At 64.3% G+C, this 56,514-nt stretch carries 57 protein-coding genes and 1 pseudogene (1 of these 58 only partly in view); 51 read left to right on the forward strand and 7 right to left on the reverse strand.

Going from position 1 to position 56,514, the window contains the following annotated elements:
- Positions 1-258 precede the first annotated feature (258 nt).
- The 10 genes from map to BMZ69_RS22325 all read left to right on the forward strand — a co-directional run bounded on the left by map (position 259) and on the right by BMZ69_RS22325 (position 10,520).
- Entirely contained in the window at positions 259-1,083 is an 825-nt protein-coding gene (gene map, locus BMZ69_RS22280) for a type I methionyl aminopeptidase (RefSeq protein ID WP_092160918.1), read from the forward strand.
- Entirely contained in the window at positions 1,080-1,742 is a 663-nt protein-coding gene (radC, locus tag BMZ69_RS22285; protein WP_092160920.1) for a JAB domain-containing protein, read from the forward strand. The genes map and radC overlap by 4 nt, the downstream gene beginning before the upstream one ends.
- Positions 1,743-1,859: 117 nt before the next feature.
- Positions 1,860-3,113, forward strand: coding sequence for a tyrosine-type recombinase/integrase (locus BMZ69_RS22290; protein WP_092160922.1), 1,254 nt, complete (start codon positions 1,860-1,862; stop codon positions 3,111-3,113).
- Positions 3,110-3,526 carry a thermonuclease family protein gene (locus tag BMZ69_RS22295; RefSeq protein ID WP_092160923.1) on the forward strand — a complete coding sequence of 139 codons (417 nt, stop codon included), beginning with the start codon at positions 3,110-3,112 and terminating at the stop codon, positions 3,524-3,526. Before BMZ69_RS22290 ends, BMZ69_RS22295 begins: the two co-directional genes overlap by 4 nt.
- Positions 3,527-3,569: 43 nt before the next feature.
- Entirely contained in the window at positions 3,570-3,935 is a 366-nt protein-coding gene (locus BMZ69_RS22300; protein WP_092160924.1) for a type II toxin-antitoxin system RelE/ParE family toxin, read from the forward strand.
- Positions 3,936-3,939: 4 nt separating this feature from the next.
- Entirely contained in the window at positions 3,940-4,311 is a 372-nt protein-coding gene (locus tag BMZ69_RS22305) for an XRE family transcriptional regulator (protein WP_092160925.1), read from the forward strand.
- Positions 4,308-5,627, forward strand: a complete 1,320-nt coding sequence (locus BMZ69_RS22310) for an SIR2 family protein (protein WP_092160926.1) — start codon at positions 4,308-4,310, stop codon at positions 5,625-5,627. Before BMZ69_RS22305 ends, BMZ69_RS22310 begins: the two co-directional genes overlap by 4 nt.
- Positions 5,627-6,157 (forward strand): hypothetical protein, encoded by a 531-nt coding sequence (locus tag BMZ69_RS22315; RefSeq protein WP_092160927.1) that lies wholly within the window; start codon positions 5,627-5,629, stop codon positions 6,155-6,157. Before BMZ69_RS22310 ends, BMZ69_RS22315 begins: the two co-directional genes overlap by 1 nt.
- Positions 6,154-8,202, forward strand: a complete 2,049-nt coding sequence (locus tag BMZ69_RS22320) for an ATP-binding protein (protein ID WP_092160933.1) — start codon at positions 6,154-6,156, stop codon at positions 8,200-8,202. Before BMZ69_RS22315 ends, BMZ69_RS22320 begins: the two co-directional genes overlap by 4 nt.
- Positions 8,199-10,520: an nSTAND3 domain-containing NTPase gene (locus tag BMZ69_RS22325; RefSeq protein ID WP_092160939.1), complete on the forward strand. Its 2,322-nt coding sequence runs from the start codon at positions 8,199-8,201 to the stop codon at positions 10,518-10,520. Before BMZ69_RS22320 ends, BMZ69_RS22325 begins: the two co-directional genes overlap by 4 nt.
- A gap of 180 nt (positions 10,521-10,700) precedes the next feature.
- On the opposite strand, the gene BMZ69_RS22330 is transcribed toward BMZ69_RS22325, so the two are convergent.
- From BMZ69_RS22330 to BMZ69_RS22340, 3 genes are read right to left on the reverse strand one after another with little or no spacing between them, the layout of a single operon-like run.
- A complete protein-coding gene (locus BMZ69_RS22330) occupies positions 10,701-12,173 on the reverse strand; it encodes an RES family NAD+ phosphorylase (RefSeq protein WP_139219148.1) in 1,473 nt (490 codons plus the stop codon).
- Between the two features lie 13 nt (positions 12,174-12,186).
- Positions 12,187-13,893 (reverse strand): UvrD-helicase domain-containing protein, encoded by a 1,707-nt coding sequence (locus BMZ69_RS22335; RefSeq protein WP_092160941.1) that lies wholly within the window; start codon positions 13,891-13,893, stop codon positions 12,187-12,189.
- Positions 13,894-13,898: 5 nt separating this feature from the next.
- Positions 13,899-15,695, reverse strand: a complete 1,797-nt coding sequence (locus tag BMZ69_RS22340) for an ATP-dependent nuclease (RefSeq protein ID WP_092160943.1) — start codon at positions 15,693-15,695, stop codon at positions 13,899-13,901.
- A gap of 159 nt (positions 15,696-15,854) precedes the next feature.
- Here BMZ69_RS22340 and BMZ69_RS32170 point away from each other — a divergent pair, with 159 nt between their 5' ends.
- The 6 genes and pseudogenes from BMZ69_RS32170 to BMZ69_RS22375 all read left to right on the forward strand — a co-directional run bounded on the left by BMZ69_RS32170 (position 15,855) and on the right by BMZ69_RS22375 (position 21,540).
- Positions 15,855-16,244, forward strand: coding sequence for a transposase (locus BMZ69_RS32170; protein WP_244543481.1), 390 nt, complete (start codon positions 15,855-15,857; stop codon positions 16,242-16,244).
- Between the two features lie 792 nt (positions 16,245-17,036).
- Positions 17,037-18,230, forward strand: a complete 1,194-nt coding sequence (locus BMZ69_RS22355) for a DUF932 domain-containing protein (RefSeq protein WP_092161140.1) — start codon at positions 17,037-17,039, stop codon at positions 18,228-18,230.
- 175 nt (positions 18,231-18,405) lie between these two features.
- Entirely contained in the window at positions 18,406-20,550 is a 2,145-nt protein-coding gene (locus BMZ69_RS22360; RefSeq protein WP_092160947.1) for a ParB/RepB/Spo0J family partition protein, read from the forward strand.
- A 61-nt stretch (positions 20,551-20,611) separates the two neighbouring features.
- A pseudogene (locus BMZ69_RS32465) lies at positions 20,612-20,832 on the forward strand (hypothetical protein).
- A gap of 76 nt (positions 20,833-20,908) precedes the next feature.
- Positions 20,909-21,310: a hypothetical protein gene (locus tag BMZ69_RS22370; protein WP_092160949.1), complete on the forward strand. Its 402-nt coding sequence runs from the start codon at positions 20,909-20,911 to the stop codon at positions 21,308-21,310.
- The gene (locus BMZ69_RS22375; RefSeq protein WP_092160951.1) at positions 21,307-21,540 is read left to right on the forward strand and encodes a DUF6117 family protein; all 234 of its coding nucleotides are present in this window, start codon (positions 21,307-21,309) and stop codon (positions 21,538-21,540) included. Before BMZ69_RS22370 ends, BMZ69_RS22375 begins: the two co-directional genes overlap by 4 nt.
- A 2-nt stretch (positions 21,541-21,542) precedes the next feature.
- Here the strand turns inward: BMZ69_RS22375 and BMZ69_RS22380 are convergent, their stop codons facing one another.
- On the reverse strand, positions 21,543-21,902 hold the full coding sequence (locus BMZ69_RS22380) for a hypothetical protein (protein WP_244543482.1): 360 nt from the start codon (positions 21,900-21,902) through the stop codon (positions 21,543-21,545).
- A 211-nt stretch (positions 21,903-22,113) separates the two neighbouring features.
- Here BMZ69_RS22380 and BMZ69_RS22385 point away from each other — a divergent pair, with 211 nt between their 5' ends.
- The 4 genes from BMZ69_RS22385 (at position 22,114) to BMZ69_RS22400 (ending at position 29,352) form a co-directional block, all read left to right on the forward strand.
- Positions 22,114-22,551 carry an antirestriction protein gene (locus BMZ69_RS22385; protein WP_092160953.1) on the forward strand — a complete coding sequence of 146 codons (438 nt, stop codon included), beginning with the start codon at positions 22,114-22,116 and terminating at the stop codon, positions 22,549-22,551.
- 157 nt (positions 22,552-22,708) lie between these two features.
- A complete protein-coding gene (locus BMZ69_RS22390; protein WP_092160955.1) occupies positions 22,709-27,055 on the forward strand; it encodes a strawberry notch family protein in 4,347 nt (1,448 codons plus the stop codon).
- Positions 27,055-28,101 carry a DUF7146 domain-containing protein gene (locus tag BMZ69_RS22395; protein WP_092160957.1) on the forward strand — a complete coding sequence of 349 codons (1,047 nt, stop codon included), beginning with the start codon at positions 27,055-27,057 and terminating at the stop codon, positions 28,099-28,101. Before BMZ69_RS22390 ends, BMZ69_RS22395 begins: the two co-directional genes overlap by 1 nt.
- 315 nt (positions 28,102-28,416) lie before the next feature.
- Positions 28,417-29,352, forward strand: a complete 936-nt coding sequence (locus BMZ69_RS22400) for a DUF2493 domain-containing protein (RefSeq protein ID WP_092160958.1) — start codon at positions 28,417-28,419, stop codon at positions 29,350-29,352.
- A gap of 10 nt (positions 29,353-29,362) precedes the next feature.
- On the opposite strand, the gene BMZ69_RS22405 is transcribed toward BMZ69_RS22400, so the two are convergent.
- Positions 29,363-29,923, reverse strand: a complete 561-nt coding sequence (locus tag BMZ69_RS22405; protein ID WP_092160960.1) for a flavin reductase family protein — start codon at positions 29,921-29,923, stop codon at positions 29,363-29,365.
- A gap of 333 nt (positions 29,924-30,256) precedes the next feature.
- Here BMZ69_RS22405 and BMZ69_RS31725 point away from each other — a divergent pair, with 333 nt between their 5' ends.
- From BMZ69_RS31725 to BMZ69_RS22540, 29 genes are all read left to right on the forward strand, one after another.
- Positions 30,257-30,424: a hypothetical protein gene (locus BMZ69_RS31725; protein ID WP_175506928.1), complete on the forward strand. Its 168-nt coding sequence runs from the start codon at positions 30,257-30,259 to the stop codon at positions 30,422-30,424.
- A 144-nt stretch (positions 30,425-30,568) separates the two neighbouring features.
- The gene (locus tag BMZ69_RS22410; RefSeq protein ID WP_092160962.1) at positions 30,569-31,009 is read left to right on the forward strand and encodes a hypothetical protein; all 441 of its coding nucleotides are present in this window, start codon (positions 30,569-30,571) and stop codon (positions 31,007-31,009) included.
- A 576-nt stretch (positions 31,010-31,585) separates the two neighbouring features.
- Positions 31,586-31,915, forward strand: a complete 330-nt coding sequence (locus tag BMZ69_RS22415) for a DUF736 domain-containing protein (RefSeq protein WP_018429585.1) — start codon at positions 31,586-31,588, stop codon at positions 31,913-31,915.
- 189 nt (positions 31,916-32,104) lie between these two features.
- Positions 32,105-32,347: a helix-turn-helix domain-containing protein gene (locus BMZ69_RS22420; protein WP_026227536.1), complete on the forward strand. Its 243-nt coding sequence runs from the start codon at positions 32,105-32,107 to the stop codon at positions 32,345-32,347.
- A 126-nt stretch (positions 32,348-32,473) separates the two neighbouring features.
- Entirely contained in the window at positions 32,474-32,737 is a 264-nt protein-coding gene (locus BMZ69_RS22425; RefSeq protein WP_210188071.1) for a DNA -binding domain-containing protein, read from the forward strand.
- Positions 32,738-32,856: 119 nt separating this feature from the next.
- Entirely contained in the window at positions 32,857-33,147 is a 291-nt protein-coding gene (locus BMZ69_RS32175; RefSeq protein WP_244543483.1) for a transcriptional regulator domain-containing protein, read from the forward strand.
- Positions 33,122-33,616 carry a DUF2285 domain-containing protein gene (locus tag BMZ69_RS22430; protein ID WP_092160964.1) on the forward strand — a complete coding sequence of 165 codons (495 nt, stop codon included), beginning with the start codon at positions 33,122-33,124 and terminating at the stop codon, positions 33,614-33,616. Before BMZ69_RS32175 ends, BMZ69_RS22430 begins: the two co-directional genes overlap by 26 nt.
- Positions 33,617-33,754: 138 nt before the next feature.
- Positions 33,755-34,036 carry a helix-turn-helix transcriptional regulator gene (locus tag BMZ69_RS22435; protein ID WP_018429589.1) on the forward strand — a complete coding sequence of 94 codons (282 nt, stop codon included), beginning with the start codon at positions 33,755-33,757 and terminating at the stop codon, positions 34,034-34,036.
- Between the two features lie 11 nt (positions 34,037-34,047).
- Positions 34,048-34,935, forward strand: coding sequence for a replication initiator protein A (locus tag BMZ69_RS22440; RefSeq protein WP_092160965.1), 888 nt, complete (start codon positions 34,048-34,050; stop codon positions 34,933-34,935).
- 208 nt (positions 34,936-35,143) lie between these two features.
- Positions 35,144-35,782, forward strand: a complete 639-nt coding sequence (parA, locus tag BMZ69_RS22445) for a ParA family partition ATPase (RefSeq protein ID WP_092160966.1) — start codon at positions 35,144-35,146, stop codon at positions 35,780-35,782.
- Positions 35,779-36,033 carry a ribbon-helix-helix protein gene (locus BMZ69_RS22450; protein WP_092160967.1) on the forward strand — a complete coding sequence of 85 codons (255 nt, stop codon included), beginning with the start codon at positions 35,779-35,781 and terminating at the stop codon, positions 36,031-36,033. The genes parA and BMZ69_RS22450 overlap by 4 nt, the downstream gene beginning before the upstream one ends.
- Positions 36,030-36,548 (forward strand): DUF2840 domain-containing protein, encoded by a 519-nt coding sequence (locus BMZ69_RS22455; RefSeq protein WP_092160969.1) that lies wholly within the window; start codon positions 36,030-36,032, stop codon positions 36,546-36,548. Before BMZ69_RS22450 ends, BMZ69_RS22455 begins: the two co-directional genes overlap by 4 nt.
- Positions 36,545-37,090, forward strand: coding sequence for a S26 family signal peptidase (locus tag BMZ69_RS22460; RefSeq protein ID WP_092160971.1), 546 nt, complete (start codon positions 36,545-36,547; stop codon positions 37,088-37,090). The genes BMZ69_RS22455 and BMZ69_RS22460 overlap by 4 nt, the downstream gene beginning before the upstream one ends.
- 45 nt (positions 37,091-37,135) lie before the next feature.
- Positions 37,136-37,483, forward strand: coding sequence for a DUF736 domain-containing protein (locus BMZ69_RS22465; protein ID WP_066115925.1), 348 nt, complete (start codon positions 37,136-37,138; stop codon positions 37,481-37,483).
- Between the two features lie 3 nt (positions 37,484-37,486).
- Positions 37,487-38,248, forward strand: coding sequence for a lytic transglycosylase domain-containing protein (locus BMZ69_RS22470; RefSeq protein WP_092160973.1), 762 nt, complete (start codon positions 37,487-37,489; stop codon positions 38,246-38,248).
- A 244-nt stretch (positions 38,249-38,492) separates the two neighbouring features.
- Complete coding sequence (locus tag BMZ69_RS22475) at positions 38,493-40,232, forward strand: relaxase/mobilization nuclease domain-containing protein (RefSeq protein WP_092160975.1); 1,740 nt, start codon at positions 38,493-38,495, stop codon at positions 40,230-40,232.
- A 25-nt stretch (positions 40,233-40,257) separates the two neighbouring features.
- Positions 40,258-42,249 (forward strand): conjugal transfer protein TraG, encoded by a 1,992-nt coding sequence (locus BMZ69_RS22480; protein WP_092160977.1) that lies wholly within the window; start codon positions 40,258-40,260, stop codon positions 42,247-42,249.
- Positions 42,250-42,257: 8 nt separating this feature from the next.
- Positions 42,258-42,692, forward strand: a complete 435-nt coding sequence (locus BMZ69_RS22485) for a CopG family transcriptional regulator (protein WP_092160979.1) — start codon at positions 42,258-42,260, stop codon at positions 42,690-42,692.
- 169 nt (positions 42,693-42,861) lie between these two features.
- A complete protein-coding gene (gene trbB / locus BMZ69_RS22490; protein ID WP_092160981.1) occupies positions 42,862-43,845 on the forward strand; it encodes a P-type conjugative transfer ATPase TrbB in 984 nt (327 codons plus the stop codon).
- On the forward strand, positions 43,842-44,174 hold the full coding sequence (locus tag BMZ69_RS22495; protein ID WP_092160983.1) for a TrbC/VirB2 family type IV secretion system protein: 333 nt from the start codon (positions 43,842-43,844) through the stop codon (positions 44,172-44,174). The genes trbB and BMZ69_RS22495 overlap by 4 nt, the downstream gene beginning before the upstream one ends.
- A complete protein-coding gene (locus BMZ69_RS22500) occupies positions 44,174-44,455 on the forward strand; it encodes a VirB3 family type IV secretion system protein (protein WP_092160985.1) in 282 nt (93 codons plus the stop codon). The genes BMZ69_RS22495 and BMZ69_RS22500 overlap by 1 nt, the downstream gene beginning before the upstream one ends.
- Positions 44,456-44,467: 12 nt before the next feature.
- Positions 44,468-46,924, forward strand: coding sequence for a conjugal transfer protein TrbE (gene trbE / locus BMZ69_RS22505; protein ID WP_092160987.1), 2,457 nt, complete (start codon positions 44,468-44,470; stop codon positions 46,922-46,924).
- The gene (gene trbJ, locus BMZ69_RS22510) at positions 46,921-47,691 is read left to right on the forward strand and encodes a P-type conjugative transfer protein TrbJ (RefSeq protein ID WP_092160989.1); all 771 of its coding nucleotides are present in this window, start codon (positions 46,921-46,923) and stop codon (positions 47,689-47,691) included. The genes trbE and trbJ overlap by 4 nt, the downstream gene beginning before the upstream one ends.
- Before the next feature lie 10 nt (positions 47,692-47,701).
- Positions 47,702-48,091, forward strand: coding sequence for a putative entry exclusion protein TrbK-alt (trbK-alt, locus tag BMZ69_RS22515; RefSeq protein ID WP_092160991.1), 390 nt, complete (start codon positions 47,702-47,704; stop codon positions 48,089-48,091).
- A gap of 4 nt (positions 48,092-48,095) precedes the next feature.
- Positions 48,096-49,445, forward strand: coding sequence for a P-type conjugative transfer protein TrbL (trbL, locus tag BMZ69_RS22520; RefSeq protein WP_092160993.1), 1,350 nt, complete (start codon positions 48,096-48,098; stop codon positions 49,443-49,445).
- Positions 49,445-50,128, forward strand: coding sequence for a conjugal transfer protein TrbF (gene trbF, locus BMZ69_RS22525; protein WP_092160995.1), 684 nt, complete (start codon positions 49,445-49,447; stop codon positions 50,126-50,128). Before trbL ends, trbF begins: the two co-directional genes overlap by 1 nt.
- On the forward strand, positions 50,125-51,174 hold the full coding sequence (gene trbG, locus BMZ69_RS22530) for a P-type conjugative transfer protein TrbG (protein ID WP_092160997.1): 1,050 nt from the start codon (positions 50,125-50,127) through the stop codon (positions 51,172-51,174). The genes trbF and trbG overlap by 4 nt, the downstream gene beginning before the upstream one ends.
- The gene (locus tag BMZ69_RS22535; RefSeq protein ID WP_092161000.1) at positions 51,171-52,391 is read left to right on the forward strand and encodes a TraB/TrbI/VirB10 family type IV secretion system protein; all 1,221 of its coding nucleotides are present in this window, start codon (positions 51,171-51,173) and stop codon (positions 52,389-52,391) included. Before trbG ends, BMZ69_RS22535 begins: the two co-directional genes overlap by 4 nt.
- A 2-nt stretch (positions 52,392-52,393) precedes the next feature.
- A complete protein-coding gene (locus tag BMZ69_RS22540; RefSeq protein ID WP_175506929.1) occupies positions 52,394-52,630 on the forward strand; it encodes a DUF2274 domain-containing protein in 237 nt (78 codons plus the stop codon).
- Here BMZ69_RS22540 and BMZ69_RS22545 read toward each other — a convergent pair.
- The gene (locus BMZ69_RS22545) at positions 52,556-53,509 is read right to left on the reverse strand and encodes a LysR family transcriptional regulator (RefSeq protein WP_244543484.1); all 954 of its coding nucleotides are present in this window, start codon (positions 53,507-53,509) and stop codon (positions 52,556-52,558) included. The genes BMZ69_RS22540 and BMZ69_RS22545 overlap by 75 nt on opposite strands.
- Positions 53,510-53,814: 305 nt before the next feature.
- On the opposite strand from BMZ69_RS22545, the gene BMZ69_RS22550 reads away from it, so the two are divergent.
- Positions 53,815-54,297 (forward strand): MarR family winged helix-turn-helix transcriptional regulator, encoded by a 483-nt coding sequence (locus BMZ69_RS22550; protein ID WP_244543490.1) that lies wholly within the window; start codon positions 53,815-53,817, stop codon positions 54,295-54,297.
- Between the two features lie 86 nt (positions 54,298-54,383).
- The gene (locus tag BMZ69_RS22555; protein ID WP_244543485.1) at positions 54,384-55,283 is read left to right on the forward strand and encodes a YeeE/YedE thiosulfate transporter family protein; all 900 of its coding nucleotides are present in this window, start codon (positions 54,384-54,386) and stop codon (positions 55,281-55,283) included.
- A gap of 945 nt (positions 55,284-56,228) precedes the next feature.
- On the opposite strand, the gene BMZ69_RS22565 is transcribed toward BMZ69_RS22555, so the two are convergent.
- On the reverse strand, positions 56,229-56,514 hold the 3' portion of the coding sequence (locus BMZ69_RS22565; RefSeq protein WP_092161011.1) for a chemotaxis protein CheW. 179 nt of this gene lie beyond the right edge of the window; 286 of the gene's 465 nt are visible here — the last part of the coding sequence; its start codon lies beyond the right edge, outside the window; its stop codon occupies positions 56,229-56,231.

Here is a 56,514-nt window from a genome sequence, read left to right on the forward strand (position 1 = left end):
ATTGCTCGTCATTCAACCAAAACAAGCGGCTCATGGAACTTACCTCTCCCATGACCTGCTTGAATCACAAACTGGCCGTTGAGTTTAGACCCTAGCGTTACTCTATCCGTCCGATAATCACGACAGCTGTCTCGCGACGACTGCCCTGCAGCCCACGGGGCCCCGTGCGGCCAAGCGCGAGTTGCGCCGTTCAGCGCGTCCGCCTTGCGCCACCCGCCAAACCCAATAGATAAGGAGATCTAGGAGCGGCCCTGCGGAATGACCCTGAACGAATCGATCTCACGCGCGCGGCGCGACCCCGCCATCAAGCTGCATGGCCCCGAGGCCTTCGCGGCCATGCGCAAGGCCGGGCAGCTCACCGCGCGCGGCCTCGACATGCTCGCCGGCGAGGTCAGGCCCGGCGTGACCACGCAGCGCCTCGACGATCTCGCCTTCCAGTTCGCCATGGACAATTCAGCCTATCCGGCGACCCTGTTCTACCGCGGCTACACCAAGTCGATCTGCACCTCGATCAACCATGTCGTCTGTCACGGCATCCCCGACGACAAGCCGCTGCGCGAGGGCGACATCGTCAACATCGACTACACCCTGATCGTCGATGGCTGGCATGGCGACTCCAGCCGGATGTTCGCGGTCGGCGACATCCCGCGCAAGGCCGAGCGGCTGGTCGAGATCACCTATGAAAGCCTGCTGCGCGGCATCCGCGTCGTGCGCCCCGGCGCCACCACGGGCGATATCGGCTTCGCCATCCAGCGCTATGCCGAGGGCGAGCGTTGCTCGGTGGTGCGCGATTTCTGCGGCCACGGCCTCGGCCAGGTCTTCCACGACGCGCCGAACATCCTGCACTATGGCAGCCTCGGCGAGGGCGTCGAGCTCAAGCCCGGCATGCTCTTCACCATTGAGCCGATGATCAATCTCGGCAAGGCGAGCGTGAAGGTGCTCTCCGACGGCTGGACAGCCGTAACGCGCGATCGCTCGCTCTCGGCCCAGTTCGAGCATACGGTCGGCGTGACGGAGACGGGCTGCGAGATCTTCACGCTCTCGCCTGCCGGCCTCGACAACCCGCTCGCGCCGCGCCCATGAAGACCAGCGGCAACGGCATCTCAGCCCCGCTTGCCGCCGTCCCGGACGAGGCTCCGCCGCATCATCTCGGCCATCGCGACCGCCTGCGCCAGCGCTTCCTCGATGCCGGCGACGCCGCTTTGCCCGATTACGAGCTGCTCGAGCTGCTGCTCTTCCGCTCGATCCCGCGGCGCGACGTCAAGCCCCTCGCCAAGCAGCTGATCCAGCATTTCGGCTCCTTCGCCGAGGTGATCGGGGCGCCGCTCTCGCGACTGCAGGAGGTCGACGGCGTCGGCGAGAGCGCCGCCCTCGACCTCAAGATCGTCGAGGCGGCGCTGAAACGGGCGATGAAGGGCCAGGTCGCCAAGAAGCCGGTGCTCTCCTCCTGGTCGGCAGTGATCGACTATTGCCGCCTCGCCATGGCCTTCGCCGAGCGCGAACAGTTCCGCATCCTGTTCCTCGACAAGAAGAACGCGCTGATCGCCGACGAGGTGCAGCAGACCGGCACGGTCGACCACACTCCGGTCTATCCGCGCGAGGTGATGCGCCGGGCGCTGGAGCTTTCGGCTACCGCCTTGATTCTAGTGCATAACCATCCCACTCGCTCAAATCGATCACGTTGGATCACGCACAAGCACGCTGAATCACTAGGAAATTCGCGTATTTTTGGTCTTGCGTAGTGGGGGCGGTTTTGGCAAATTGGGGGCGGTTTAAGGGGTAAGAAACGGCATTCCGCCCCCAGCAAACGATCCCCGTTTCTCCTTGACCGATCCCAGTTGCGGGACAGGAGAAACGTGATGCCAAGCCTGACCGATACCGCGATCCGACATGCGTTGAAGCGGGTCGAAGCGAGCCAGAAGCAAGAAAACCTCGCCGACGGCGAAGGGCGCGGGACCGGACGGCTCGTCCTCGTCCTGAAGCCCATGCCCAAGCGCGTGACCGCCGACTGGATGGCGCAGCAATGGCGCGACGGCAAGCGCGCCAAAAAGAAGATCGGCGCCTATCCATCCATGCCCCTCGTCGAAGCGCGCGCGATCTTCAAGCGCGACTATGCCGACGTCATCCAGAAGGGCCGGAGCATCAGGATCGCGACCGATACGCGGCCCGGAACTGTCGCCGACCTGTTCGAGGGCTATGTCGCCTCGCTCAAGAGCGCAGGCAAGCCGTCGTGGAAGGAAACGGAAAAAGGCCTGAACAAGATCGCCGACACGCTTGGCCGCAACCGTCTCGCTCGCGAGATCGAGCCCGATGAGATCGTCGAGGTGATCCGACCAATCTACGACCGTGGGGCACGGGCGATGGCCGACCACGTCCGCGGCTATATTCACGCAGCCTTTGGCTGGGGCATGAAGTCCGACAACGACTATCGGAACACTTCGCCACGCCGTTTCCGAATTCCCTTCAATCCGGCCACAGGCATTCCGACCGAACCCAAGGTCCAGGGCACGCGCTGGCTCGACGAGGACGAGTTCGTCCGTCTCTATCGCTGGCTGGAAAGCCCCGACACGCCCATCCACCCGCCCTACACCCGCGCCGTTCGCATTCTCATGCTGACCGGCCAGCGGGTCCAGGAAATCGCTCGCCTCCACATCGACCAATGGGATGCCAAGGAGCGGATCATCGACTGGTCAAAGACCAAGAACCTTCAGCCGCATGCCGTCCCAGTGCCGTCGCTCGCCGCCGAGTTGCTCGAAGCCATCAACGTGAACGAATATGGCTGGTTCTTCCCATCCGCGACGGATCCGTCGAAGCCGGTCAGCCATGGCACGCTTTACTCGTTCATGTGGCGCCAGCGCGATCGCGGCGTCATCCCCTATGTGACGAACCGCGATCTCCGCCGCACCTTCAAGACCTTGGCGGGCAAGGCGGGCGTCTCGAAGGAAATCCGCGACCGTCTCCAGAACCACGCGCTTCAGGACGTCAGCTCCAAGAACTACGACCGCTGGAACTACATGCCCGAGAAGCGGGCCGGCATGGCGAAGTGGGACAAATTCGTCCGCGCGATGCTGGCAAAGAAGAAAGGCGACGGCGCCTTGAAGAAGGCAGCGTGAGCGGTCGGCTTCTCGTGCTGGCCGCCGCCGCCACGCTCGGCTACGCCGCCCCGGCCCACGCAGATCCGTGCGAAGGCACTCTCCCCACGCGGGCAGGCGTCCAGTTCTCCGGCATCGTCCGATATGTGGGAGATGGCGACGGCCTCTGTGTCGGGCGAACGGCGGACCCCAATGAGTGGATTGAAGTCCGCCTCGCCGATTTCAATGCCCCGGAACTACACACTCCCGGCGGTCCTGCGGCCAAGGCGGCGCTCGAACGCCTGGCCCTACAGCGCGAAGTCATATGCGCATCCGAGCACGGGCACGGCGGCCGTGTCCGGTCCTTTGACCGCGTTATCGCGCGCTGCCGGATCAGCGGAGCCAGTCTTGGCGACCTGCTGCGTCAGGCCGGCGTAGCCGAGGGCGGCAACTGATGCGATCCATCTCACCATTGACTCGATATAGCTTGGAGGCTATATGACTTGGAACGTCAGACTCCATAATGCCTTCGAGGCGGAGTTTCTGGCTTTCGAGCGCGAGGTCCAGACCGAATTGCTGGCGGTCGCGAAGCTGCTGGGCGAATACGGCCCGCAGCTCGGTCGGCCCTATGCCGACACGCTCAAAGGCTCGAAACACGCTAACATGAAGGAGATGCGTTTCTCGGCTGCCGATGGCGAATGGCGTGCTGCCTTCGCCTTCGATCCCGAACGGAAGGCTATTCTTCTCGTCGCGGGAGACAAATCGGGCGGCAGCCAGAAGCGCTTCTACAAGCAGCTTATCGCAAAGGCGGACAGCCGGTTTTCCGATCATTTGGGAAACCTGAAATCTGCGAAGAAAGGATGATCCTATGGGACGGAGCCTCGATGAGGTCATTGCTTCCCTGCCCCGCGACCAGCAGGAGCAGATTGAAGCGCGCTATGACGAGCTTCGGCAGGAGGTCGAAGGACTCCGCGAATTGCGGCAGATCGCCGGCAAGGCCCAGGAAGATGTCGCAACGGCCCTCAACATCAAACAACCTTCCGTTTCCAAGATCGAGAACCAGGCGGATATGTATCTCTCGACGCTGCGTAGCTACGTCGAGGCGATTGGCGGGAAGCTCGAACTAACGGTGAAGCTACCGGCCCGGCCTCCGGTGCGGATCGAACATTTAGGCGATCTCGCTCAGCCGACCACGAAAGCGTCTGGTCGCAGGGCTGGGCCTCGACGGAGGATTGCTTGACTCCTCAGACGATCGCTCGGCTTCTAGCTTCCATGAATGCGGGCCGCCTGCTGGTTGTCTGCGGTGCTGGGCTGTCAATGGCGCCACCGAGCAGCCTGCCGTCAGCGCGCGCGGTCGCCGAGCGCTGTTTCGACAAATACCGTCTTGAATCGGACCCGACCTGCGACCTTGTTCTTCGGGATAATCTTGAGGCTCTCGCTGAGCACTTTGCCGGCCTGAGCACCCTGCAGTCGGTCTTCATCGAACATCTGGTGCCTTGGCCTGCTTTCGTGCGCCCTTCCAACACAGGGCACGCCGCGATAGCGGACTTCCTTATCACCCGCGCCGCCGTCGCCGGCATATCGAGCAATTACGACACTTTGATCGAACGTCGCGCATGGGACTATGGCGCTGACTTTCGCGGCTCGCTCGACGGCGACGAGGCCATTGGCGACGCCATTCGTCAGGCACCCTTGCTGAAATTCCATGGTTGCTCCCACCGCGACAGGCCATCCACCGTCTGGGCGACGTCGCAGCTCGACGATCCGACGATTTCCGCCCGCATTGCCCGAAGCAAGGTGTGGATGGCAGCGAACCTTCGGCATAAGGATCTTCTCGTCGTCGGGTTCTGGTCGGATTGGGAATATCTTAACGCCGTAATCGGCGAAGCCCTGATAGACGTGCAGCCTCTGTCTGTAACGGTCATCGATCTCTCGGCGACAAACGCGCTCGAGCAGAAGGCGCCGCAGCTTTGGCAGATAGCGCACGCGCAAAACGTGACCTTTGAGCATGTCCAGGAGTCGGGAGCCGTGGCCTTGGACGAGCTTCGCCGCGCGTTCTCATCAAACTATCTGCGCCAAGTCCTCGACGCTGGACGGGCGGCTTTCGAGCAAGCGACCGGCGTCGATTGCGATCCGGCATGGCTTGAAATCGGGGATTTCGACAGCGAGGCGCTGTATGGCCTCAGGCGAGATGCGGAAGGCGTTCCGGCGGCGGAGCCGGCGAAGCTGCTGCGCCCCGGCAGTCCCGAGGCGCTGGGCTTTTTTCATCTGCTGCTGCGCCAGGCTGGAGCCGTACAACGCGCCGATGGCTATGAGCTAAACGGTCGAAGCATTCGCGTCATCAACGGGACGCAGTCCATCCTCGGGACGCTGCGGGGAAAGTTTGTTGAACCGCCCGCTGCGATGCAGTCGGACATTGTTGTTGCGGTCGGTGCGACCGACTTGGGCGTCCCGGACAACGTGGTTCGCAGCGGGCGCGCAGGCGACGTCATTCGCCCTGACGCGGCGGGCGAATGGTTCGACCTCCAAGGGGCAAGAGGCGCGCTGGGCATCTAATGGACATCTTTATACAAGCCGAAATCGTCCTACGCGACGCCCAGTACGAGACATGGACATGGGCCGGCTCCGCAGGTCCCGTAACCTGCTTCGAGAACGCGGCGCTGATGGGATTTGTCCATGTCTTCGACACCGCGGACGCGCTCCTCGGTGGCTGGAAAGCAAATCAACAGGTTGCTCTTGCACGCCATGCCGCTTCGTTGCGCGGCGCCGGAGCAAAGGCCTGGAACGTCTATTCGGTCTTGCTGACCCCCGATCAGGATCCGCGCCGCGGACGAGAGATCGAGCGAATCGAAGAGGATTTTTCTCTCACGCGAAAGATCGCTAGAGCCTCGATCACGACAACGGAAGACGTCGAAAAGGCGCTGCTGCCGTTGCTCTCGATCCGCTCGAAGCCACTGCTCGGCGCGTCTAACTTCGAGACGAGACTTCGCACCCGGCTCAAAGATATTCCGGCGGACGCCGTCACGGCGTTCCTCAATGACACGTCGTCCGCAGAGGTCGCTCGCATATTGGGAGCGACTTCGTGAGGCTCGATTTCATCGAAATATGCGGTTTTCGCGGATTTAGGGATCTCGTCCGAATCAACTTCGGTCGTGGCTTCACCGTCATCACCGGCCGCAACGGCGTGGGCAAGAGCACGCTATGCGATGCAGTCGAATTTGCGATCACCGGCTCCATCGACAAATACGCCGTCGAGAAAGCCGCGAAAGAGAGCCTCAGCGATTATCTCTGGTGGCGTGGCGAAGGTGTGCCCAAAGCCCATTATGTTACGGCTTCGTTTATCGACGATGACGGGAAACCATTCACTATCAAGCGGACTCGGGAGTCCGGCTCCGATCGTTCGCCAGAGGAGATCAAAGCTGCGCTTTGCCGCGGTCCTGCGCCGGACGACGCGCTTCGTCAGCTCACCCGGACGTCGATCATCCGCGACGAATGGATCGCGGCGCTCAGCCTGGACCTTACCGAAACGGAGAGGTTCGATCTCGTCCGATCGGCACTCGGCGCAGTGGAAGGCTCCGAAGCGGGCAGCAGAGCAAAGGAAGTCGTGGCGGCCGCCGAAGCTGCCCACGCCAAGGATGAAGCCGCCTATGACAATGCTCGCACGCGGCTGGCCGACAGGCTTACGCAGCAGTCGGAGACGCAAGCCGCACTGAGCCGGTCAGGTGATGTCTCCGCCGCAATTCAGGTGATCGCCACAGCGGCCCCAGATGCGCCCCCCGAGCTGAGTGCTCGCCTGATCGCAGGTCGAAATGCGTTGGCGAACGCACGCGCCCGGTTGGCCCGGATGGGGGAAGCGCTTCAACTCGGTCGTGAAGTCGCAGCGACACAGGCCGCCTTTAACGCACCGGAGGCGCTTGCCGAACGCGAGGCCGCATCGGTTGCGCATGAGACTGCCCAGCGCGACCACGAGTCCGCCCAGAACACCGTTTCGGATGCCGAACAGCGCCTCGGCCGTGAGGAAGAGGTTGACGCGATCGCGGCCTCTCTGAGCATTCTCGTAGAGCACGGTGAGCGCCTCGGATTGCACGACGATCATTGCCCACTTTGTGCGGCCCACCGGACGTTGGATGAGTTCGCAGCAGGTCTAGCCGCAGCCCGGTCCCGCATTATTTCGCTGGCGTCGGGCGTTCAGGGAGCCCGCGATGCTCTCGCGGCCGCGAAGGAGAACGCACAGCAACCCAGCTTGGCCTTCAAGGCAGCGGCCGCTGTAGTCGAAGGTCATGCAGACGAGTTGCGCCAGTTGCGCGACCAGGAAGCCGCGCATGTCGGTTTCTACACGCAGTGGGGGCTCGATCACCGCTTCATCCAAGATCCTGACGGGCTGGAGCAGGCCATCTCTGTCGAACGCGACCGTTTCATTGATCTTGAGCGCGCGCTTCTGGTCCTGGAAGCGTCTCAAGCGGTCTCGCGGATGTCGTCGATCGAAAGCAACATCTCGGCTCTGCGAGCTGAAATAGAGAAACTGGCCGGAGCGGTAAGCCAGTCGCAGAACGCCGTCACAGCAGCTCGTGAGATCGAACGCTCGGTTAGGCGCGTGAGCGCGGAAATCATTGATGAACGGCTCGCTCAGATCAGTCCGCTACTCAACGAACTTTATCAGCGCCTGCGACCGCATGCCGACTGGCGGACGATCGATTACAGCATCCGCGGCGACGTCCGTCGATTTCTCAGCCTCAAGGTCGGAGACGGCCTGAACCCGCAATTTGTCTTCAGCAGCGGCCAGCGCCGCGCAGCAGGTTTGGCCTTCCTTCTCTCAGTCCATCTTGCGCGCGCTTGGACGCCACTCAGGTCTCTCCTCCTCGACGATCCCGTTCAACATATCGATGATTTCCGGGCGCTTCACTTGGTCGAAGTGCTCGCCGCTCTCCGCTTGGATGGGCGCCAGATCATCTGCGCCGTCGAGGACCCTGCGCTGGCCGATCTGCTGTGCCGGCGCTTGGTTAGCACCGCGACGGAGGGAGGCCGGCGTTTCGATATCGACCTTGGTCCGCTCGGCGCCACAAGCGTTGTCATTGACCAAGAAATCCATCCAATGCCGGTCGGTGTTCTACGTGGTGTTGTCACTGCATGAAGGCCGAGAGCGCGCAAATCGAACCTCCGGCATCGCGCGAGCGTCAAGCGCACGGCCCTTGGAGCGACCTGGCGCTTCATACCATCGGCTGGCGCGCGTTTCAGGATCTTTGCTCGCAGGTATGCGAAGTCGTGCTGGGCCGGCCCGTGGAAATCTTCCGCGAAGCCCAGGACGGTGGCCAGGACGCGGTCTTCCTCATCTCCTCGGGAAGCGACGCCCCGCCGATCGGCACGGTGCAGTGCAAGCATACATCGGAGGCCGCAAAGGCCCTGAAGGCCAGCGACCTCTCCACCGAGATCGGTAACGTCGAGGAATTGGTCAAGGCCGGCCAGGCCGACACCTATGCCTTCATGACCAATATGAGCGTGGACGCACCCGTCGCGGCCGCCATGCGCGCCAGGCTTCGCGCGCTCGGTGTACGCAAGCCGCACATTCTCGGCCGCCAGTATATCGTTCGGGTCATCAGAAGCAGCGCGCGCCTGCGCGCGCTCGTCCCGCAGGTCTACGGCCTAGGGGATCTAACATCGATCGTCGACGAAAGGCTTAGCGAACAGAGTCGTGCGCTGCTCGACAGCTGGATTCCGAAGCTTCGTACCTATGTTCCGACGCAGGCCCATCGCGACGCGATCAACGCGATTTCCAACCATGGCGTGGTGCTGCTGCTCGGTAACCCGTCCAGCGGTAAATCGGCGATTGGTGCCATCATCTCGACAATCGCTTCGGAAAATCCCGACAACACAGTCCTCGCTTTGACCAGTCCTCGCGATTTCGAGGCCGGCTGGAATCCAAACGACCCGGGCCGCTTCTTCTGGATCGACGACGCCTTTGGCTCGAATGTGCTGCGCGACGATTACGTGCAGGACTGGACTTCGGCCTTCTCGAAGCTGAGGGCGGCGATCAAGCACGGTAACCGTTTTCTCCTGACCTCCCGCAAGCACATCTACGAGGCGGCGCGACGGCGGCTCGGGCAGCGCAACCTTGCCCAGTTCGCTGATGGCAGCGCCGTGGTCGATGTCGGCGAACTGACCTTTGAGGAGAAGGCGCAGATCCTCTACAATCATTTGAATTTCGGCGAGCAGAGCCAAAGCTGGCGTTCGAGCGTCAAGCCCCACCTCGCCGCGGTCGCTGCCGTTCGCGACTTCCTCCCCGGCATAGCCGAGCGTCTTGGCGACCCGAACTTTACCAAGGGCCTGGCGCCGCGCGAGAGTTCGCTCGTTCGCTTTATGGAGGAGCCGACAGAGCATCTGATCGATACCGTCAACGCCCTGGACGATCAGCTGCAAGCCGCGCTCATACTCGTTTATGTTCACCAGACCGGGTTCGATCCCAGCGACCATGATGCTTCGGCCGCCCAAGCGGTCGCTGAGCTGACTGGCTACACTCTCACCAAGATCCAGGATTGTTTCACTGAGCTAAAAGGCTCTTTCCTGAAACTCTCCGGCGCGAATTGGACCTTTGCACATCCCACGATTTCCGACGCCCTGACCGAGATTCTGCGGCAGAAGCCACACATGATGGCGGCGCTCATACGAGGCGCGACAATCGACACCATCCTCAGCAGCTTCACCTGCGAGGGCTCGCCCCTTATTCGAGACGCGCTCATCATCCCGACCACTCTCGACGACGCCTTGGTCGCAAGGCTCGGCCGCACCCCCGATGAATTGCATCGCAACTGGATGCTGTTCCACTTTCTGTCCTACCGTGCCAGCGAGGCCGTGTTTGGAAAGGCGATTCAGCAGTCTCCCGGTCTGCTTCGGCGGTCCTGCTGGCAAACCGACGTGGCCGGCAACGACCCCCGACTTGCCGCTCGCGCCCGAGCCCATCATCTCGGTGTGTTACCCGATGATCTGCGTTCGGAAGCGGCCGAAAAGCTTGAATCTGCTGCGCTCACAGACCTCGACGTCTCCTTCTTCGACGAAGAAGAAATGCTCGCGCTCATCCCGCCGCTGCGCCTCGTCGGCCTCGGGCTGGCGCTGCGGGCAACGATTTTGCCGTCGCTAGAAGATCGCATCGACGAGATCGCCGCAGACGCTGATCTGGACGAAGAGCCTGACAGTCATTTCAAGAAGCTTCTCGGTGTGCTTGACCACGTTGAGGCGATCGGTGTCGACGCCGACGCCACGGCCTTCATCGACGATGCGCGCGACCACGTGAAGCGTTCGGTTGAGGCGCTCGAAGAACGTAAGCGGGAACGTGACGAAGAATCTAAAGATGAGACCGACTGGACTCATATCGTGACGCAGAAGAAGGAGGAGACGCCACCTTCTTCCGCCGTCACTACGAAGAAGCGCTCGGTGTTCGACGATGTCGACAAATGATCCCGGAGACATAGGTGGGTCGCGTCGTGATGCGCCCGACTCGGCGGTAAAGAATATGCTCTAGGGACCGGGTGGCCTCTGCGGGACGCGGCAGCCGCCCAAGCGGGTTTCGACTATCAACTCGACGTCTCGATCCTCGCGGCTTTAGAGCTTTTGCTCATTCCCAAAGCGGCTGCCTGACTAGAAGTCGGGCTTTCTCTTTTGCCAGCGCCGGCGCGCCACCGAAAACTCATCGGTTTCGAACTCGACGCGTCTCACACGATGCACGACGACGCTATCGAGAACGACCCGTAAGCTCGGGTCGCGCCAATCGGGATCAGGCGGCCCCCACTGCATCGCTGCCAACGAAGCAAAATCCGGCCATCCGGCCGCCTCCTCCTTCACTGGGGGCGGTTCGTCCGGCGCCGCCGGCACCTCTTCGATCACCTCGTACTCGGTCTCCCAGCCATCTTCTTCCATATGCCCGCTGCGCGCCGAGATCTCCGCCCCGACGGGCACGGCCAACTTCTCGACCCGCGCCGCCTTGTGGAAAAACACCACGTTGAGAACTGCGCCGGCCGCCTGGACCGAAGGAAATATGATCCCGTCCAGAGAGATGGCCCCCTCGGTTGCTAGAAAATCAGCGACCGCCTGCGTTGCCAGATATTCGAAATGTTCGTCGTCGGGCATGACTGGTCGCGTAATCCGCTGGCTGAGAGAGCGCAGAAACATTGCGCGCTCCAATCGTCCGGCAAGCTCGGGATCGAACACGCTGCCGCCGTCGCTGACCGCGCTCAGGGCGGTCAGGTCGAGCAGCTTCAGCGGCCGGATGATCTCGAACTGCGCCACGGCCACCTGGCTTCCAACCGGCGGGCGGACTTCAGCAATCGCCGCCGTTGGATCATTGGCACCGTAGAAAACCGATATGCCGCGGGCGTTCATGCGCCCCGCGCTAGCCAAGAACGCCGGAGGAGACCCGAGCTGCTGATCCGGCCGGCAAAGCGCGGCCTCCAGCTTATCATCGGACTGGAAGACCCTGGCGCGATAGACCGAGCTGAAGCTCGTGCCCGGGCCAGCATCGACGACAAGCGGGCGACCATCGCGGCTGCGCAAGACGTCTATTCCGTTGAAGATCGCCGCCAAGTGGGATGCCGCGGCTCTGCTGAAGAAGCGTGCTTCTGTTTTCAGCGACTTCTCGAACGAGCGCCATTCCTCCTGCCAGGCTTGGTCGCTCGTTCCCTTCTGCTCGTAATATGCATCGCTGGAAAATTCGGTTTCCTCACCCAGGGCGGCAGAGTCGAAATCATCGAACTTGTCCTCGAGGATCTGCTGGATGTCCTCCGCAGCCGCTTCGGGCATGTCGGCCGAGTTCATGACCGCATCGACGGTCTGCTCACCGTCGCGATCCCACTCGTACTCGGACTCCCTGTCGCTGAGCATTGTTTGCTGCCACGACGTCGGCTGATCGGATGTTCGAGCGTAATGCTGATCGAACGCGGCTTCGACGCGCTCCGCCATCTCCCCAATCAAGTATGACTTAGCCGTCCTGTCGCAGTACGAGCACTTGCGACGCTTACCATCACGCCGAATTTCCGCGCTGAGATAGTCTTCTCCGACGCATCGGTAACACAGCTTCTTTGCCGTCAGCTCTTCAACTTCATCCTGACTAAGCACCTGACATCCTATTCTATGGGAGAAGCGGGCACGGGTTCGCTTGCGGCGTCATGATGGTCACCGCACGTCGCGCTCGCGTAACAGCCACATGGAGGTTGAACCGTGCTGATCGCTCTGCATCCGCCCCTCGCGGTTGCAAATAGCGTTGATAGGCTCCCTCAAACACGATCACCTCGTCGAACTCTTTTCCCTTCGCCTTATGAATCGTCATCACGGTCACTCCGTGATGGGGCCGCGTCGTCGCCGCGAACTGATCCTCGACCACCGCTGCGCTCAACAGGCCGCGCGCGTCCCGATAAGCGCCGTGACCACGCCACGCCTCGGCGAACCGGCTCTCGATCTGCGCTCCGCGGCGCAGCAGCCGCATGTGTCGAGCTTCTTTGGCGACCGCCTGCAGCTCAGCGCGAGGGCTCGCCTCAAATATCGCGCGTATCGAACGCCAATCCGTCATCGGATCTCCACTGAGAGGATACGCGGCGACGCTCTCCAGCAGTGCCCGCACGTCCGGCCCTATGCCGCGAGCGCCAAACCCGGCATCACCTTGCGCTCGCAAAGACCGGGCAATCGTCCGCAGGCGCGCGGCCTTGGTAATCCCTCCGGCCGACGCAGTTTCGTTGCGTCCCAACTCAAAGGCCGCGAGGCTATCAAGCACCAGCGCACCGAGGTGGTCGGGATGATCTCGCGGTTCGAGCAGCAGCGCGATCATCGCGGCGGCGAGCATCGGGCCTTCCGCTGAGACCAGGATCTCCACGGGGTAACGCGGCAATCCATGATCGGCCCGAGCCATATAGTCGAAGACGCCAACGGCCAGTGCATTTGCCGGAACGAGCACCGCAAGAGACCATTCGTTTGCGCGACGCAGCCGGCCGACGGCACGAAGAATTTCCTGTTTCAACGGTCTGAGGCTTTGCCCACCGTAGCGGGAGATTGAAACACCCGTGTAGGCGACCGCGTTGAAGACGCCGTCGATCATGTCGTCAGCGAAGTCCGTGATTTGCGTGCCAGGACTGCGACGATTTTCGCCCAAAAAATCGAACTGCGTTGGCCTGAAGGCTTCGATAAATTCATCGAAGCGCCGAGGATCGGCACCCTTAAAATCATAGATGCGCTGTTTCGGATCGCCCAAGGCGATCAGCCGACTGTGCTGACCGAGCTGGGCGACCATCTGCCACTCAGCCGCGTTCGTATCCTGGAATTCGTCGACGATAATCAGCGGGTACGCCCGCGCGTAGGCTTGCGCCAAGAGCGGCACCTGCGCGAACAACTCGGTCAAAAGCGTGGGGAATAGATCGAAGGCGATCAACCCCTCCTGATCGAACAGCTCTCGTTGCCTTGCCAAGCGAGCTGCCCCGTCCAGACCCGCGAGACGCCCTCGCGCTTGAGCCGGAAGAAGGAGCGAGACGCCGGGCCGCGCGCAGAGAAGGTAGGCGTGGCTCTTGAGGATCGTCCACGCAAAGCCGTGATAGGTGTTGATCTCGATGCGGGCCAACTGTTCGCGCGGGATGGTCGCGGTCGCTTGTTCCGCGACCCGGGCGACGGTGGCGCGAGCAAAGCTCAGGAACAAAGCTTTCCCGGTGTTGCCGAGCCGGCCCGCTGCCAAATCCGCGCACGCCTTCGCGAGAGCAATCGTCGTCTTGCCCGATCCAGCACCCCCGCGAACGAGAATGCTGCCCTCAGTTTCCAATAGCCTTCGCCGCTGATCGCAAAGCATCAACACCATCGCGGCTATCCGAAAACGCCGGGCGGCTGTGGCGCCGGCGGCTGCGGAACTGGTGGCATTGGCGGCACGACCATGTTCTTCAACGCCGTCAAAATTCCCAGCATCGTCTGCGGAAAATGCCCGACCTGGCAGAGATCGAAAAAGACGGTGAGATAGTCGTCGCCTTTCTTGTGCGTGAACAGAGATAGGAACGGCGCGCGATAAGCCGCCTCCGGTGACCCGTTCGGTGGAATGAGATGGGCAAGTGCGGGCGGCCACTCGCCGGCGCCGGCAAACCACTGGACGAACCATGCCTGCATCGCAGGCGAAACCTCGGCCTGAAGCATATGCTCGAAACCCGCATAGGGCTGCTCGAAAGGCGCATGGCACGCGGCCACGATGGCTGCGCGAGCCTCCGGCTGCTGCTGATCGAAGATCGTCGCCACCGTCTTGCCGAGGCCGCGAAAGAAAGTTGCAAACGGTGCCACCGCCGTTTGGCCACCCGCGTCGAAGGGCACCCACCCAAGTGCATCGAGCCGCTTGTATTGCGCCGGGGCAAGTTCAGCCGCTCGACGCGCCACAGCACTGTAGGCGACCAGTTCCGTCTTACCCTCCACGACGATGACGCGGCGCGCCAGCAACGCCTCGCAAAAGCGAGTCCGGAAGCCGTCTCTGAAAATCTTGAGCTTGAGATTATCGGGCAAAACCACGCTCGTCGCGGTTAGCAGCCCGGCGTTATCGCGCGTCAGGACCGTCATCTGCTCGGGCGTGAATTGCTCGATGACGTAGGGCGAATGCGATGTAAACAGCGCCTGGGCTGCAAGCTCGCGCACCTTGTCCACCACACGCTTCTGAACATGCGGCGGCAGAGAAAGCTCGGGCTCCTCCATGGCGAAGATGACCCGTCCATTCCGGCGCTGGGCAATCAGCCCGAGCATCGCGAGCACGAGCGCATTGATGGTTCCCGATCCCTGGTGCTGAAACGGAGCCGCATAGCCCGGCACACCGGTCGCCAAAAATGACTTCAGAACGCGCCGCAAATCTTCCCGTGTCAGCTCTGAGACCCGCAGGTGCGGCGCGTCGGCCCATTCGCCCGGAACGATCTCCCGCATCGCGTCGCGTATCGCGGTCAGTATCCGGCCGAACTCAGCATCTTCCTCGCCCACCACATCGAGACCGCGCAGGCGACCGAGCAATCCCTCCCACATGCGGGTTCGGACTTCATATGTCTTCAGGATCACATCGAGGAGGGAGCCGCGTTCCATCGACAGTGCCCGGTTTCCAGTCCGAAGTGCCCGAAGATGGAGAAATCCGAACTCCCGTTTGTCCCCTGAGCGACATTCGCTGATAGGCGTGCCGTCCTCCTGACGTGGAACGGCAAACCACGTCTTCGCGGTGAACTCGTCGTTCTCGGAATCATAGGCGCCTTCAAACCGCACGCGAACGGCCGGCTCCGTGCCGGCCTGCGCCGCACCGCCGGCCGTACCCGCGCCCAAAAGCGATCGGTCGGCCGTGCGCCAAAATTCGAGATTGTTCCGGAACTTCGTGCAGTGCTGTTCGTCCAGGCCCGCGATCACCACCTCGACCACGATGATCTTAGGAGGCTGGTTCTCTACGGCGCGATAATCGCCGCCATAAAAGTCATGCTCGTCGATGGCTTGCGTTCGCGCCAGCCGATCCGCTCCGATCGCCAGTTCGATCGCCTCGAATACTGTCGACTTCCCGGTGTTGTTGTCGCCTAGGAGGACGGTTGTACCCTCGAAATATATGTCAGCGAGCTTTATGCCGCGAAAATTTTCTACGTGAACGCGGACAATTCTCACCCCAACCCCCCACTATGTTTTAGTATCTATTTCTTGGACTCATGTAGTAGCACTCTTCGACCTAGGCGGTGTGGACGGATTGCCGCACGAAGATCGGATAGGGTTCCTCTGACGCGCTTTGTCTGATTCATGGAGAGCCGACTGATTTGGAGGTCGGCGATGTCCACGAAGATGTATGAGGCGGATTGGTCGGTTGCGCTGGAGGTGTTTCGCGCCTCGCTGCCGCGCCGTGGTGACAAGGGTCGGGATGACCGTCTGTTTCTCGAAGCGATGCACTATTTCACGGTTCACAACATCACCTGGCGAACGCTGCCGGAACGGTTCGGCAAGTGGAACAGCGTGTGGAAACGCTTCGACCGGCTGAGCAAGGCCGGCGTGTTCGAGACCTTCTTCGATCACCTCGCCGCGCTGTCGTCGTCGGCGCATCTGGTGCAGATGTTCGACAGCACCATCGTGCGCGCCCATGTCTCGGCAGCCGGCGCCAAAGGGGGCAAAAGGGTCAGGCGCTCGGTCGCTCGCGCGGCGGCTTCTCAACCAAGATCCACCTGAAGACGGACTTCGACGGCCATCCCATCGCCTTCGACCTGACCGGAGGGGAGAAGGGCGATGCGCCGCACTTCCCGATCCTGCTGGCGCTCGGCCCCGATGTCGATCCGCGTGCGGCGGTCGCTGACAAGGGCTACGCCAGCAAGGCCAACCGACAGGCGGCGCGTTCACGCGGCATCATCCCGGTCATTCCGCACAAGGCCAACGAGAAGGACAGGCCCGGCTTCTTTGCAAAGGCCATTTACAAGGGCCGCGCCCGTATCGAGCAGGCCGTCGGCAAGCTCAAACGCTTCAAGCGGGTAGCCCTACGCTGCGAGAAGACGAAGCGTAACTTCGCATCCATCGTCGCTCTCGCAGCAGGATTCACCTTGGTCAAATCCGTCCACACCACCTAAGTGTCCGCAGATTGAACAGGTTTCGATGCTTGCCGAGCAAACGAATCTTGTAATCAGCCGTCGCTGCAGGGCGGCACCGTTTCGACGCTAGGCGCGCTCGCCGCGCACGGGCGCAACAACTCGCTCTCAGGCTTCGTCAGATAGACCCAGTGCGCCCAGTCGCCCGGCCGCAGAACCACTCCTTGAGCATTATAGGCTTATTTTTGAGGCAACGCCGGGGCCTACCCGTCCCTTGAGGGGAAAGCCTTCCCCTACGTCCGAGCCCGCCGTCTCGGCCGACCCCTTCTGCGGGGCGGCTGCCCCGCAACGCCCTGCTGAGAGTGAGAGCGTGGATCGGTTTTCTGTGACGGGTTGAAGGTTGGAGAAGAGGTCTCCGACGCCCGTCATGGAGATTGGTTCCATGAATATGCAGGTCCTCGATGCACGCCGTGACACCAGCGGCGGTTACAAGGTCGATGTCGGTCGTGGCGAGCGGATCGGCCGTGTCTCGTCGGAGTGGTTCTCGCGTCCGGCCGACGAGCGCTACCTCTCCTTGTCGGAGTTGGCCCACACGGTCCGTGACCGCACCGAACGTAGCCGGACGCGGGTGGTGGAGAGCGCGCTCATCCATGTCGAGGCGAACCGCAACGATTCAGAGCGGCTGGCCCTGATCCTGCCGGGCACGGATGCGGCAATCGCGCCAACACACTGGTCCTTCGGTCAGCTCGCCAGCCTGGTCGGCGCCCCCGCCGCCTATCTTCGGCAGCTCCCAGCCGCGCTTGCCGCCATCAACCTGCAGTACGGCCTGACCTCCAATCGGGCCGAGCAGATCAAGACGTTCGAAACCGACAACGGCCGCGTCGAACTGCGCGCCGTCACCGGCCCGGATTATGGCCGGATCTTCGACCACGAACTGGTCGAGGCCGTGCAGCGCATCGCCGGCAACGGCACAGGCGACACACGCTGGAAGGTCCCGGGCGTGCTCGACTGGTCGACCGGCATCTACAATCCGCGCGTCGACATCACCAAGGATACGACCACGCTCTATGCCTCCGACCGTGACGTTTTCCTGTTCCTGGTCGACGATCTGAATCCGATCGAAGCTGGCCGCCTGCCTGACGGCTCGCCCGACTTATATTTCCGCGGCTTCTACTGCTGGAATTCCGAGGTCGGTGCCAAGACGCTCGGCATGGCGAGCTTCTATCTCCGCGCGGTTTGCCAGAATCGCAATTTGTGGGGCGTGGAAGATTTCGAGGAAATCACCATCCGCCACTCCAAATATGCAGCCAATCGCTTCGCGCACGAGGCGGCCCCGGCGCTGCTGAACTTCGCGAACTCCTCGCCTCTGCCGTTCGTCAACGGCATCAAGGCCGCCCGCGAACGGATCGTCGCCAGAACGGACGAGGACCGCACCGACTTCCTGCGTCGGCGCGGCTTCTCCAAGGCCGAGACCGGCAAGATCATCGACAGGGTGCTGGCCGAGGAAGGCCGTCCGCCTGAGTCCGTCTTCGACTTCGTGCAGGGCATCACCGCCGTCGCGCGCGACAAGCCCCATCAGGACGCCCGCCTCGACATGGAGGGCAAGGCCAAGAAGCTGCTCGATCGAGCTGCCTGATTTCCGCGAAGCCGGGGATGCGGTTTCCCATGTCTCCGGCTTTGCGCTTCCGTGCCTTTCTGGTTCGCCGGTCCGTGGCGCTGCCCCCTTTAGAGGAAGAGGGCGGCGCTTCGCTCAGTGACGGGTTGGAGGTTGAGAGAGAGTCTCTCGGCCGCCCGTCGCGGAGTAAATCCCGATGGCTACTGCCGTTCAGAAGATCATCCTGTCGTCCTCGCGCGACATCCCCTTCAACAAGCTGGTGCTCAGCCAGTCCAACGTCCGGCGCGTGAAGGCCGGTGTCTCGATCGAGGACCTCGCGGCCTCGATCGCTCGTCGCGGCCTGATCCAGAGCCTCAGCGTCTTCCCCGTCGTTGACGCCGAAGGCAACGAGACCGGCATGTTCGAGGTGCCCGCCGGCGGCCGCCGCTTCCGCGCGCTCGAACTGCTGGTGAAGCAGAAGCGTCTCGCCAAGGTCGCGCCCGTCCCCTGCGTGGTCCGCGATCGCGACGGCGCCATCCTCCCCGAGGAGGTGTCGCTCGCCGAGAACATCGAGCGCGCTGCGCTCCATCCGCTCGATCAGTTTCGCGCCTTCCACGACATGCTGACCAAGGGCATGACCGAGGAGGAGATCGCCGCGGCATTCTTCGTGCCCGTCAACGTGGTCAAGCAGCGGCTGCGCCTCGCAACCGTGTCGCCCACCCTGCACGACGTCTATGCCGACGACGGCATGACGCTGGAGCAGCTCATGGCTTTCACCGTCTCCGACGACCACGAGCGTCAGACCCAGGTCTGGGACGCGATCAAGGACGCCTGGTCGAAGGAGCCCTATCAGATCCGGCGCATGCTGACCGAAACCACGGTGCGCGCCTCAGACAAGCGCGCCGTCTTCCTTGGCACCGAAGCCTATGAGGCGGCCGGAGGGATCGTCATGCGCGATCTGTTCCAGGCCGACGATGGCGGCTGGCTGCAGGACGTCGGGCTTCTCGATCGACTCGTCGCCGAGAAGCTGAAGGCCGAGGCCGAGGCGATCGCCGCCGAGGGCTGGAAGTGGATCGAGGTCGCGGTCAGTTTCCCCTACGACGCCGTGCGCGGTCTGCGGGAAATCCCCGGCACGCCAATCGATCTGACGGCCGAGGAACAGGCGACCATCGACGCGCTCACCGCCGAGCAGGCCAGGCTCGAAGCGGAATATCAAGACGCCGACGAACTGCCCGACCAGGTCGACGAGCGTATGGGCGAGATCGAGACGGCTCTGGCCGCCTTCGACGATCGCCCCGAGCACTTCGAGCCGGCAGACATCGCCATCGCTGGCGTCTTCGTCAGCATCGACGCCAACGGATCGCTTTCGGTCGATCGCGGCTTCGTCCGGCCCGAGGATGTCCCTCAGGTCCGGACCGATGGCGAGGAGGGATCGGAGACGGACACCGAATCCGTCGACGCCGATCGCCCATCAGTGCAACGCGCCGTCATCACCATCGGCGGCCAACCTGCCGAGTCCGATGACGACGATGAGGACGACGGGATCAAGCCGCTGCCCGAACGCCTCGTGATCGAACTGACCGCCTACCGAACCCTCGCGCTGCGCAACGCCGTGGCGGAAAACCCTCACATCGCCATGACGGCGCTTCTTCACAAGCTGATCTCGGACAACTTCATGACCCGCATGTATACGGGCGCCATGGAAGCCGGGGTGAAGCACGTCTTCTTCCCGGTTCAGGACGAGACGCTGAAGGACAGCCCCTCCGCGCGGGCCGTGCAGGAGCGTCACGAAGCCTGGGCCGCCGACATCCCGAAGGACGATGACGCCCTCTGGAACTGGCTCGCCGCGCTTGACGATGCCAGCCGCATGGCTCTGGTAGCGCATTGCGTCAGCTATGGCGTGAACGCGCTCTACGAGCGGCCGAACCCGCACAGCGCGGGCGGCGTGTCGCAGCACACGCTCGACATGAGGCTTGCGCAGGCCGACCGGCTGACGCGGGCGACCGGGCTCGACATCGTCGAAGCCGGCTGGCGCCCGACCTTCGGCAACTACCTCAACCGTGTCACCAAGCCGCGCATCCTCGAAGCCGTCCGCGAAGGCGCCGGCGAGCGAGCCGCCGAGCTGATCGGTCATCTGAAAAAGGGCGACATGGCAAAGGAGGCCGAGCGTCTCCTGGCCGATAGCAGTTGGCTGCCCGAGCCGCTTCGGCTTGCCGGCATTGACGGCGATCCCGCATCGGACGCGGACGGTGGCGGCGAAACCGAGGGGGCCGAGCTGCCTGACTTCCTCAGCGCCGACGACGAGTCGGAAACGCCTGCCGATGGCGAGGACGACGAACGTCGCCTCGTCGCCGCCGAATAAGCGGCTCGCGGGGCGGCTTCGGCCGCTCCGCACCTCTCCCCCAAATCGAAGGAGCGTTCACATGGTGCAATCCAGCCCCGCGCCGATCCGGCGCGTCGTCTTCCAGTATTTCGTGCCGGTCCACGTCGAGGTCGAAGATGGCCTCGTTTCGCGAGTGACCGTCATCGATGAGACGCCCGTCCGCGACCCTATCGTGGTCGAGGGCGATCCCGAATACCTCACCCAGGCCGTGGCGGCCGCTGACGACGGCCAATCTGGCCGTCCTGGCAGTTCGGCTACTAGCCCCCCCCTCCCAGCCACGACCCGATTGCCCCGAGCCCGGCCCAGCGCCGGGCTCTTTTCGTTTCAGGAGCCCGACATGCCCGATTATCTCACCCGTTTCTCCTGCCTGCTCGACGTCGGCTCGGTCGCCAATGTCGCGCGGGCTTTCGACATCTACACCGCGCTGATGGCCGAGAACGGTCGCGAGGAGCCGCCCACCGAGCCGTTCCTGCTCTCGCTGACGCCCGAGCACGGCGCGACGCGACTTTGGCTTCGTGACCCCGGCACCGCCGATCCGCAGTTGCTGATCACCTTCGTCATGCGCTGCGCCGAAACCTTCGCGCTCACCGGCACCTGGGGGTTTCAGTGGGCCGGCATTGCCTCGGACCCTGTCGTCGACGGCTTCTCCGGCGGCGCCCATCTGCTCGATCTCGGCACAGGCCGCACGATCGAATGGATGAGCACCCGCCGCTGGCTCGCTGAGGGAGGTGCGCGATGATTCCCGATCACACGCGCGCCAACTTCCAGACCCTGCTGCGCGCCGCGGAAAGCGGCGACCTGGCGCTGATGGAATGCACCGACGCCGCAACCGGCGAGCCGCGTTATGTCATCTGTGCGGTCGGCCGTGACGGTGGCGACTATATGTTCACGCCGTTTGGCCACCTGGCAGACGGTAATCCCTATGACGCTTACCTTCCGCCCAATACTGGCGGCGAAATGGCCGCCTGATCCTACCAGACGGCCACTTCCCACTGACCGTTGACGCGAGCAAAGCCGACCGGCCGGTTCTGGGGCGTGGCGTTCGCCCTGGTCGTGTCCATCGTGAGCTGCGTCATGCACGTCACGCCAGGCCCGACACCACCCGGCGAACAATCACCGAGCTTGAGCGTCGCATTGGCCAGCGACGTCCCCGTGAAGAGGCGATGCCGGCGGACGGCTGCGATGGCCTCTTCTTCTGTCGGCTGCGCCACGCCCGCGACCGCGGCGGCTGATGCGCCGCCGGGCGCGATCACCGGGCGGAGCGCGAATCCCGCCCCAAAGCCCACCACGAGGCATCCTGCGGCCACCATGCCGATCACACTTCCCTTCATCACCTTCTCCCTCCGGCGCCTCGCTAGGTCGGGCGGACATGCGTCTCCGATCGCCGAGGCCGCGCTTCGCCATGTGCTGGATGAAGGAGTGTAGCGCCGCGCATCCCACCTCGGAAGTCCGCGCGATCAGGCGGTCATGCCGCGCGCCAGAGTGAGAGGACGGCCGGGACGGGTTCGAGCCGGTCCGGTCGAGAGAGAGCGCCGCCGGCCCATGCCCGACATTATAAACACCACCGACGATTCCCCAGCGCGCGCCGTGGCCCTCGTACCGGAGGCTCGCCGGATGGACTTTCTGCCGCTGCTCTTCGGCCGCCAGCATGTCCTTGTGGCAGAGATGACCGTCTATCATCTGATGGAGCGCCTGAGCCCGCTCGATTATCGTGGCGGTCTCTGGGACTTCTATGAGCGCGACGGGAGGCCGTTATACCTCGCGCCAACCTCGAAGCCCCGCTTTCAGATCGTCTGCGACACCAATGGCTATGAGGGCGAGGTATCGGCCGACGCCGCCGGCATCATCGCGACGCTTTTCGCCTTCTCCCATCTCTCCTTCAAGTATCCGGTCGACGCGATGTCGGAAGGATATGGCCGCCTCTACGACTACGCCGCTGACCATCCGGAATCCGCCGAAATCTTCCAGGCGATCGACTGAATTGGGCTCGTCTTCCCCTCAGCGCCCGGCCTCAAGGTCGGGCGTTTTTTTATGTCGGCGGACGAGAGGAAGAGGACGGCCGCGACGGGTCGAGTCCCGGCGGTTGAGAGAGAGCGCCGTCCGGGCTTGTCCCTTCCACTGTCCCGAGGTTCTTCCCATGAACATTCTGTCTCCCGTGGCCCTCCCGGCCGCACCCGTCCCCCGTGCGTCCCCGATCCTCGCCGTGGCGCACCAGCTTCTCGATCATCTCGAACGCGGCCAGCGCGTCGACGCCGCGATCCTCCGTGCTGCGATGGAAGCAGCCTTCGGCGCATCCGACACCAGCGGCGTCTGGGACTGGAAGGCGGCCTATGAGGCATGCGAAGTCGCGACAGTTCTCTTCCTGCGCAAATACGGAAAGGCGCTTTTCCGCAAAGCCGCATCTCCGGCTGCACGACTTTCCGCGGTCACGAAGATCGCCGGGCTCCTGCCGACACATACGCGGCGCTCGGAAGAATCGCAGGCGCTCCAGCAGTTCTCGACGCCGGCGCCGCTCGGTCTCGCCGCCGTGGCGGCCGCCTCCATTGCTGCTGGCGACATCGTGCTGGAGCCGTCGGCTGGCACCGGCCTGCTCGCCATCCTGGCCGAGATATCAGGCGGAACGCTCCTCCTCAACGAGCTGGCCGAAACCCGCGCCGATCTGCTCGCTGCGCTGTTTCCGGCCGTTGCCGTCACGCGCTTCGACGCCGCCCAGATCAACGATCATCTCGCGCCGGGCGCCACCCCCTCCGTCGTGCTTATGAACCCGCCATTCTCCGTCATGGCAAACGTCTCCGGCCGCGTGGCCGACGCCGCTTATCGCCATGTCGCTTCGGCACTGGCCCGGCTCGCCGATGGCGGGCGGCTGGTGGCGATCACCGGCGCCAACTTCAGCCCCGACCATCCGGCTTGGGCAGCGGCCTTCGTCCGGCTCCAGGAGCGTGGCCGCGTCGTCTTCACTGCGGCCGTGGACGGCTCGGTCTATGCCAAGCATGGCACGACCATCGACACCCGGCTGACGGTTATCGACAAGCTTCCGGCCGACGATCGCGAGGCGTTTCCCTCTTCGCCTGGTATCTCGGCCGACATCGCCACGCTGCTCGGCTGGATCGAGACGCAGGTTCCGCAGCGCCTGACCGCGGCCCTCCCGCCGGTTGCAACCTCGGCATTCGCCGCGACGCCCCGGACTGTTCGCGGATACCTCGCCCGCACCACCGCTGCACGTCCCGCCACGCCGGCGTCCATCGAGCCCGAAGGCGTCCAACTCGCCTATGAGACCGTGGACTGGACGCCCGCCGAAGACGGCCGGATCACCGACGCGATCTATGAAGAATACGGATTGCAGGCGATCCGCATTCCCGGCGCGCAGGCCCATCCGACCAAGCTTGTGCAATCCGTGGCGATGGCGTCGGTCGCGCCGCCCAAGCCGAGCTACCGGCCCCGGCTGCCCGCCAACATCGTCTCGGATGGCCTTCTCTCCGACGCCCAGCTCGAAACCGTCATCTACGCCGGCGAGGCACATGCCGACTTCCTCGCCGGTTCGTGGACGCTCGACGAAACCTTCGACGTCGTCTCGGCCGCGCCCGACGATGCGCCGAACGCCGTGCGCTTCCGCCGCGGCTTCATGCTCGGCGACGGCACCGGCGCCGGCAAAGGTCGCCAATCGGCCGGCATCATCCTCGACAACTGGATGCAGGGCCGTCGCAAGGCGGTGTGGATCTCGAAATCCGACAAGCTGCTGGAGGACGCCCAGCGCGACTGGTCGGCCCTCGGCATGGAGCGCCTGCTGGTCACGCCGCTGTCGCGCTTCCCGCAGGGGAAGGACATTACCCTCTCCGAAGCCGTCCTATTCACCACCTATGCCACGCTACGGTCCGACGACCGCGGCGAGAAGCTTTCCCGCGTCAAGCAGATCGTCGAATGGTTGGGCTCCGACTTCGACGGAGTGATCATTTTCGACGAGAGCCATGCCATGCAGAACGCCGCTGGCGGCAAGGGAGAACGCGGCGACATCGCCGCCTCGCAGCAGGGCCGCGCGGGCCTACGGCTCCAGCACGCCCTGCCGAATGCGCGCGTCGTCTATGTCTCGGCGACCGGCGCGACCACCGTCCACAATCTCGCCTACGCTCAGCGCCTCGGTCTCTGGGGCGGCGAGGACTTCCCGTTCTCGACCCGCGCCGAATTCGTCGAGGCGATCGAGGATGGCGGCGTCGCGGCGATGGAGGTGCTGGCCCGCGACCTGCGCTCGCTCGGTCTCTACACCGCACGGTCGCTCTCCTATGACGGCGTCGAATACGAGCTGGTCGAGCACCAGCTCACTGCCGAGCAGACCGGCATCTACGACGCCTATGCCGGGGCCTTCGCTGTCATCCATAACAATCTCGACGCGGCGATGCAGGCCGCCAACATCACCGGCGACGGCGGTACGTTGAACCGCCAGGCCAAGTCCGCGGCCCGCTCGGCCTTCGAATCCGCCAAGCAGCGCTTCTTCGGCCATCTGCTGACCTCGATGAAGACGCCGACCCTGATCCGCTCGATCGAGCAGGACCTGGTCGACGGCCATGCGGCCGTAATCCAGATCGTGTCGACCGGCGAAGCCCTGATGGAGCGCCGCCTGGCGGAGATTCCCACCGAGGAATGGAACGACGTCCGGGTGGACATCACCCCGCGCGAATACGTTCTGGATTATCTCGCCCATTCCTTCCCGGTGCATCTCTACGAGCCGTTCACCGACAGCGAGGGCAACCTGTCGTCGCGACCGGTGTTTCGCGACGGCCAGCCGGTCGAGAGCCGCGACGCCGTTGCCCGTCGAGACCGTTTGATCGAGAGGCTCGCTTCGCTGCCGCCGGTCCCCGGCGCGCTCGACCAGATCGTCCAGCGCTTCGGCACCGATGTCGTAGCAGAGGTGACGGGACGTTCGCGCCGCATCGTCCGCAAGTCGGGTGCCGACTCCATGACCAGCCCCGGCAGCATCGACCGCCTCGCGGTGGAGAACCGCGCCGCCTCGGCCAATCTGGCCGAGACGCAGGCGTTCATGGATGATCAGAAACGCATTCTGATCTTCTCCGACGCCGGCGGCACCGGGCGCAGCTACCACGCCGATCTGTCGGCGCGGAACCAGCGACTGCGCGTCCACTATCTGCTGGAGCCGGGCTGGAAGGCCGACGCCGCCATTCAGGGCCTGGGCCGCACCAACCGGACCAACCAGGCGCAACCACCGCTGTTCCGGCCGATTTCGACGGACGTGAAGGCGGAAAAGCGGTTCCTGTCGACCATCGCCCGCCGCCTCGACACCTTGGGCGCCATCACGCGCGGCCAGCGCCAGACCGGCGGCCAAGGCCTGTTCCGGCCCGAGGACAATCTGGAAAGCCACTACGCCCGCGACGCGCTGCGGCAGCTCTACCTGCTGCTGGTGCGCGGCAAGGTCGAGGGGTGCTCGCTCCAGATGTTCGAGGATGCCACCGGCCTGTCGCTGATGGATTCCACCGGCTTCAAGGATGAGTTGCCGCCGATCACAACCTTCCTCAACCGCCTGCTGGCGCTGACCATCGAACTTCAGGGCATCCTGTTCACCGCGTTCGAGCGGCTGCTGAACGCCAAGATCGAAGGCGCCATCGCTTCCGGCAGCTACGACGTCGGGCTGGAGACGCTCCAGGCCGAGAGCTTCATCGTCACCGATCGCCGGACGATCCACGTTCATCCCGGCACCGGGGCCGAGGCCCGACTGCTGACCATCACCCAGCGCCAGCGCAACCGTCCCGTGACGCTAGCCGAGGCGCTCGACCATCTCGATGACCCGGGCGCGAGGCTGCTGATCAACGAGCGCTCGGGCCGCGCCGCCGTGCAGATACCGACCACCAGCATCATGCTGGACGATGGCGAGATCGAACGGCGGGTCCGGCTGATCCGGCCGATGGAGGCGCACAACGTCCCCATCAGGATGATGGACGAGACCCATTGGGTGCAGGCGGAGCAGATCGCCTTCACTGCGGCATGGGATGCCGAGGCCGCCGAGGTGCCGGAATATGCCGATAGCACCATCCATGTCGTCAGCGGGCTGTTGCTGCCAATCTGGAAGCGGCTGCCGAACGAGTCGACGCGGGTCTATCGACTCCAGACCGACGACGGCGAGCGCATCGTCGGCCGCCGCGTTTCCCCCGCATGGGTCGCCAGCGCACTCGCCACCGGAACGTCGACCCTGACGCCGGACGACGCCTTCATGGCGCTGATGGACGGCAAGACCATCCTCGACCTGACCGAGGGTCTTCAGCTTCGCCGCGTCCGGGTCATGGGCGCCAACCGCATCGAGCTGTCGGGCTTCACCGACGCCATGCGCGATCGCCTGCGGGCCTATGGCCTGTTCCATGAGATCATCTCGTGGAAGCTGCGGATGTTCGTGCCGGCCGACACGACCGGCGCCGCGATCCTGACCAAGGTGCTGGAGCGCTACCCGATCGAGCGCATCGGCGAGCGGGAGGCGGCGTGATGGCTCGGCAGGACGCCTCCGAACTGGCAATCCGTCTCGGTCGGCAGGCAGAGGCGGTGTGCCGTCATTATCTCTCCGCCGGTCATCGCGAGGGCCGCTACTGGCTGGTCGGCGATGTCCGCAACACGCCCGGCCGCTCGATGTTCGTGCGACTGAAGGGTGGCGAAACCGGCAAGGGCGCCGCCGGCAAATGGACCGACGCCGCCACCGGCGAGCATGGCGATCTCCTCGACGTCATCCGCGAGAGCTGCGGCCTGGTGGACTTCAAGGACGTTGCCGATGAGGCGCGCGCCTTTCTGTCGATGCCATGTCCCGAACCGGATCGTCCGCATGACGGCGAGCGCAAGACACCGGCACCATCCGGATCACCGGAAGCGGCACGGCGGCTCTTTGCCATGGCGCAGCCGATCTCAGGCACGCTCGTAAAGACGTATCTCCGCACACGCGGCATTACGGATTTGCACGGAACCGGAAGCCTACGCTTCCATCCTCGCTGCTACTACCGGCCTGACGAGCATTCCCCGACCGAGACCTGGCCGGCGATGGTCGCATCGGTCACCGATCTCGCCGGGCATCAGACCGGCGCGCATCGCACCTGGCTCGCACCGAACGGCTCGGGCAAAGCCCCGATCGACACGCCGAGACGGGCGATGGGCGACCTCATCGGGCACGCCGTTCGCTTCGGTGTGGCGGGCGACGTGATGGCGGCGGGCGAAGGCATCGAGACGATGCTGTCGCTCAGGATGGCGCTGCCCACCATGCCGATGGCGGCGGCGCTCTCGGCGGCACATCTCTCGGCCATCCTGTTCCCCGACGCGCTGCGACGGCTCTACATCGCCCGCGACAATGATCCGGCCGGCGACAGTGCGATGACGACGTTGATCGAACGGGCGAACGCGGCCGGGATCGAGGCGGTCGTGGTGTCTCCGAGCCTGGGCGACTTCAACGAGGATCTCCGTCTCGCTGGTCTGGACAGCCTCCGGGCAGCGGCACGGGTGCAGATCGCGCCCCAGGACGTCGCACGCTTCATGGCGCTGGCGGCATAAGCCGCAAGGAGAATGCAGACGGCGGGAGCGCCGTCGTCGGCATCGCTCGGATGCTCCCCAGATCGGAGAGAACCGCGCCCCGGCCTTCGAGAGGGCGATCGGCCAGCAAACGGCCCGGACCCGCAATGCCTGCGGCGGACTATTTTCCGGCGCGGCCAGAGGCCGCTTTCCATCGCGAGGCAAAATAGCCCGCCTTCGTCATCCTCCGCTATGCTCCGGCCCTCCGCTTCGCTGCGGGTGCAGGTCCGGCCCGCCCGCCGGCTTTCGTCGCCATGAAGGCCGCGAGGGTCGCGGTCGAACCGACGGAGCATCCCGATGAGCGAGCACGACGACTACGAACCGCATCACGCCTCTTCCCCCACCGACCATGTCCTCAGCGAACTCCAGCTCTACGGCTACCGTCCCTTCACGGATGAACCCGATCCCCGACCACTTCCGGAGGGCGACCATGTCGCCGGCGCCATCGCCGATATCTTCGACGCCCTGATCGTCACCCTGGAGGACACCCGCCTCGAGCCCGACCTCGACGATCTCCTCTGGTCGACCGTCAACGTCTTCCACCGGGCCACCGACCGGATCGAGCGCGAGCTGGACGGCAACGAGCAGGCGCAGCGCCGCGGTCAGCGGGAACAGGACGGCAGCGAAGTGAAGGCTGTCGAGCTGGAACGCCTGACGGCCGAGGGCCAGACCATGATCGAACGCCGCAACGCCTTCGAGCTGATGCGCGACCAGGCCGCAGAACACTACGAGCGCCACACCGGATCGAACTGGCGACCGCGCAGCGGATCGATGGTCAACCACCGCAACCTGACCTCGGCGATGATCGATAGCCGGGACTTCCTCGCCGCCAAGAAGCGGGCCGACAATCAGGTGCTGCTGCCCGCCGGTCCGAAGATCGGCTTCACCGGCGGGCTCGACTTCAACGATCATCGCCTGATCTGGGCCAAGCTCGATCAGGTCCACGCCAAGCACCCCGACATGGTGCTGCTGCATGGCAAGTCGCCGAAGGGCGCCGAGAAGATCGCGGCCAAATGGGCCGACGCTCGCAAGGTGCCGCAGGTCGGCTTCGCCCCCGACTGGACGAAACATGCCAAGGCCGCACCGTTCAAGCGCAACGATCAGATGCTGGACGTCCTGCCGATCGGGGTCATCGTCTTCCCCGGCACCGGCATTCAGGACAATCTCGCCGACAAGGCGAGGAAGCTCGGCATCCCGCTGTTCGACTTCCGCCCGAAGGGAGGTGGCGCGTAAGCGCCGCCTCTCACAGCATCTCGGGTCGAAACAGCGATCTGCGGCTGATGACCTTGCCGGACACCACAAACACGCCATCGCCGGTGTAATGCAGCGTCTCGGGATGCTTTGGCGACGTGGCGACATGCGCCTTCACCACCTCGAAGATGAAGAAATTGTACTTGTCGACCAGCGCGTCGTCGTGAAGGCGGCATTCGAAGCTGGCATGGCATTCGCCGATCAACGGCGCTTCGACCTTGCTCGCCTCTTGCTGCGTGAGATTGAACTTGGCGAACTTGTCGATCTCGGCCCCCGACGTGTTGCCGATCCCCACCACGGTATCGGTCAGCGCCGTCGTCGGCAGGTTGACCACGCATTCCCGGCTTTCGCGGATCATGCGGTGGCTGTGATTGCCGCCGGAAATCATGAGGCCGACGAGTGACGGCGAAAACTCCAGGATGGTGTGCCAGCCGAGCGTCATAATGTTGGTCGCGCCCTGCCACTTTGATGACACCAGCACGATCGGACCGGGCTCCAGATAGCGCCGCACCTGGCTCACCGGGAAATCGCTCTTCTCGGGAAACTTCGTCACGGGCGTCCTCTTCGGCTGTTGCGCTTAGCATGACCATACCCGACCATGTCGGCAGCATCACGATCGGCAGCACGGCGACGATGCTTTGGCGCGAAGCATTGAACGGGCGATCCCATCGTGGCCCCGTCATGGCGGAAACCATCTCCCGCTTCCATTGCGCTGATCCTTGGTCCAGCCGCTGGCCTGACGCCATCAACCCATAAAGGGTCGGACTACGCAAAGCGTGCCGCCGCTCCGGCTTCGCCTGCGCGGTGATTGCGGCCATCGGCCGGACACATCGGGCGCCTGTCGCGCGGGAGATGGCCTCCCGCCTCCAAGACAGGAGCCGGTCACATGTCCCTCAATCAAGCTCACGCCTTCGCCTTCAGCCTCGCCACCACCCTCATGGTCTCGATCGTCATCTTCCAGGCCGGCGACGGCACCATGGGCGTCATGCCCGCAGCCGAATATGATGGCGAACTCGCCGCCATCGTTCACGAGGTCGATCCCTTCGCCCCGTAATAGCGGGCAAGGCGTCGCGGCCGCAAGCGGAAGTCCCATGGGATTTCCGCTCCCGTTCCGCCTTCTCTTCGGCTATACTGGCAACGCGCTGTGGTGGTGGTGGAGGCGCGACCGTCAGACCTTTATCTCACGGAGGACACCACCATGATCTTCATCGGCATCCTCTCCAGCATCGCCGCGATCGGCGCCCTCTGCTGGCTATTGTTCACGCTGGCTGTCTTCGCGCTGCCATTCTTCACGGGCGTCAGCGCCGGGACTTGGGCCTTTCAGACCGGCGCCGGTTGGCTCGGGGCTATCCTCGTCGGCCTCTCCACCGCCGCCCTGACGCTCGGCGTCGGGCAGTTCCTGCTCGCCTTCATCCGTCCGCTCTGGATACGGCTCGCGATCGCATTCGCTTTCGTCGCGCCTGCGGCGCTCGCCGGGTACCACGCGAGCCATGGCATCGTGAAGCACACCATGCCCTCCGACACCTGGCAGATCATCTTCTCCGTCATCGGGGCAATCGCCGTTGGCGTCACGGCGCTGATCCGGGTGACAGCAATGGCCGCGCCCGGGCCAACCGTCCAGAACGTCGCGCGCGCCTGACATCGTTGCCGGCGTCGCCAGGACGGTGGGTTGATGTCTTACGTGTCGCCCTCCTCGTCGACGGGGCCGTTTGCAATCGCGTTGATCGGATCGACGGCGAACCCAACTGACGCGCCATGCCCTCGTTGATAGTGCTTGGGTGCAATGCCGTGACAGCGCGCCCGACGGTGCGAGTGCCGAGAGGGGCGATCTCGTGGGCGACGGGCAGGACTAGGCGGAACGTAGGGTCTGGCAGAGCTGATTTGAACCGCGGTGTCAGGCATCGTCACGGTCCATCGGTTCGGGATGGTCGCCACGTTCTCCTGTGATGCGTCTCTGTCAGGTCGACCGCTCCAAAACGGCCTCTTCAATGGGCTGATCTGGCCGAAGGTCGGCTGCGCCTCGATCGCCTATGCCGCAACAGCGGCGTCGAAACTTTCTTCCCCTGCCGGCTGCGCCGTCATTCCTCGCGAGCCAAGAAATCCCCTCCTTTGCTGTCAGGCCCCTGCGGGGTGCGCCGTCAATCGCCTCCGGCCTGTCGATCGCCATCGAGGCCGCAATGGTGCGGGCTCGGAACAGAGTTCAAGGAGAACTACCATGGCGACCATCGGCACCTTCAAGAAGACCGGCAACAACGAGTACACCGGCGAAATCGTCACCCTCAGCCTGCAGACCAAGAACGTCCGCATCGTCTCCGAGGCCCGCGCTACCGGAGAGAACGCCCCCAGCCACCGCGTCTTCGTCGGCCGCGCCGAGATCGGCGCCGCCTGGTCCAAGACCTCCAACGAGGGGCGCGCCTATCTGGGCCTGAAGCTCGACGATCCCAGCTTCAATGCCCCGATCTACGCCAACCTCTTCGACGACGAGGAAGGCGAAGGCTTCAGCCTCATCTGGTCCCGCCCTAGCGGCCGCCGCAACGGCGAGTAAGGCCAGCGCGACGCCCCGCCCGGACAATCCGGGCGGGGCCAAACGCCTGACGGTGGAGCGAATCACCTCTGGTTCTGGACACCGGAATCGCGCCCGCTAAAGCCAGAACCGCTGGTCTTTTCCAGCAAGAACGACTATTATAGCCGTAGTTCTGGCGTACGCGTAGGTCCGAGTGGGAGGTGATCATGCATGATCACCGCCCGACAATCACGGGCCGCACGCGCGTTGCTCGGCTGGACACAGGAGACGCTCGCTGACAAGGCCCGGGTATCACTGACCGCGTTGAAGCGCCTTGAATCCGACAGCGGGCTCGAGGTGTATGAATCAACACGCGATCAGGTCCGTCGAGCCTTTGAAGGTGGTGGCATCGTCCTGCTCAACTCCGGCCAAAGCGTGGGAGTGATGCTGGTTGGTGACAAGGACAACCCTTGACGACTTTTTCGGGCGAACCCGCCCGACCATCCTGATTTTGCGTCAAACCGCGGCGGTGTGGCGCGGGATATCATTACGGTTAACAAACCGCTCCAAATTGGATACGAATGACTCGTGGGGCTCATCGTGACCAACGCAGAATATCTGGACGAACCGCCGCTCGGCGCGGCGCTCACCGCCTATGACCAGGCGCATCTGAAGCTGTACCTGAGGCTGCTCGACGCCGAGGTGGACGGCGCGACCTGGGAGGAAGTCGTGGAGCTTCTCTTCGGCCTCGATCCCGCAGCGGACCCCAACCGCGCAGCGAAAATTCATGCCGCTCACCTCGCTCGCGCGAAATGGATGACCGAAAACGGCTTTTGCGAGCTTCTCGGCCCCCGCCTCCATTGAGGTGATGCAGAACCTGCATCACGTTGATCCGACTTCGTTCTTCCCACGCCACGCTCAACTTGGGATCGTGACCGCTGCTTGACTCGCGTTGCGTCATAATTTCGCGGAGGCGGTGGAGGATGTCCGAAGATGAAAGTTGGCGGTCTGAGACCGCCTATGACTATATCGACAATCTAACTCCGGGTGACCTTGCCTGGGAATTCCTGCGCCGAAACCCCGACTACCGGAAAGCCTATCAAGAGCTTGTGTCCAGCGGCCGACTCTCACTCGAAACGGCCGAAGAATTTGCGAACCTATGGGGGTTGCGATTTCGGCGCCGACCCTCTCATCGCGGCTCATGCCCAGCAGATTTTTTGGACCCCTCAAGTCGATCCGTCGGCAATAATGTTCGCCGCAGGTCCGCGCCCTGAAGGGTTTTCCATCACTGCCGACGAGTTACGCCTCCGTACCATATTCCAGCACGACCCTGCTCATCTCAGGCTCGATATCCGCGGCGAGCAGTATGACGTCACGCTCGCAGACCCGCAGGACGAGAACCCGCTCGCGGCGATGGTCATGTTCGATGCCCTCACACCGGATCGACAGACCGCGCTTACCCGGTTCTGGAGCGCGATCAAAGGCAAGCGCGTCCCGAACGACCCTCGAATGACGCCGCAGCGCCGCGAGCGCGCGCGCCAAATGCTGCGTGCGGTCGATGGACGTCGTGCCGGCGCGACATATCGATCGATCGGGGAGGTTCTGTTCCCTGGTCATAGAATCGACGCCGCCTCCTGGGCCGGGGACGCGCTGCGCGAAATCACGATCCGGCTGGCGCGCGACGGCGTGAAACTCGTTGAAGGCGGCTACCGCTCCCTCCTGCACCGACCCCGCCGATCATAGCCCGCCATCGACCGCCTGCGGCGTGTCGAAACTAGATTCCTATCTCCGACATCGTCCGACCCACCGCCTTCACGCCACCGTGCTCTCGAACCGCCGCCTGACGGCAGCGGCCCCCGATGAGACCACGGAGGCTCGACAATGGCCGATACGACCGCCGGCATCCCGCCACGCTACCTGCGCACGCAGGAGGCCGCTCGCTTCCTCGGACTGTCCGAGCGCACACTGGAGAAGCACCGCACCTACGGCACCGGCCCGTCTTACAGGAAGCTCGGCGGCCGAGTCGTCTACGCCATAGAGGATCTCCAGACGTGGGCCGATCGCGGCCTCGTCAGTTCGACCTCTGATCCGCGCGGCACGGTGCTCCCCGCCAAGCGGCAGGAGCCGTCGGATCGCCGCTTCGCCGGCCGCCAGCCGCGCTGAGACGACACGCCATGTCGTCCCGTCACACACAGCACGACGAGCGTGCGCAGCTCGATCTGTTCCGGGCGCTGCCCGGCGATCTCGCGCCGCGCGACGCGCAGGACCTCATGGCCTATCCGTTCTTCTCGCTTGCCAAGTCGAAGCGCCTGACGCCGATCGACTTCAAGGCGGGTTCGGTGAAAATCCGTGTCGAAGCCGTGCCCGAGCACGGCATGGCGACGATCTGGGACGCGGACGTTCTGATCTGGGCGGCCTCGCAAATCGTCGAGGCCCGTGACGTCGGCCTGCGCCCGTCACGCCTGATGGCGACCACGCCTTACGAGATTCTGAACTTCATTGGACGCGGTGTCTCGCTGCGCGATTACGACCGGCTTAAGGCCGCGCTCGACCGCCTCCAGTCCACCACCATAGCGACCTCAATCCGCCAGCCGACCGAGCGGCGGATGCACCGCTTCTCCTGGATCAACGAATGGAAGGAGCGAGCCGATCACCGCGGCCGCCCGCTCGGGCTCGAACTGATCGTGCCGGACTGGTTCTACGCCGCTGTCCTCGATGACGCGCTAGTCCTGACGATCGACCGCAACTATTTCAGGCTGACCGGCGGTCTGGAGCGCTGGCTCTACCGCCTCGTGCGCAAGCACGGCGGCAAGCAGGAACACGGCTGGAGCTTCGACTTCCCGCATCTCCACGCGAAGTCCGGCAGTCTCTCGCCGCTCAAGCATTTCGCCTACGACCTGCGCGACATCGTGCGCCGCCAGCCGCTGCCGGGCTATCGCCTGACCATCGAGCAGTGCCTCGGCGGCCCCGAAATCCTGTCCTTCGTACCCACCAATCCCGACGCGCTCGGCATCCCGCGCCGCCGTCGCCGCTCGACAACTCGACCTGGGGATAAGCTGTGAATCATCTCGTGCTATCAGGGACCGGCGCTATCGTGCCATCGGGGACCGGACTCTCGTGCTATCGGGGACCAGAATCGTCGATTCATCGCGCTGAATCAGCAGCTTGCGAGCCCCGTAACTTATCTAACCTAGATTCCTACGGAATCTTTCTAACGGACCCCGCTTTTTCGACCGCTGTGGACGAGTCCCCGATCGCCGGGAGACCGTCATGATCGTCGCGTTCCTCAACCAGAAGGGCGGCGTCGGAAAGACGACGCTCGCCCTCCATCTCGCCGGTGAATGGGCTCGGCATGGGCAGCGCGTCACGCTGATCGACGCCGACCCACAGGGATCGGCGCTCGACTGGTCACAGCAGCGCGGCCGGGAGGGATTGGAGCGGCTGTTCGGTGTTGTCGGCCTGGCTCGCGACACGCTCCACCGCGAAGCGCCGGAGCTGGCGCGCGACGTCGATCATGTCGTCATCGACGGACCGCCGCGTGTTGCCGGTCTTATGCGTTCGGCGCTGCTGGCTGCCGATCTTGTACTGATCCCGGTGCAGCCGTCACCGCTCGACGGCTGGGCGTCGGCCGAGATGCTGACGCTGCTCAGCGAAGCGCGGATCTATCGACCGGACCTCAAGGCGCGGTTCGTACTCAACCGCTGTGCAGCCCGCACGATCCTCGCCCGCGAAACCGCTGAGACGCTCGCGGAACACGATCCCCCGCCGCTCCTCACTACCATCGGTCAGCGCATCGCCTTCGCCGATGTCGTGCAGACGGGACGGCTCGCGGCCGAGCAGGACGATACATCGCCCGCCGCGCGGGAGATTGCCGCGCTCGCCGCCGAAGTCACGAGGATCGGGGCATGAGCGAGCGGTCCTCGAAACGCAGTTTCGCGTCCCGGCCGGCCGATCCGGAAAGCTGGATCAAGGCGCCAGACCGTCCATCGCCGCGCGCGGACCCCGCCGCCGAATTTACCGCCAGGCTGACGATCGACGTCACCGCCGACATGCGCGGCCGGATCAAGATTGCCGCCTTCCAGCGCGGACAGACGGTCGCCGAGATGCTGCGCGCGCTGTTCGAGCGCGAGTTCCCCACCAGCGAAGGAGAGCCGCGATGATCGGTGTCGCCGACCCGTCGCTGCGCAGCGGCTTGCCGCCAGCGCCAGCGGCCGATGCACTGACCCATGTCGAGTTGACGTGGGTCGAGAAGAAGATCGAATTCTGGATCAGGTTCGGCCGCGAGATCGCCGAACAGATCCTCGACCGCCGCCGACGCGTCGTGTCGTTCGCACCGGACAGTGTTTTCGCCTTCGTTCGCTGGACCTCCAACGACTACGGCACCGCACTTTCTCGGCTCGACATCGTGCGCGCCGTCGGTGCGGGCGAGCGCTGCCAGACTCTGCCATCCGTGCGCCCCGGCGGCGACATCCTGTTGCGCGCCGATGGCTGGCCGAAGGTCGAGCGCGTGCTCCAGCTCATCGATGCGATCGAGGCGCGGGGCATCGAAGCGATCGACGTTTCGCCCGATCACTGGCGACACGTTCACAACCGTCTGACGGCCGGTGAAACACCGCGCGCCTACGACGCGCAGCAGCATCGCGCCTTCCTCTTGCGCCGGAGGATCATGCCATGAGCCGCTTTGGATACGTCATGACGACGTACTTCGCGGTGATGCTGATGGGCGTCCTGTCGATCGTCTCCTTCGCGCCAAAGCTGATCTGGAATGCCTCCGCGAGCACGCCGATCGGCCTCTATGCGATCAGCGCCAGCGACGGATTGGAAGCGACCGACCTCGTCGCCGTAGCGGCGCCGGAGCCGATCGCCACGTTCCTTGCCGATGGCGGATATCTGCCACGCGGCGTGCCGCTGCTGAAGCGGGTGGCAGGCCTTCCCGGTCAACGTGTGTGCCGATCCGGCCGCACGATCACCGTCGACGGCCACGCCATCGGCGACGCGCTCGACCGTGATCGTCGGGGCCGCGAACTGCCGATCTGGCAGGGGTGTCGCGTCATCGCCGACGACGAGCTGTTCCTGATGAACTGGCAGGTCCGCGACAGCCTCGACGGCCGTTACTTCGGCACGCTCCCCGCCAGCTCGGTCATCGGCCGGGCCACCCCCCTCTACACCGACGAGGACGGCGATGACCGCTTCGTCTGGCGCGCGCCGACGCGGTGACGGCACGCCCATGTCCCCGTCCACCGCACAGCCAAGGAGAAACCCATGTCCCTCATCGGTCAATTCACGAGCGAAAATGACGGCTTCATCGGCCACCTAATGACGCTGACATTGCACCAGGACATCATCATCGTTCCGGCCGAACCGTCCGATGCCGAGAACGCGCCAGACTTCCGCGTCCATGTTCTCGACAGCATGAACAACGAAACCGGCGCGGAGATCGGTGCGGGCTGGAAGCGCACTGGCGAGAAGGCCGGCGACTACGTCTCGCTGCAGATCGACGATCCGACCTTCGGTCATCCGATCCGCGCTAACCTCTTCCAGTCCGCCGACGACAAGTCCGCCTGGGGCTTGCACTGGAATCGTCCGCCCAAGCGCGCAGAGCGGGACTGAACGATGTCGGTCCCGCTCCCCAAAGCTGTCGCCGGGCGGTCAAACACCGCCCGGCGCACAGTCCTCCTTCTCCTTTCCGGCCTTCTGCTTTCCGCACCGCTTTGCGCCAATGCGAATGCGCAGACGGTGTCCGCCGAGCGCCCCTCTCGCGTCGCTCCCTACGCCACATTCATCACCGAGGCCGCGCAACGCTTCGGCATTCCCGAGCACTGGATACGCGCCGTCATGCGCGTCGAAAGCGCTGGGGACGTGCGGGCGATCTCGTCGGCCGGCGCGATGGGACTGATGCAGGTCATGCCCGCCACATGGGCTGATCTTCGCGCCCGTCACCGGCTCGGCGCGAATCCTTACGATCCACGCGACAACATTCTGGCAGGCGCCGCCTACCTGCGCGAGATGCACGACCGCTACGGTTCGCCGGGCTTTCTCGCGGCCTATAATGCTGGTCCCGGCCGCTATGAAGAGTATCTTGCTGGCCGTCCGTTGCCCGCTGAAACCCGCGCCTATGTCGCCGCGCTCGCGCCCATTATCGGCGGCGCAGACGCGCTTGCTCCCGTCACGGTCGCGGCCGCCGATCCCAACGCCTGGACGCGCTCGCCGCTGTTCATCGTGCAATCCGAGCGCGCCGCCACCGCTGTTTCGACGACCGGCGATAGCGCGTCGAATGAGACCCCGGCTGCAACTCCGGTGCGCGATGCCACAGCCATCGCTCCGCAATCCGCAGGCCTGTTTGTCGCCCGAAACGGCGATGGGGGGCCGCGATGACGGTGCTCGCAGTATTTCGTGGAATAGCGTGCTCTGGCGGAAGGATGGCGGTCCGAGGAGGGAGAGCAGGCAACACAACCGCACGATGGCGAGATAAAAGCGCGCGAGGTGCGGCTTGGTGCGGTCGCGTGTTTTCAGGGACTTATGGCGCATTGGCGCGAGGTGCGCCTGATCGGCGCAGCCTGCGCATCCGCCATTTCGCCAAGGATTACCGCGCGATTGCGCGAGGTGCGGGGCCTCGGCCATGAGCAGCGAGGACGATTTCCGCATCCGGCCAGGCCGCATCCGCTCGACCCGCGCGCAGCAGGCGCGACCCTTCATCGCCCAAGCGCTGGCGGCCGCGCAGCGCGCCGGCGGCAGCGTCTCGCGGTCCGGCACGATCAGTTCGGGCAACCGCTCGCGTTTCGGGCGCGGCCAGCGCGCGACGGTGCAGGCCAACCGGCTGCTCACCAGCCGATCGCGCAACACCGTAATCAAGACGCGCGTCGTCCGTCATAGCGCGCGGGCCACGCCGCTTTCCGCCCACCTTAGCTACCTGCGGCGCGAGGGTGTCACCCGGGATGGGGAGAAGGCGCGGCTGTTCGGTCCCGAGACCGAGGACGCCGATCCCAAGGCCTTCGCCGAGCGGACCCAGGATGATCGGCATCATTTCCGGTTCATCGTCTCGCCCGAGGACGCGACGGAGATGTCCGACCTCAAGACCTATGCCCGCGACCTGATGGGGCAGATGGAAAAGGATCTCGGCACCAAGCTCGACTGGGTCGGTGTCGATCACTGGAACACGGATAATCCGCACGTCCACATCATCCTGCGCGGGCGCACCGATGACGGCCAGGACCTCGTCATCTCGCGCGACTACATCAAGGAAGGCATGCGCGCCCGCGCGCAGGATCTCGCCACCCAAGAGTTGGGGCCGCGCACCGATCACGAGATACGCCGCAATCTCGAACGCCAGATCGAGTCGGAACGCTGGACCAATCTCGACCGCCAGCTTTCGCGCGACGCCTATCGCACCGGCGTCGTCGATCTCGCCCCGCATCCCGATCGCCAGCCCGACGAGTTCCACGCGATGAAGGTCGGCCGGCTGCGGAAGCTGGAGACGCTCGGCCTTGCGGATCAGGTCGGCCCCGGCCAATGGGTCGTATCGGAGAATGCCGAGGCGACGCTGCGCGAACTGGGCGAGCGCGGCGACATCATCAAACGCATTCATCGCGGCCTGACGGAACGCGGTATCGAGCGCGGCGCCGCCAGCTATGTGCTCGCAGGCGAGAGCCTCAACGATCCTGTCGTTGGCCGGCTGGTCGATCGTGGTCTCGACGATGAGCTGAAGGGCACCGCCTACGCCGTGGTCGATGGCACGGACGGACGGACCCATCATATCAAGCTGCCCGACCTCGACGCGGCCGGCGATAGCGCGCCGGGCTCGATCGTCGAGCTGCGCAAATTCGACGACGCGCAGGGACGCAGACGGGTCGCGCTCGCCATCCGCTCCGATCTCGACATCGAGAGGCAAGTCCATGCAACCGGCGCGACCTGGCTCGACCGGCAGGCGATCGCCCGTGAGCCCGTTCCGCTCGGCGGCGGCGGCTTCGGCGCCGAGGTGCGCCAGGCTATGGACCGCCGTGCCGACCATCTCGTTGGTCAAGGTCTCGCCGAGCGACAAACACGGGGCGTCAGCTTCTCACCCGGGCTGATCGAGATGCTGCGGCAGCGCGAGGTCGACGCCCTTGGCGAGAAGCTCGCGGCCGAGACCGGCCGACAATTCTCGAAGGCCGCAACGGGCGAGTATGTGGCGGGCACCTACCGGCAGCGCTTCGCGCTCGCGTCTGGCCGCTTCGCCATGATCGATGACGGCCTCGGATTCCAGCTCGTGCCCTGGTCGCCGTCCCTCGAACGCCAGGTCGGTCAGCACGTCTCCGGCGTGTCGCACGGCGCCGCTGGCGTCGACTGGAGCTTCGGCCGCAACCGCGGCCTCGGCATGTAGCCCAATCAAGAAAGGAGTGCCCGCCATGTCGGCGACCAAAATCCTCTGGGGCCAGATCCTCACCGTCGTCCTGATCGTGCTGATGACAACCTGGGCGGCGACGCAATGGACGGCCTATCGGCTCGGCTTCCAGCCACAGCTTGGACTTCCGTGGTTCGAACTGGCCGGTTGGCCGATCTACTATCCGCCAGCCTTCTTCTGGTGGTGGTACTTCTACGATGCCTATGCCCCGCCTATCTTCATCGAGGGCGCTTATATCGCCGCGTCAGGCGGCTTCATCTCCATCGCCGTCGCGATCGGCATGTCCGTCTGGCGGGCGCGGGAGGCCAAGAACGCCGAGACATTCGGTTCCGCCCGATGGGCGGTCGCCCCCGAAGTGAGCGCCGCCGGCCTGCTGGGCGTGGACGGCGTCGTCCTGGGGAAGTTCGATCGCGACTATCTCCGCCATGACGGTCCCGAGCATGTGCTATGCTTTGCACCCACACGGTCCGGCAAGGGCGTCGGCCTGGTCGTGCCGTCACTGCTGACCTGGCCGGGCTCCGCCATCGTCCATGACATCAAGGGGGAGAACTGGACGCTCACCGCCGGCTATCGCGCCCGCCATGGCCGCGTGCTGCTGTTCGATCCGACCAATACGAAGTCGGCGGCCTACAACCCGCTGCTCGAGGTGCGCCGGGGCGAGTGGGAGGTCCGCGACGTCCAGAACATCGCCGACATTCTGGTCGATCCCGAAGGTTCGCTGGAAAAGCGCAATCACTGGGAGAAGACCAGCCACGCGCTTCTGGTCGGCGCCATCCTTCACGTCCTCTACGCCGAGGCCGACAAGACGCTTGCCGGCGTCGCCGGCTTCCTCTCCGACCCGAAGCGGCCGATCGAGTCGACGCTCGCCGCCATGATGAAGACGGCGCATCTCGGCGAGGCCGGGCCACATCCCGTCATCGCGTCCGCCGCGCGCGAGCTGCTGAACAAATCCGACAATGAGCGGTCGGGCGTGCTGTCGACGGCCATGTCGTTCCTCGGCCTCTATCGCGATCCTGTTGTCGCCGAGGTCACGCGCCGCTGCGACTGGCGGATCGTCGATATCGTAGGCGGCAAGCATCCGACCACGCTCTACCTCGTGGTGCCACCGTCGGACATCAACCGGACCAAGCCGCTGATCCGTCTGATCCTCAATCAGATCGGCCGGCGGCTCACGGAGGATCTGAAGGCAAAGGGCAACCGTCACCGGCTGCTGCTCATGCTCGACGAGTTTCCGGCCCTCGGCCGTCTCGACTTCTTCGAGAGCGCGCTCGCCTTCATGGCGGGTTACGGCCTCAAAGCCTTCCTCATCGCCCAGTCGCTGAACCAGATCGAAAAGGCCTATGGGCCCAACAACTCGATCCTCGATAACTGCCATGTCCGCGTCAGCTTCGCGACTAATGACGAACGGACCGCCAAACGCGTGTCGGACGCGCTCGGCACCGCGACCGAGATGCGCGCCATGAAGAACTATGCAGGTCATCGCTTGTCGCCCTGGCTCGGCCACATGATGGTCTCGCGCTCGGAAACAGCCCGGCAACTGATGACGCCCGGCGAAATCATGCAGCTTCCGCCATCCGACGAAATCGTCATGGTCGCCGGCACTCCGCCGATCCGCGCGAAGAAGGCGCGATATTATGAGGATCGCCGGTTTCAGGAGCGCATCTTGCCGCCGCCGAACCTCGCTAAGTCGACCACGGCTCGGCCGGACGACTGGAGCACGATGCCCCTTCCGGTGACGCCGGCGGTGACGGTGGCCACGGCTACCGGCGGCGGCGGATCGGAAGATGAGGACACGACCGACTCCGAGCGTCGGCACCAGCCTGAACTGAGCCGCTCAAAACCCGTCGAGCCTAAGCAACCCATCGAAAACGAGTTCGAGATCGATCCTCGCGACAACGCCGATGAGGACGCCGCACGTCTCTCGCGCATGAACCAGACGATGCGCCAGGTGGCACGCCAGGCGTCGCTCGATCCCGGCGACGGCATCGAGCTTTAGGAGGCATCATGGCAAAGCCTCCCAAAAAGCAGCGGCTATCCGTGTACCTCGAACCGGACGTCATGAAGGCACTCGCCGCGCATGCCGCCCGGCGCGATCAATCCCTCTCGTTGATCGCTGAAGCGGGCATCGCCTCTTTCCTCTCGCCTGACGCTGCCGAACGGCAGGAGGCGGCGACGACCAAGCGGCTCGATCAGCTCGACCGGCGAATGGCGCGTATGGAGCGCGACCTCGGCATCGCCGTCGAAACTCTGGCGGTGTTCATCCGCTTCTGGCTGACAACGAACCCACCGCTACCGGAGCCAGCCCAGGCAGCGGCGCGGGCCAAGGCCGGCGAGCGCTACGAGGCGTTCGTCACCGCGCTCGGCCGGCGACTCGCTCACGGGCCGAAGCTTCGGCAAGAGATTTCAGAGGACATCGCGCCCGCGCACGACGCGGAATAATCACGACCTCGTACACTGCAAGTATTTTGGCGTTCCGCCGTTCTCCTGTCTTTGTACGCCACAGTACGACGCCCACATGATGGTTGTTGTCAGGCCATGATTTCTGCCTCCTCTACTCATCCCCGATCCAGGGCCGCACTTCGCGGACCCGCAAGAGAACGGGGACGACGTGGCGGCAACTCACCAGAAATCGGAGGCGATCCTTCGCGGCGCTCGCATGCTGCGCACGGCCCTTGGGCCGGCGATCGCCCAGTTTCTGGAAGACCCCGCGATCGTCGAGGTGATGCTCAACCCCGATGGGCGGCTCTGGGTCGACCGGCTTTCCGAAGGACTTTCCGATACGGGTGAGCTGCTGTCACCCTCGGACGGCGAGCGGATCATCCGTCTGGTCGCCCACCATGTCGGCGCCGAGGTTCATCCCGGCGCCCCGCGTGTCTCGGCCGAGCTGCCCGAGACGGGGGAGCGGTTCGAAGGACTGTTGCCGCCGGTCGTGTCCGCGCCGGCCTTCGCGATCCGCAAGCCAGCCGTGGCCGTGTTCACACTCAACGATTATGTCGCCGCGGGGATCATGGCGGCGGATCAGGCCGAGACGCTGCGTCAGGCCGTCGCCGACCGTCGCAACATCCTCGTCGCCGGCGGCACATCCACCGGGAAGACCACACTCACCAATGCGCTGCTCGCCGAGGTCTCGAAGACCTCGGACCGCGTCGTCCTGATCGAGGACACGCGCGAACTGCAATGCGCCGCGCCCAATCTGGTCGCGATGCGGACCAAAGACGGCGTCGCCTCGCTATCCGATCTCGTGCGCTCGTCGCTCCGCCTGCGCCCCGACCGCATCCCGATCGGCGAGGTGCGCGGGGCCGAGGCCCTCGACCTGCTCAAGGCCTGGGGCACCGGCCACCCCGGCGGGGTCGGAACGATCCACGCCGGCACCGCCATCGGCGCGCTGCGTCGCATGGAGCAGCTCATTCAGGAAGCCGTCGTCACCGTCCCGCGCGCGCTCATCGCCGAGACGATCGACCTCGTCGCCGTGCTCACTGGACGCGGCGCATCGCGCCGCCTCGCCGAACTCGCCCGCATCGAGGGCCTTGGCCCCGACGGCGACTACCGCGTCACCCCCGCAAGACAACCCCTCACAGGAGATCCGTCATGATCCAACATGCCCTGCGTGTCCGCCGCCATATCGCGACGGCGGTATCCGTCACCTTCGTCTCGCTGGCGCTCGCGCCGGCCGCCCACGCCTCCGGCTCCTCGATGCCGTGGGAAGCGCCGCTGCAATCCATCCTCGAATCGATCGAGGGGCCGGTCGCCAAGATCATCGCGGTGATGATCATCATCATCACCGGCCTGACGCTGGCCTTCGGCGACACGTCGGGCGGCGCGCGTAAGCTCATCCAGATCGTCTTCGGCCTGTCGATCGCCTTCGCCGCGTCCAGCTTCTTCCTGTCCTTCTTCTCGTTCGGCGGCGGGGCGCTCGTCTGATGGCGGACGGCGTCGACCATGGCGGCGAGCTGCCGGGTTTCTCGGTTCCGGTTCATCGGGCGCTAACCGAGCAGATCCTGCTCGGCGGTGCTCCGCGCTCACTCGCCATTCTCAACGGCACGCTGGCCGCAGCGCTGGGTCTCGGCCTTCGCCTCTGGCTGGTCGGGCTTGGCCTCTGGGCGATCGGCCACTTCGCAGCCGTCTGGGCTGCCAAGCGCGATCCGCAGTTCGTCGACGTCGTGCGCAAGCATCTGCGCATCCCCGGCCACCTGTCGGTTTGAAGAGCGACGCCGATGATGAACCTCGCCGAATATCGCAATCGCAACACCCGGCTCGCCGACTTCCTGCCCTGGGTCGCTCTGGTCGGCGAAGGGATCGTGCTCAACAAGGATGGCAGCCTGCAGCGCACCGCGCGCTTCCGCGGCCCCGACCTCGACAGCGCCGTGCCGGCCGAGCTGGTCGCCGTCGCCGGCCGACTCAACAACGCCTTTCGTCGCCTCGGCTCCGGCTGGGCGATCTTCGTCGAAGCGCAGCGCCATGGCGCCGCGACCTACCCGGCAAGCATGTTCGCCGATAGCGCATCCGCGCTCGTTGACGCCGAACGCAAGGCCGATTTCGAGGAGGCCGGGGCGCATTTCGAGTCCAGCTACTTTCTGACGTTCCTATATCTACCGCCAGCTGAGGACGCGGCGCGTGCCGAGACCTGGCTCTACGAGGGTCGCGACCACGCCGGCGTCGATGCGCATGAGATCCTGCGCGGCTTCGCCGACCGCACTGATCGCATCCTCCAGCTCATCGACGCCTTCATGCCGGAATGCGCCTGGCTCGATGACGGCGAGACGCTGACCTATTTGCATTCGACCGTATCGACGAAGCGGCATCGCGTGCGCGTCCCCGAGACGCCGATGTATCTCGACGCACTGCTCGCTGATCAGCCGCTGATCGGCGGGCTGGAGCCGCGCTTGGGCGATGCCCATGTCCGCATCCTCACCATTGTCGGCTTCCCGACCGCGACCACACCCGGCATTCTCGACGAGCTGAATCGGCTGGCCTTCCCCTATCGCTGGTCGACGCGCGCCGTTCTGCTCGACAAGACTGATGCGACCAAGCTGCTGACCAAGATCCGGCGGCAATGGTTCGCCAAGCGCAAATCGATCGCCGCCATCTTGAAGGAGGTGATGACCAACGAGGCCTCCGCCCTCGTGGACACCGATGCGTCCAACAAGGCGGCCGATGCCGACATGGCGTTGCAGGAGCTGGGCGCGGACTATGCCGGCCAGGCTTACGTGACCGCGACGATCACCGTCTGGGACGATGATCCGCGCATCGCCGCCGAGAAGCTGCGGATGGTCGAGAAGGTCATCCAGGGCCGCGACTTCACGGCGATGCCCGAGACCATCAACGCCGTGGACGCCTGGCTCGGCTCACTGCCCGGCCATGTCTACGCCAATGTCCGCCAGCCCCCGATCAACACATTGAATCTCGCCCACATGATCCCGCTGTCGGCAGTGTGGGCGGGACCGGAACGGGACGAGCATTTTGCAGCGCCCCCACTGCTGTTCGGCAAGACCGAAGGCTCAACCCCGTTCCGGCTTTCCATCCATGTCGGCGACGTCGGCCATACGCTGATCGTCGGCCCGACCGGCGCCGGCAAGTCGGTGCTGCTGGCGTTGATGGCGTTGCAGTTCCGGCGCTATCGGCAGTCGCAGGTTTTCGCCTTCGACTTTGGCGGATCGATCCGCGCCGCCGCGCTCGCCATGCGCGGAGACTGGCACGATCTTGGCGGTGGCCTCACCGAAGGCTCAGACGACAGCGTGTCGCTTCAGCCGCTCGCACGGATCGACGACGTCGCCGAGCGCGCCTGGGCCTCCGACTGGTTGGTCGCGATCCTGGCGCGCGAGAGCGTGCCGGTCACCCCCGAGGTGAAGGAGCACCTCTGGTCGGCCCTGTCCTCGCTGGCCTCCGCACCAATCGCCGAGCGGACGTTGACGGGTCTATCCGTCCTGCTTCAGTCGAACGACCTGAAACAGGCGCTCCGACCATATTGCGTCGGCGGTCCCTATGGCCGTCTGCTCGACGCCGAGGCCGAGCATCTGGGCGAGGCCAATGTCCAGGTTTTCGAGACCGAAGGGCTGATCGGCACCGGCGCGGCTGCCGCTGTGCTCGCCTACCTCTTCCACCGCATCGAGGACCGCCTCGACGGTCGCCCGACGCTGCTGATCGTCGATGAAGGCTGGCTGGCCCTGGATGACGAGGGTTTCGCGGGGCAGCTCCGCGAATGGCTGAAGACGCTCCGCAAGAAGAACGCCAGCGTCATCTTCGCCACGCAGTCGCTGTCGGACATCGACGGGTCGGCGATCGCGCCGGCCATCATCGAAAGTTGCCAGACCCGCATCCTGCTCCCGAACGAGCGCGCCATCGAGCCGCAGATCACCGCCATCTATCGGCGCTTCGGCCTCAACGATCGCCAGATCGAGATTATGGCCCGCGCCATGCCCAAGCGCGACTATTACTGCCAGTCCCGGCGCGGCAACCGGCTGTTCGAACTGGGTCTGTCGGACGTCGCGTTGGCGCTTTGCGCCGCCTCGTCGAAGCAGCACCAGGCGCTGATCGCCGAGGTTCACGCCCGCAGCGGCACCGACGCGTTCCTCGCCGAGTGGCTTGCCGAGAACCGGCTTGGCTGGGCGGCCGACCTGATCGCCGACCTCACCAACGTCACCCCCCAAACCGATCCGGAGGCACGCCCATGACCCGTTCCGTTCAATTCCGCTCGCGCGCGCTGCGTCTGACCGCCGCGCTGCTGGCCGCGCCGATCGCGCTCTCGCCAATCCTCAGCACACCCGCCGCCGCGCAATGGATCGTCTACGATCCGACCAATTATGCGAAAAATGTCCTGACAGCGGCGCGCACCCTGCAGCAGGTTAATCAGCAGATCACCCAGCTTCAGAACGAAGCGACGATGCTGATCAACCAGGCCCGCAATCTGGCGAGCCTGCCATACTCTTCTCTCCAGCAGCTTCAGCAGTCGGTTCAGCGCACCCAGCAGCTTCTGCAACAGGCGCAGGGCATTGCCTACGACGTCCAGCGCATCGACCAGGCTTTTACGTCTACCTACGGCAACGCGTCGATGTCCGCCTCCGACCAGGCGCTTGTGGCGGGCGCGCGCGAGCGTTGGCAAAACACGGTCGGCGGCCTGCAGGACGCCATGCGCGTCCAGGCCGGCGTGGTCGGCAACATCGACACCAACCGCGCCGAGATGTCGTCACTGGTCGGCCAGAGCCAGGGCGCGACGGGAGCGCTGCAGGCGACGCAGGCCGGCAACCAGCTTCTCGCCCTGCAAGCGCAGCAGCTTGCCGATCTCACCGCCGTCGTTGCCGCCAATGGTCGGGCGCAAAGCCTATCCGAGGCCGAGCGATCTGCCGCGGCCGAACAGGGTCGCGAGCAGCGCCGACGGTTCCTGACGCCGGGCACCGGCTATCAGCCCGGCAACGCCCGCATGTTCCCGAACGGCAACTGAGGGCGCGGCCATGGACGGCAAGATGCTCGCCCGGCTTGGCGCTGTCGTGTTCGTGGCCGTCGCGATCACCGCGACCGCGATCGAGATGAACCGGAAAGAGGAAGTGCGGGAGGCGTGGCCGTCCGGCCGGACCACCCAAGCGCAGGGCGATCCGTTGCGCGACGAACTGATCCGCTGCCAGGTGCTCGGCGAAGCGGGGCCGCGCGATCCGGCGTGCCTGCGGGCCTGGGCCGAAAACCGCAAACGCTTCCTCGCGCCCGGCGCGCGACCTGCCGAGCGCTTGCCGGACATCCCGCCAGCGCCGCGAAACACTCTCACACCCCAATCGGGCCACACCGATCAGCCGAGCTTCGAGCCCGCCGCACCGATCGCGCCGCCGCAGCTCGACGAGGCGAGATAAGATCATGGGCGGTACCGGCGTCATTGACCATTTTCTTGAGGTCTTCACCCGCTACATCGATAGCGGATTCGGGCTACTCAGCGGCGAAGTCGCCTTCATCGCCACCACCCTGATCGTCATCGACGTGACGCTGGCGGCGCTGTTCTGGAGCTGGGGCGCCGACGACGACATCATGGCCCGCCTGGTGAAGAAGACGCTGTTCGTCGGCGTGTTCGCCTACATCATCGGCAACTGGAACAACCTCGCCCGGATCATTTTCGAGAGCTTCGCCGGCCTTGGCCTCAAGGCCAGCGGCACCGGGTTCACCACGGCTGACCTCTTGCGCCCCGGCAAGGTCGCGCAGACAGGCCTCGACGCCGGCCGCCCGTTGCTCGACTCGATTTCGAGCCTGATGGGCTACTGGTCGTTCTTCGAGAACTTCATCCAGATCGCTTGCATGTTCCTGGCCTGGGCGCTGGTGCTGCTCGCCTTTTTCATCCTCGCCATCCAGCTCTTCGTCACGCTCATCGAGTTCAAGCTGACAACGCTCGCCGGCTTCGTGCTGATCCCGTTCGGCCTGTTCGGCAAGTCGGCCTTCATGGCCGAACGCGTGCTTGGCAACGTCATCTCCTCCGGCATCAAGGTGCTGGTGCTGGCCGTCATCATCGGCATCGGCTCGACGCTCTTCTCAGAATTCACATCCGGTTTCGGCGGCCAGAATCCGACAATCGACGAGGCGATGGCGATCGTGCTCGCCGCGCTGTCGCTGCTCGGCCTCGGCATCTTCGGCCCTGGGATCGCCAGCGGCATCGTCTCGGGCGGTCCGCAGCTCAGCGCCGGCGCCGCAGTCGGGACCGGCCTTGCCGCCGGCGGAATGGTCGCGCTGGGTGCTGGCGCGGTCGGAGCCGCCGCGTCCGGCGGTGCTTCACTTGCCGGGGGCGCAGCGGCCGCTGCACGCGGAGGCGCGGCCGTCGCAGGTGGGGCATCCACTGCCTACAGCATCGGCGCGGCCGGTCAGTCCGGCATGGCCGGAGTCGCGTCGGGCCTCGGGGGCGTCGCCAGCGCTGGTGGCAGCGCCGCGGTCTCACCGCTACGGCGCGCCGCATCACGCGCCGCCGAGAGCATGAAGTCGAGTTTCAACGCTGGCAGTCGCGCCGTATCGGAAGCTGCTGGCGGTTCCAGCGGTTCGACCAGCAACGATACCCTCGGTGACGGTGCCGGTTCATCGCCCGGAGGCGGTCCGCCCGCCTGGGCGCAGCGGATGCGCCGCTCACAGACCATGACCCATGCCGCACAGGCCACCGCGCACGCCGTTCGATCCGGCGACGCCCATGGCGGTGGCTCCTCCGTCAATCTTTCCGAAGGCGATCGCTGATGTTCAAACGACCCTCCACCCACTACGGCAAGGCCCCCGAACCAGAAACGCCCTACCAGCGAGCCGGTCAGGCATGGGACGAGCGCATCGGCGCTTCGCGCATACAGGCTCGCAACTGGCGGACCATGGCCTTTGGCTCGCTGATCCTGTCGGCCGGCTTTGCCGGCGCTCTCGTCTGGCAATCGGCACGCGGAACGATCGTGCCGTGGGTGGTGCAAGTCGATAGTATCGGACAGGCCCAGGCGGTTGCACCGGCCGAGGCCGACTATCGTCCCACCGATCCGCAGATCGCCTTCCACCTGGCGCGCTTCATCGAGCAGGTCCGCTCGATTCCTGCCGACGCGATCATCGTGCGACAGAACTGGCTGCGCGCCTACGACTTCACGACCGATCGCGGCGCCATGGCGCTGAACGACTATGCGCGCTCGAACGACCCGTTCACGCGCGTTGGTCGCCAGCAGGTCGCCGTTGACGTCTCCAGCGTGATCCGTGCTTCGCCCGACAGCTTCCGCGTCGCCTGGGTCGAGCGCCGCTACGAGAACGGCCAACTCGCCGAGACCACGCGCTGGACAGCAATCCTGACGATCGTCGTGCAGATCCCCCGCAATGCCGACCGGCTCAGGGCCAACCCGCTCGGCATCTACGTCAACGCCATCAACTGGTCACGGGAGCTTGGGCAATGAAGCCGTCTTTCCGTAAAGCTGGAAATCCGGCTTCACACACACTTGTATTCCCGGCTCTCCGTAGAGCCGCATTCCCGGTCGTTCTGCTAGCGGCGACCGCGCTCGCGGGCTGCGCGACCACCAATCCCCCGCCGGAGATTTCCTACGACAATGCGGCTCCGGCGGTGCAGACCGTCGATCCACCCGCGCCGGTCACCGTGGTCGAGCTGCCCCGGCCGCTGCCGCTGCCTGGCCAATTGCAGCGTGTGGAGGAGACGCGGCGTGCCCCGGAGCCTTCTAATCCGACCGCTCGCGTCAACCAGGCAAACGAGGCGGCACGAGTCCAGCCGGTGCGCGACGGCTTCATTAACTCGATGCAGGTCTACCCTTGGACCCAAGGGGCGCTTTATCAAGTTTATACCGCCGTCGGGCAGATCACCGACATAGCGCTCCAACCCGGGGAGCAGCTTGTCGGCGCAGGCCCGGTGGCCGCCGGCGACACAGTGCGCTGGATCATCGGCGACACCGAGAGCGGATCGGGGGCAACGCGCCAGATCCACATCCTAGTAAAGCCCACCCGCGCCGACCTGATGACCAACCTCGTCATCAACACCAACATGCGCACCTATCACATGGAACTGCGCTCGACAGAGCGCACCTATATGGCGTCGGTCTCATGGCAGTATCCGCAAGACCAGCTCATTGCGCTGCGCCGTCAGAACGCCGAGGCGCAAGCGGCCCAGCCGGTGGCGAGCGGCGTCGATCTCGCGAACGTCAACTTCCGCTATGCGATCGAGGGCGACCGTGCGCCGTGGCGGCCACTGCGCGCCTTCGACGACGGACGCCAGGTCTTTATCGAGTTTCCGCGCGGCATCGGACAGGGCGAGATGCCGCCACTCTTCGTCGTCGGCCCCGAGGGCAACACCTCCGAGCTAGTGAACTATCGCGTTCGCGGCCACCACATGATCGTTGATCGTCTGTTCGCGGCTGCCGAACTTCGCTTCGGCTCCGGCCGCGAGCAGAAGCGCGTCAGGATCGTCCGCACAGACGGGAGGCCGACCTCGTGAGAGAGAACCTGCCCCGGAATGAGGAAGTGCCGGACGACGATGCGCAGCCCCTGACCGGCGAGCCGGTCGGGCCTGCGCCGATGCGGTTGCGGGCCGAACCGCCCCGCGTCACCCGGTTATCGCGGAAGGTTCTCGCCGGCCTCGGTCTTGTCGCCAGCGTCGGGCTCGGAGGTGCGCTGATCTACGCGCTTCAGACCCGTGACGCCGGTCGGCCGAACGACGAACTCTATTCGACCGAGAACCGCTCGACCGCTGACGGACTGGCCGGCCTGCCGCGAGATTACAGTGGCGTGCCGCAGCTCGGTCCACCTCTTCCCGGTGACCTCGGCCGGCCGATCCTCAGTACCCAGGATCGCGGACAGCCGGTGCCCACACCCGGGACGGCCACCCCCAATCCCGGCATCAGCCCGGAAGAGCAGCGTCGCCTTCAGGAAATCGAGACCGCGCGCACCAGCCGTCTCTTCTCCGGATCGGAAAGCCGGGGCGCGCCCGCTGCTGCGGGAACTGCCCCAGCACCCTCGCCGGCGCCAGATTTGGCGAGCATTGGCCTCGCTCCGCCGCCCGCCACGCCCTCGGCGCAGGACCGGCAGAACGCGTTTCTGAACGCAGCGGCCGATCGCAGGACGGTTGCGCCCGATCGCGTCGCTGCGCCAGTATCGCCGAACGTCCTTCAGGCGGGAGCAGTGATATCCGCGGCGCTGATCACCGGCATCAGGTCCGACCTGCCGGGCCAGATCACCGCGCAGGTCACCGAAAACATCTACGACAGCCCAACCGGCCGTATTTTGCTCGTGCCTCAGGGCACCCGCGTCATCGGTCAATATGACAACAACGTGCAGTTCGGGCAAAGCCGGGTGTTGCTCGTCTGGAACCGGCTGATCTTTCCGAGCGGCCGCTCGATCGTGCTCGAGCGCCAGCCTGGTGCTGACGCTGAAGGGTTCGCCGGGCTTCAGGATGGCGTCGATTATCATTGGTGGGATCTGGCCAAGGCTGCAGGATTGTCGACGCTGCTGAGCGTCGGCGCCGAACTCGCGGTCGACAACGACGATCGGCTCGTTCAGGCGATCCGGAACGGTGGGCAGGACACCATCAATGACGCGGGGCAGGAGATTGTGAGGCGCCAGCTCAACGTCGCGCCCACGATCACTATTCGGCCCGGATTTCCCGTGCGCGTTATCGTGGCGCGAGATCTGGTGCTGGAGCCATATGGAGGGTGATGATGTCGAAGCTTAAGCTAGGCCCCATCGCGGACGAAAAGCCGGTTAAGATACAGGTCGAGCTACCCGCAGCTGTCCACCAGGATCTTGTTGACTACGCCCACCTATTGGGCCGAGAGCAAGGTCAGTCCGCTGTTGACCCAGCTCGGTTAATTGTCCCGATGTTACAGCGGTTCATCGCGACAGACCGTGGGTTCGCCAAAGCTAGGCGAGCGTTGACGCCGGGGAGCACCGATTAGTCCGTGGTCCCCGCTGAAACACTTCAGCAGCAGCGGCAGACTCGGATTGTCGTTGTCTCTGGAAGAAATTATAGCCGCCGTCGGCGCCCGCGCCGACGGGAGCGGAATCAACGCGATATCCGGCCGGTAGATCTCGCCGGTTATGGTCAAGCCGAAGCCCTGTTCCACCATCGTCAGCAGGGTTTCTCGGCTGACTTGTTGGATCGAGAGTTGAACCGCTCCGTCTCCGGCGCCCACCATGCGCCGGAGTATGCCAGCGAGCTCACGCCCAGCGCCATCCGAGCGAACGAGGAAGACTTCGTCACAAATGTCCTCCCACGAAAGGTGTGGTCGTGCTGCCAACTCGTGAAGCGGGGACAATGCCACGAACAGATCTGGTTCGCAGAGACGTCGAACTTGGAACAGAGGGCTTCTGCTCGTACTCAGGCTGATTGCTGCGTCCAGTAACCCGCACTTGACCCCCAAAGAGTTTTCTTCTGAAGTGCCTTCCTCAAGCTTTACCTCGATCGTCGGATGTCGATTTCTGAATGCCGCGAGAATGTCGACGATCGGGCATCCCGGAAACGCTTCGAGCATCCCAAACCTCACAAGCCCGGTTTTGAGTTTTCGCGCGGAGCGGATCTCCGTTGCGGCGTTACGAAGGTAGCGCGCTCCCACCACCGCTTGTTGAAGGAAGCGTTCACCTTCTGGAGTCAGCCCTGCCCCAGATCGAGTACGCTCGAAGAGAGAAAAACCAAGCTGGCGTTCAAACAGCTGTACACGTCGGCTGACGGTGGATTGCGATATCGATAGGCGTTCCGCCGCTCGGCGGAAGCTGCCAGCCTCGGCGACCTGAACGGCGTATTTCAGGTATCGGAGATCAAGAGTCAGATCGGGCATGAGACCTGTCCGATCATGATGGCGATCTCATTGGTGAACCGCCTGCCCTCGGTGCGAGGCCACCCATGCACGTGCACTTTCATCGAGCCCACCCCCGCTAGCGCCTGGGCAAAGAGCACGTCCGTAGATCTCAGATGTGGAATCCGAGCTGAGCCCCTCAATGAGCACGACAATGTCCTAATCTGCCATATATGCATGCGGCAGTCATACATTTTCACACACTTGAAGTCTATGCGCGAAGCATATATTATTGCGCTATGGAGCCAGAAGTCGCCAAGTACCATTTAGGTGCATTCGCGTTGGCGGTGGCTGACTGCGTCGCCAGCGTCTCAGCCTCGTTTTCACCAAGCGGTCCGGCGACCGCTGTGATGGTGTTTCTGAGCTTGGAGCCCGGACTGCCGATCAGCGTTTTGGCAAGCCGGATCAGGCTTTCTCACGCCGGAACGGTGCGAGTAATCGATAGGCTCGAGCACGAACAGTTGGTGGAACGACGAAGACATATCGCCGACAGGCGGGCGCGATTCATTCACCTTACCAATTCGGGGAAGAAGATAACGGGAGCCCTGCTTAAGGCACGGGAGAAGGTGATCTCCGAATGTGTTTCGCCCCTGTCACCCAATGACCTCGACATTCTAGGCGTGCTGTCGGAACGGCTGCTTGTGGCAAACGGCTTCGACAAGAATGGCTCGATCAGTCTTTGCCATCTGTGTGGCTACAGCAGGATCGCGCCTTGTAGTAAAGCGAAGCCGGGGCGCTCACGACGCCGGAACGTCGCACCAAACGGCTGACGATATGATTAGGCAGGCTTGTTATAATGGGATCGTTTGCACTCGAACTTCTTCTATGCGTACTTGCCTTCGGGTTCGGATATGCCGTGAACCAAGGTGGAGCCTGTTTAGTGGTGGCCGCCCATGAGTTACATAAGCGACAGCCGCCGAGAATGTTCGTCGGATTTCTCGCAGCGTCGGCAGCGGCAGGCCTGGTTGCGGTCCCAATAGTCTGGACGGGAATACTGGACGCAATACTCGTACCCTCGACCAGCATCAATTTCCTCCTGCTGATCGGCGCTATCACCTTCGGCTTCGGCGCACTCATTAATGGGACATGCCTGCTCGGATCGCTGGCGCGGCTTGGGAATGGGGAGATACGACTTCTAGCTTTACCATTGGGATTGGCGATTGGTATCCTGGCTGCCGACCATGGCAGGTTCGGCTACGATGCAACATGGCCAAGCTTGATCTCAAGACCAAGCGTAACAGGCCTTGTTACTCTCCTAGCCCTCCTTGCTGTGCTCGTGCTTGCACTCGTTTTCGTTTCCATGAAGAGCGTTCTGCGAACAAGGCAGGGTTGGTCGTTCGGCGCTTCGATGATTGGACTCGGTATCACTGGTGGACTTCTATATGCGCTCTCGCCAGCCTGGACCTTCGTAGACCTGATTCAACGCGGCCTTCCTCTCAGAATGACGCCGGCCGGCGAGGTCGCGCTCACTGCGGTGATCTCTTCGATCGCAGGCGCCCTTACCGCATCTTTTCGCCAGGGAAATCTGCGTCTCCAATTGCCAACAGCCAATGGCATTCTGCAATCTTTCGTCGGCGGCACATTGATGGGTATCGGCATCGCGCTCATACCCGGCGGGAATGATGGGTTGATCCTCGCGGCGGTTCCGACTCTTTCACCTGGCGGGATAGTCGCCTACCTTCTGATGACGATAACAATCGTCTTCGGATTTGCAGCGCGTGGTAAGTTGGTAAGACCCCGCCTTTCAAGACCATGATAAGGGCAACAAAGGAGTTGCCCTGCCGACATGAGCATATATCCTGACCGGGAATATCGGCTGACTAGCTCGTAAGCCTTGCAGGCCCTTGGACCATTCTGACCACTTCAAAGGCGGCCGGCCCGATGGGGCTCGCGCTCCGGGTGGACCTACGGCTCGTGGGCAAACGTCTGTCTGTACGGATGCTAGTTTGCCTCCGAGTCAGACATCGTCGGTGCCAACTGGGCCACCTTCGCCTTCCATACGGTTGATCTCGCGGGTAGCTCATTGATCTGCGCGGCTGCATTCGACTGGTGATTGAGTCTAGTAGCTCGACCAATCGAAAGATCTCGCTCGATGTCCAACCTCGACGCTGAAAAAGCGATCGCTGCGATAGGGCTGTTGAAGAAGTTTGCGATGGCATGCCTGTCGGGTTGGGGACCGCAAGCCTATAGCCGCCAGGTATCAACTGTTCTGCGGTCTTGACGAGCGGGCCCCGTTTTTTTTCGGCGCGCTCGATCAGTCGAGATCCACCGAAACCCTTTTAGAACCGCGCTTTTCTCCGTAAGCGCTGTCGCGGGGCCACCCGGCCGAGTTTAGGTGCCCCGGGCTACGCGTCGGCTCTCAATTTCGGTTCAACACCACGGGCCCGCAACTCCCGCCGAAGCAAGCTCGTAAACGCCCAAGCGGGCAGGCCACCGATTTGAACCAGTCGAAAGAGCGGGAACGGGTAGGTTTCAGTTCCATCAGGCCGACTGTACAGCGCAAGAATCGAAGAGAGCGCGTCGATCTCGTATTGAGTCTGGACCGCCCTACTCGCCAGAAGCAAATTTCCGATCTCAGCAAGCGTGGCGGGCTCTCCAAGCGACTGGATGGCTGCGATGACCCGCAGCAGAGACTGCTGGCCTAGCTCGTCGCTCGGCACAGACCTGACACGGATCGGGAACGGAATTACCGCCATGGGCGTCAGGCCGCGAGCCGCGGTTCACCGGGCAACAGCGCACCGACCACAAGGCGCGACAGCATCCGGCCCTCCAACGGAATGATCGCGTCCACCAAGCGTTCGCTGATGTCGCAGTCCATGGCCGGCGCCTCCTGCAACAGACTGGCCTCCACCACGAAGGTCTCCTGCACCGCATCGACCATCAAGCCGATCACACGATCGCCGTTCTGCACCACGACAAACACGTGGCGCGAGGAGGTCTTGGTCTCGCCGAGACCCAGCCGCGAACGCAGGTCGAGCACGGGCATC

It is taken from the genome of Allobosea sp. CRIB-10, assembly GCF_900112185.1.
Taxonomy (GTDB): domain Bacteria; phylum Pseudomonadota; class Alphaproteobacteria; order Rhizobiales; family Beijerinckiaceae; genus Allobosea.

What these genes read in the sequence shown, in the direction of transcription:
- map (WP_092160918.1), top strand. Translation starts at nt 259, where the DNA reads ATGACCCTGAACGAATCGATCTCACGCGCGCGGCGCGACCCCGCCATC.
- radC (WP_092160920.1), top strand. Translation starts at nt 1,080, where the DNA reads ATGAAGACCAGCGGCAACGGCATCTCAGCCCCGCTTGCCGCCGTCCCG.
- BMZ69_RS22290 (WP_092160922.1), top strand. Translation starts at nt 1,860, where the DNA reads ATGCCAAGCCTGACCGATACCGCGATCCGACATGCGTTGAAGCGGGTC.
- BMZ69_RS22300 (WP_092160924.1), top strand. Translation starts at nt 3,570, where the DNA reads ATGACTTGGAACGTCAGACTCCATAATGCCTTCGAGGCGGAGTTTCTG.
- BMZ69_RS22305 (WP_092160925.1), top strand. Translation starts at nt 3,940, where the DNA reads ATGGGACGGAGCCTCGATGAGGTCATTGCTTCCCTGCCCCGCGACCAG.
- BMZ69_RS22315 (WP_092160927.1), top strand. Translation starts at nt 5,627, where the DNA reads ATGGACATCTTTATACAAGCCGAAATCGTCCTACGCGACGCCCAGTAC.
- BMZ69_RS22325 (WP_092160939.1), top strand. Translation starts at nt 8,199, where the DNA reads ATGAAGGCCGAGAGCGCGCAAATCGAACCTCCGGCATCGCGCGAGCGT.
- BMZ69_RS22335 (WP_092160941.1), bottom strand. Translation starts at nt 13,893, where the DNA reads ATGGTGTTGATGCTTTGCGATCAGCGGCGAAGGCTATTGGAAACTGAG.
- BMZ69_RS32170 (WP_244543481.1), top strand. Translation starts at nt 15,855, where the DNA reads ATGTCCACGAAGATGTATGAGGCGGATTGGTCGGTTGCGCTGGAGGTG.
- BMZ69_RS22355 (WP_092161140.1), top strand. Translation starts at nt 17,037, where the DNA reads ATGAATATGCAGGTCCTCGATGCACGCCGTGACACCAGCGGCGGTTAC.
- BMZ69_RS22360 (WP_092160947.1), top strand. Translation starts at nt 18,406, where the DNA reads ATGGCTACTGCCGTTCAGAAGATCATCCTGTCGTCCTCGCGCGACATC.
- BMZ69_RS22370 (WP_092160949.1), top strand. Translation starts at nt 20,909, where the DNA reads ATGCCCGATTATCTCACCCGTTTCTCCTGCCTGCTCGACGTCGGCTCG.
- BMZ69_RS22375 (WP_092160951.1), top strand. Translation starts at nt 21,307, where the DNA reads ATGATTCCCGATCACACGCGCGCCAACTTCCAGACCCTGCTGCGCGCC.
- BMZ69_RS22380 (WP_244543482.1), bottom strand. Translation starts at nt 21,902, where the DNA reads ATGAAGGGAAGTGTGATCGGCATGGTGGCCGCAGGATGCCTCGTGGTG.
- BMZ69_RS22385 (WP_092160953.1), top strand. Translation starts at nt 22,114, where the DNA reads ATGCCCGACATTATAAACACCACCGACGATTCCCCAGCGCGCGCCGTG.
- BMZ69_RS22390 (WP_092160955.1), top strand. Translation starts at nt 22,709, where the DNA reads ATGAACATTCTGTCTCCCGTGGCCCTCCCGGCCGCACCCGTCCCCCGT.
- BMZ69_RS22395 (WP_092160957.1), top strand. Translation starts at nt 27,055, where the DNA reads ATGGCTCGGCAGGACGCCTCCGAACTGGCAATCCGTCTCGGTCGGCAG.
- BMZ69_RS22400 (WP_092160958.1), top strand. Translation starts at nt 28,417, where the DNA reads ATGAGCGAGCACGACGACTACGAACCGCATCACGCCTCTTCCCCCACC.
- BMZ69_RS31725 (WP_175506928.1), top strand. Translation starts at nt 30,257, where the DNA reads ATGTCCCTCAATCAAGCTCACGCCTTCGCCTTCAGCCTCGCCACCACC.
- BMZ69_RS22410 (WP_092160962.1), top strand. Translation starts at nt 30,569, where the DNA reads ATGATCTTCATCGGCATCCTCTCCAGCATCGCCGCGATCGGCGCCCTC.
- BMZ69_RS22415 (WP_018429585.1), top strand. Translation starts at nt 31,586, where the DNA reads ATGGCGACCATCGGCACCTTCAAGAAGACCGGCAACAACGAGTACACC.
- BMZ69_RS22420 (WP_026227536.1), top strand. Translation starts at nt 32,105, where the DNA reads ATGATCACCGCCCGACAATCACGGGCCGCACGCGCGTTGCTCGGCTGG.
- BMZ69_RS32175 (WP_244543483.1), top strand. Translation starts at nt 32,857, where the DNA reads ATGTCCGAAGATGAAAGTTGGCGGTCTGAGACCGCCTATGACTATATC.
- BMZ69_RS22430 (WP_092160964.1), top strand. Translation starts at nt 33,122, where the DNA reads ATGTTCGCCGCAGGTCCGCGCCCTGAAGGGTTTTCCATCACTGCCGAC.
- BMZ69_RS22435 (WP_018429589.1), top strand. Translation starts at nt 33,755, where the DNA reads ATGGCCGATACGACCGCCGGCATCCCGCCACGCTACCTGCGCACGCAG.
- BMZ69_RS22440 (WP_092160965.1), top strand. Translation starts at nt 34,048, where the DNA reads ATGTCGTCCCGTCACACACAGCACGACGAGCGTGCGCAGCTCGATCTG.
- parA (WP_092160966.1), top strand. Translation starts at nt 35,144, where the DNA reads ATGATCGTCGCGTTCCTCAACCAGAAGGGCGGCGTCGGAAAGACGACG.
- BMZ69_RS22450 (WP_092160967.1), top strand. Translation starts at nt 35,779, where the DNA reads ATGAGCGAGCGGTCCTCGAAACGCAGTTTCGCGTCCCGGCCGGCCGAT.
- BMZ69_RS22455 (WP_092160969.1), top strand. Translation starts at nt 36,030, where the DNA reads ATGATCGGTGTCGCCGACCCGTCGCTGCGCAGCGGCTTGCCGCCAGCG.
- BMZ69_RS22460 (WP_092160971.1), top strand. Translation starts at nt 36,545, where the DNA reads ATGAGCCGCTTTGGATACGTCATGACGACGTACTTCGCGGTGATGCTG.
- BMZ69_RS22465 (WP_066115925.1), top strand. Translation starts at nt 37,136, where the DNA reads ATGTCCCTCATCGGTCAATTCACGAGCGAAAATGACGGCTTCATCGGC.
- BMZ69_RS22470 (WP_092160973.1), top strand. Translation starts at nt 37,487, where the DNA reads ATGTCGGTCCCGCTCCCCAAAGCTGTCGCCGGGCGGTCAAACACCGCC.
- BMZ69_RS22475 (WP_092160975.1), top strand. Translation starts at nt 38,493, where the DNA reads ATGAGCAGCGAGGACGATTTCCGCATCCGGCCAGGCCGCATCCGCTCG.
- BMZ69_RS22480 (WP_092160977.1), top strand. Translation starts at nt 40,258, where the DNA reads ATGTCGGCGACCAAAATCCTCTGGGGCCAGATCCTCACCGTCGTCCTG.
- BMZ69_RS22485 (WP_092160979.1), top strand. Translation starts at nt 42,258, where the DNA reads ATGGCAAAGCCTCCCAAAAAGCAGCGGCTATCCGTGTACCTCGAACCG.
- BMZ69_RS22495 (WP_092160983.1), top strand. Translation starts at nt 43,842, where the DNA reads ATGATCCAACATGCCCTGCGTGTCCGCCGCCATATCGCGACGGCGGTA.
- BMZ69_RS22500 (WP_092160985.1), top strand. Translation starts at nt 44,174, where the DNA reads ATGGCGGACGGCGTCGACCATGGCGGCGAGCTGCCGGGTTTCTCGGTT.
- trbE (WP_092160987.1), top strand. Translation starts at nt 44,468, where the DNA reads ATGATGAACCTCGCCGAATATCGCAATCGCAACACCCGGCTCGCCGAC.
- trbJ (WP_092160989.1), top strand. Translation starts at nt 46,921, where the DNA reads ATGACCCGTTCCGTTCAATTCCGCTCGCGCGCGCTGCGTCTGACCGCC.
- trbK-alt (WP_092160991.1), top strand. Translation starts at nt 47,702, where the DNA reads ATGGACGGCAAGATGCTCGCCCGGCTTGGCGCTGTCGTGTTCGTGGCC.
- trbL (WP_092160993.1), top strand. Translation starts at nt 48,096, where the DNA reads ATGGGCGGTACCGGCGTCATTGACCATTTTCTTGAGGTCTTCACCCGC.
- trbF (WP_092160995.1), top strand. Translation starts at nt 49,445, where the DNA reads ATGTTCAAACGACCCTCCACCCACTACGGCAAGGCCCCCGAACCAGAA.
- trbG (WP_092160997.1), top strand. Translation starts at nt 50,125, where the DNA reads ATGAAGCCGTCTTTCCGTAAAGCTGGAAATCCGGCTTCACACACACTT.
- BMZ69_RS22540 (WP_175506929.1), top strand. Translation starts at nt 52,394, where the DNA reads ATGTCGAAGCTTAAGCTAGGCCCCATCGCGGACGAAAAGCCGGTTAAG.
- BMZ69_RS22545 (WP_244543484.1), bottom strand. Translation starts at nt 53,509, where the DNA reads ATGCCCGATCTGACTCTTGATCTCCGATACCTGAAATACGCCGTTCAG.